The 54,232-nt window shown below is 68.5% G+C and carries 59 protein-coding genes (1 of these 59 running past the window's edge); 20 read left to right on the forward strand and 39 right to left on the reverse strand.

Going from position 1 to position 54,232, the window contains the following annotated elements:
• On the forward strand, positions 1-1,064 hold the 3' portion of the coding sequence (locus BGP17_RS06015) for a sensor histidine kinase (RefSeq protein ID WP_286711349.1). 334 nt of this gene lie to the left of the window's left edge; the window shows 1,064 of its 1,398 coding nt (coding positions 335-1,398); its start codon lies off the left edge, out of view; it ends in the stop codon at positions 1,062-1,064.
• Positions 1,065-1,113: 49 nt separating this feature from the next.
• Here the strand turns inward: BGP17_RS06015 and BGP17_RS06020 are convergent, their stop codons facing one another.
• The 4 genes from BGP17_RS06020 to gltX all read right to left on the reverse strand — a co-directional run bounded on the left by BGP17_RS06020 (position 1,114) and on the right by gltX (position 4,622).
• Positions 1,114-1,431 carry a hypothetical protein gene (locus tag BGP17_RS06020; RefSeq protein ID WP_167298525.1) on the reverse strand — a complete coding sequence of 106 codons (318 nt, stop codon included), beginning with the start codon at positions 1,429-1,431 and terminating at the stop codon, positions 1,114-1,116.
• An 87-nt stretch (positions 1,432-1,518) separates the two neighbouring features.
• Positions 1,519-1,767 carry a hypothetical protein gene (locus BGP17_RS06025; protein WP_286711350.1) on the reverse strand — a complete coding sequence of 83 codons (249 nt, stop codon included), beginning with the start codon at positions 1,765-1,767 and terminating at the stop codon, positions 1,519-1,521.
• A gap of 98 nt (positions 1,768-1,865) precedes the next feature.
• Positions 1,866-3,149: a citrate synthase gene (locus BGP17_RS06030; protein WP_167298527.1), complete on the reverse strand. Its 1,284-nt coding sequence runs from the start codon at positions 3,147-3,149 to the stop codon at positions 1,866-1,868.
• A 33-nt stretch (positions 3,150-3,182) separates the two neighbouring features.
• Complete coding sequence (gltX, locus tag BGP17_RS06035; RefSeq protein ID WP_286711351.1) at positions 3,183-4,622, reverse strand: glutamate--tRNA ligase; 1,440 nt, start codon at positions 4,620-4,622, stop codon at positions 3,183-3,185.
• 82 nt (positions 4,623-4,704) lie between these two features.
• Here gltX and BGP17_RS06040 point away from each other — a divergent pair, with 82 nt between their 5' ends.
• A complete protein-coding gene (locus tag BGP17_RS06040; RefSeq protein ID WP_286711352.1) occupies positions 4,705-6,816 on the forward strand; it encodes a ComEC/Rec2 family competence protein in 2,112 nt (703 codons plus the stop codon).
• Between the two features lie 20 nt (positions 6,817-6,836).
• On the opposite strand, the gene lexA is transcribed toward BGP17_RS06040, so the two are convergent.
• The 7 genes from lexA to trpD form a co-directional block, all read right to left on the reverse strand.
• On the reverse strand, positions 6,837-7,529 hold the full coding sequence (lexA, locus tag BGP17_RS06045) for a transcriptional repressor LexA (protein WP_286711353.1): 693 nt from the start codon (positions 7,527-7,529) through the stop codon (positions 6,837-6,839).
• A 58-nt stretch (positions 7,530-7,587) separates the two neighbouring features.
• The gene (locus tag BGP17_RS06050) at positions 7,588-8,772 is read right to left on the reverse strand and encodes a molybdopterin molybdotransferase MoeA (RefSeq protein ID WP_286711354.1); all 1,185 of its coding nucleotides are present in this window, start codon (positions 8,770-8,772) and stop codon (positions 7,588-7,590) included.
• Between the two features lie 38 nt (positions 8,773-8,810).
• On the reverse strand, positions 8,811-9,761 hold the full coding sequence (locus tag BGP17_RS06055; RefSeq protein WP_286711355.1) for a PilZ domain-containing protein: 951 nt from the start codon (positions 9,759-9,761) through the stop codon (positions 8,811-8,813).
• A gap of 102 nt (positions 9,762-9,863) precedes the next feature.
• Positions 9,864-10,517, reverse strand: a complete 654-nt coding sequence (locus tag BGP17_RS06060) for a glutathione S-transferase family protein (RefSeq protein WP_286711356.1) — start codon at positions 10,515-10,517, stop codon at positions 9,864-9,866.
• Positions 10,518-10,680: 163 nt separating this feature from the next.
• Positions 10,681-11,148 carry a cyclic pyranopterin monophosphate synthase MoaC gene (gene moaC / locus BGP17_RS06065; protein WP_286711357.1) on the reverse strand — a complete coding sequence of 156 codons (468 nt, stop codon included), beginning with the start codon at positions 11,146-11,148 and terminating at the stop codon, positions 10,681-10,683.
• Between the two features lie 43 nt (positions 11,149-11,191).
• Positions 11,192-11,980 (reverse strand): indole-3-glycerol phosphate synthase TrpC, encoded by a 789-nt coding sequence (gene trpC / locus BGP17_RS06070; RefSeq protein ID WP_286711358.1) that lies wholly within the window; start codon positions 11,978-11,980, stop codon positions 11,192-11,194.
• Positions 11,980-12,972, reverse strand: coding sequence for an anthranilate phosphoribosyltransferase (gene trpD / locus BGP17_RS06075; protein WP_286711359.1), 993 nt, complete (start codon positions 12,970-12,972; stop codon positions 11,980-11,982). The genes trpC and trpD overlap by 1 nt, the downstream gene beginning before the upstream one ends.
• 125 nt (positions 12,973-13,097) lie before the next feature.
• Here trpD and BGP17_RS06080 point away from each other — a divergent pair, with 125 nt between their 5' ends.
• Entirely contained in the window at positions 13,098-14,297 is a 1,200-nt protein-coding gene (locus BGP17_RS06080) for a M23 family metallopeptidase (protein ID WP_286711360.1), read from the forward strand.
• Positions 14,298-14,364: 67 nt separating this feature from the next.
• Here BGP17_RS06080 and BGP17_RS06085 read toward each other — a convergent pair whose 3' ends face one another.
• The 3 genes from BGP17_RS06085 to BGP17_RS06095 form a co-directional block, all read right to left on the reverse strand.
• Positions 14,365-14,682, reverse strand: coding sequence for a hypothetical protein (locus BGP17_RS06085; RefSeq protein WP_167298537.1), 318 nt, complete (start codon positions 14,680-14,682; stop codon positions 14,365-14,367).
• A 107-nt stretch (positions 14,683-14,789) separates the two neighbouring features.
• Positions 14,790-15,374 (reverse strand): anthranilate synthase component II, encoded by a 585-nt coding sequence (locus BGP17_RS06090; RefSeq protein WP_286711361.1) that lies wholly within the window; start codon positions 15,372-15,374, stop codon positions 14,790-14,792.
• Between the two features lie 11 nt (positions 15,375-15,385).
• Positions 15,386-16,135 carry a phosphodiester glycosidase family protein gene (locus tag BGP17_RS06095; protein WP_286711362.1) on the reverse strand — a complete coding sequence of 250 codons (750 nt, stop codon included), beginning with the start codon at positions 16,133-16,135 and terminating at the stop codon, positions 15,386-15,388.
• A 114-nt stretch (positions 16,136-16,249) separates the two neighbouring features.
• On the opposite strand from BGP17_RS06095, the gene BGP17_RS06100 reads away from it, so the two are divergent.
• Complete coding sequence (locus BGP17_RS06100) at positions 16,250-16,669, forward strand: hypothetical protein (RefSeq protein ID WP_286711363.1); 420 nt, start codon at positions 16,250-16,252, stop codon at positions 16,667-16,669.
• Between the two features lie 39 nt (positions 16,670-16,708).
• Here BGP17_RS06100 and trpE read toward each other — a convergent pair whose 3' ends face one another.
• Both trpE and BGP17_RS06110 read right to left on the reverse strand, forming a co-directional pair.
• The gene (gene trpE, locus BGP17_RS06105; RefSeq protein WP_286711364.1) at positions 16,709-18,205 is read right to left on the reverse strand and encodes an anthranilate synthase component I; all 1,497 of its coding nucleotides are present in this window, start codon (positions 18,203-18,205) and stop codon (positions 16,709-16,711) included.
• 4 nt (positions 18,206-18,209) lie between these two features.
• Positions 18,210-20,144 (reverse strand): peptidylprolyl isomerase, encoded by a 1,935-nt coding sequence (locus tag BGP17_RS06110; RefSeq protein ID WP_286711365.1) that lies wholly within the window; start codon positions 20,142-20,144, stop codon positions 18,210-18,212.
• A 121-nt stretch (positions 20,145-20,265) separates the two neighbouring features.
• Here BGP17_RS06110 and tpiA point away from each other — a divergent pair, with 121 nt between their 5' ends.
• Complete coding sequence (tpiA, locus tag BGP17_RS06115; RefSeq protein WP_286711366.1) at positions 20,266-21,018, forward strand: triose-phosphate isomerase; 753 nt, start codon at positions 20,266-20,268, stop codon at positions 21,016-21,018.
• On the opposite strand, the gene BGP17_RS06120 is transcribed toward tpiA, so the two are convergent.
• Entirely contained in the window at positions 20,966-22,363 is a 1,398-nt protein-coding gene (locus BGP17_RS06120; RefSeq protein ID WP_286711367.1) for an MFS transporter, read from the reverse strand. The two genes, tpiA and BGP17_RS06120, sit on opposite strands and share 53 nt — an antisense overlap.
• A 93-nt stretch (positions 22,364-22,456) precedes the next feature.
• On the opposite strand from BGP17_RS06120, the gene BGP17_RS06125 reads away from it, so the two are divergent.
• Together BGP17_RS06125 and BGP17_RS06130 are read left to right on the forward strand one after the other, a co-directional pair.
• Entirely contained in the window at positions 22,457-23,494 is a 1,038-nt protein-coding gene (locus BGP17_RS06125; protein ID WP_286711368.1) for an alpha/beta hydrolase, read from the forward strand.
• A gap of 66 nt (positions 23,495-23,560) precedes the next feature.
• A complete protein-coding gene (locus tag BGP17_RS06130) occupies positions 23,561-23,800 on the forward strand; it encodes a hypothetical protein (RefSeq protein WP_286711369.1) in 240 nt (79 codons plus the stop codon).
• 54 nt (positions 23,801-23,854) lie between these two features.
• Here BGP17_RS06130 and BGP17_RS06135 read toward each other — a convergent pair whose 3' ends face one another.
• Positions 23,855-24,169: a hypothetical protein gene (locus BGP17_RS06135; RefSeq protein WP_208413410.1), complete on the reverse strand. Its 315-nt coding sequence runs from the start codon at positions 24,167-24,169 to the stop codon at positions 23,855-23,857.
• 106 nt (positions 24,170-24,275) lie between these two features.
• Entirely contained in the window at positions 24,276-25,670 is a 1,395-nt protein-coding gene (locus BGP17_RS06140; protein ID WP_286711370.1) for a leucyl aminopeptidase family protein, read from the reverse strand.
• Positions 25,671-25,880: 210 nt separating this feature from the next.
• Here BGP17_RS06140 and BGP17_RS06145 point away from each other — a divergent pair, with 210 nt between their 5' ends.
• Complete coding sequence (locus BGP17_RS06145; protein ID WP_286711371.1) at positions 25,881-28,313, forward strand: membrane-bound PQQ-dependent dehydrogenase, glucose/quinate/shikimate family; 2,433 nt, start codon at positions 25,881-25,883, stop codon at positions 28,311-28,313.
• A gap of 293 nt (positions 28,314-28,606) precedes the next feature.
• Here the strand turns inward: BGP17_RS06145 and BGP17_RS06150 are convergent, their stop codons facing one another.
• Both BGP17_RS06150 and BGP17_RS06155 read right to left on the reverse strand, forming a co-directional pair.
• Positions 28,607-29,515: a hypothetical protein gene (locus BGP17_RS06150; protein WP_286711372.1), complete on the reverse strand. Its 909-nt coding sequence runs from the start codon at positions 29,513-29,515 to the stop codon at positions 28,607-28,609.
• Positions 29,515-30,918, reverse strand: coding sequence for a serine hydrolase domain-containing protein (locus tag BGP17_RS06155; protein WP_286711373.1), 1,404 nt, complete (start codon positions 30,916-30,918; stop codon positions 29,515-29,517). Before BGP17_RS06155 ends, BGP17_RS06150 begins: the two co-directional genes overlap by 1 nt.
• A gap of 278 nt (positions 30,919-31,196) precedes the next feature.
• Here BGP17_RS06155 and BGP17_RS06160 point away from each other — a divergent pair, with 278 nt between their 5' ends.
• Positions 31,197-31,472, forward strand: coding sequence for a hypothetical protein (locus BGP17_RS06160; RefSeq protein WP_286711374.1), 276 nt, complete (start codon positions 31,197-31,199; stop codon positions 31,470-31,472).
• Between the two features lie 53 nt (positions 31,473-31,525).
• On the opposite strand, the gene rimO is transcribed toward BGP17_RS06160, so the two are convergent.
• Complete coding sequence (gene rimO / locus BGP17_RS06165) at positions 31,526-32,857, reverse strand: 30S ribosomal protein S12 methylthiotransferase RimO (RefSeq protein WP_167298553.1); 1,332 nt, start codon at positions 32,855-32,857, stop codon at positions 31,526-31,528.
• Between the two features lie 79 nt (positions 32,858-32,936).
• On the reverse strand, positions 32,937-33,293 hold the full coding sequence (locus BGP17_RS06170; RefSeq protein ID WP_286711375.1) for a DMT family protein: 357 nt from the start codon (positions 33,291-33,293) through the stop codon (positions 32,937-32,939).
• 184 nt (positions 33,294-33,477) lie between these two features.
• Between BGP17_RS06170 and BGP17_RS06175 the strand changes: the two genes are divergently transcribed.
• Positions 33,478-34,182, forward strand: a complete 705-nt coding sequence (locus BGP17_RS06175; protein WP_286711376.1) for an SEL1-like repeat protein — start codon at positions 33,478-33,480, stop codon at positions 34,180-34,182.
• 10 nt (positions 34,183-34,192) lie between these two features.
• Positions 34,193-34,990: an AAC(3) family N-acetyltransferase gene (locus BGP17_RS06180; RefSeq protein ID WP_286711377.1), complete on the forward strand. Its 798-nt coding sequence runs from the start codon at positions 34,193-34,195 to the stop codon at positions 34,988-34,990.
• On the opposite strand, the gene BGP17_RS06185 is transcribed toward BGP17_RS06180, so the two are convergent.
• The 3 genes from BGP17_RS06185 to serS all read right to left on the reverse strand — a co-directional run bounded on the left by BGP17_RS06185 (position 34,987) and on the right by serS (position 38,469).
• Positions 34,987-35,994, reverse strand: a complete 1,008-nt coding sequence (locus BGP17_RS06185) for a potassium channel family protein (protein ID WP_286711378.1) — start codon at positions 35,992-35,994, stop codon at positions 34,987-34,989. The genes BGP17_RS06180 and BGP17_RS06185 overlap by 4 nt on opposite strands.
• Positions 35,994-37,130 (reverse strand): peptidoglycan DD-metalloendopeptidase family protein, encoded by a 1,137-nt coding sequence (locus BGP17_RS06190; protein ID WP_286711379.1) that lies wholly within the window; start codon positions 37,128-37,130, stop codon positions 35,994-35,996. The genes BGP17_RS06185 and BGP17_RS06190 overlap by 1 nt, the downstream gene beginning before the upstream one ends.
• Positions 37,131-37,191: 61 nt before the next feature.
• On the reverse strand, positions 37,192-38,469 hold the full coding sequence (gene serS / locus BGP17_RS06195) for a serine--tRNA ligase (protein ID WP_286711380.1): 1,278 nt from the start codon (positions 38,467-38,469) through the stop codon (positions 37,192-37,194).
• Positions 38,470-38,559: 90 nt separating this feature from the next.
• Here serS and BGP17_RS06200 point away from each other — a divergent pair, with 90 nt between their 5' ends.
• From BGP17_RS06200 to BGP17_RS06220, 5 genes are all read left to right on the forward strand, one after another.
• On the forward strand, positions 38,560-39,003 hold the full coding sequence (locus tag BGP17_RS06200; protein WP_167298558.1) for a host attachment family protein: 444 nt from the start codon (positions 38,560-38,562) through the stop codon (positions 39,001-39,003).
• Position 39,004: 1 nt separating this feature from the next.
• The gene (locus BGP17_RS06205; protein WP_286711381.1) at positions 39,005-39,640 is read left to right on the forward strand and encodes a hypothetical protein; all 636 of its coding nucleotides are present in this window, start codon (positions 39,005-39,007) and stop codon (positions 39,638-39,640) included.
• Between the two features lie 33 nt (positions 39,641-39,673).
• Positions 39,674-39,811 (forward strand): hypothetical protein, encoded by a 138-nt coding sequence (locus BGP17_RS06210; protein WP_179188339.1) that lies wholly within the window; start codon positions 39,674-39,676, stop codon positions 39,809-39,811.
• Between the two features lie 511 nt (positions 39,812-40,322).
• On the forward strand, positions 40,323-40,790 hold the full coding sequence (gene dksA, locus BGP17_RS06215; RefSeq protein WP_086130855.1) for an RNA polymerase-binding protein DksA: 468 nt from the start codon (positions 40,323-40,325) through the stop codon (positions 40,788-40,790).
• Positions 40,791-40,946: 156 nt separating this feature from the next.
• On the forward strand, positions 40,947-41,324 hold the full coding sequence (locus tag BGP17_RS06220) for a PilZ domain-containing protein (protein WP_167298560.1): 378 nt from the start codon (positions 40,947-40,949) through the stop codon (positions 41,322-41,324).
• A gap of 109 nt (positions 41,325-41,433) precedes the next feature.
• Here BGP17_RS06220 and BGP17_RS06225 read toward each other — a convergent pair whose 3' ends face one another.
• A complete protein-coding gene (locus BGP17_RS06225; RefSeq protein WP_078103281.1) occupies positions 41,434-41,586 on the reverse strand; it encodes a YdcH family protein in 153 nt (50 codons plus the stop codon).
• Positions 41,587-41,765: 179 nt separating this feature from the next.
• On the opposite strand from BGP17_RS06225, the gene BGP17_RS06230 reads away from it, so the two are divergent.
• Positions 41,766-41,963 (forward strand): YdcH family protein, encoded by a 198-nt coding sequence (locus BGP17_RS06230; protein WP_137862129.1) that lies wholly within the window; start codon positions 41,766-41,768, stop codon positions 41,961-41,963.
• 71 nt (positions 41,964-42,034) lie between these two features.
• On the forward strand, positions 42,035-42,493 hold the full coding sequence (locus BGP17_RS06235; RefSeq protein WP_286711382.1) for a DUF1465 family protein: 459 nt from the start codon (positions 42,035-42,037) through the stop codon (positions 42,491-42,493).
• A 36-nt stretch (positions 42,494-42,529) separates the two neighbouring features.
• Here the strand turns inward: BGP17_RS06235 and BGP17_RS06240 are convergent, their stop codons facing one another.
• Positions 42,530-43,474, reverse strand: coding sequence for an NAD(P)H-dependent flavin oxidoreductase (locus BGP17_RS06240; RefSeq protein WP_167298562.1), 945 nt, complete (start codon positions 43,472-43,474; stop codon positions 42,530-42,532).
• A 180-nt stretch (positions 43,475-43,654) separates the two neighbouring features.
• Between BGP17_RS06240 and BGP17_RS06245 the strand changes: the two genes are divergently transcribed.
• Complete coding sequence (locus BGP17_RS06245; protein WP_167298563.1) at positions 43,655-43,822, forward strand: hypothetical protein; 168 nt, start codon at positions 43,655-43,657, stop codon at positions 43,820-43,822.
• Here BGP17_RS06245 and BGP17_RS06250 read toward each other — a convergent pair.
• The 5 genes from BGP17_RS06250 to BGP17_RS06270 all read right to left on the reverse strand — a co-directional run bounded on the left by BGP17_RS06250 (position 43,819) and on the right by BGP17_RS06270 (position 47,703).
• Positions 43,819-44,244 (reverse strand): hypothetical protein, encoded by a 426-nt coding sequence (locus BGP17_RS06250; RefSeq protein WP_286711383.1) that lies wholly within the window; start codon positions 44,242-44,244, stop codon positions 43,819-43,821. The genes BGP17_RS06245 and BGP17_RS06250 overlap by 4 nt on opposite strands.
• A 77-nt stretch (positions 44,245-44,321) precedes the next feature.
• Positions 44,322-44,846, reverse strand: coding sequence for a gamma carbonic anhydrase family protein (locus BGP17_RS06255; RefSeq protein ID WP_086130850.1), 525 nt, complete (start codon positions 44,844-44,846; stop codon positions 44,322-44,324).
• 5 nt (positions 44,847-44,851) lie between these two features.
• On the reverse strand, positions 44,852-45,082 hold the full coding sequence (locus tag BGP17_RS06260; RefSeq protein ID WP_167298565.1) for a hypothetical protein: 231 nt from the start codon (positions 45,080-45,082) through the stop codon (positions 44,852-44,854).
• Between the two features lie 113 nt (positions 45,083-45,195).
• On the reverse strand, positions 45,196-46,131 hold the full coding sequence (locus tag BGP17_RS06265; RefSeq protein ID WP_286711384.1) for a hypothetical protein: 936 nt from the start codon (positions 46,129-46,131) through the stop codon (positions 45,196-45,198).
• A 114-nt stretch (positions 46,132-46,245) separates the two neighbouring features.
• Entirely contained in the window at positions 46,246-47,703 is a 1,458-nt protein-coding gene (locus BGP17_RS06270; protein ID WP_286711385.1) for a UxaA family hydrolase, read from the reverse strand.
• Positions 47,704-47,802: 99 nt separating this feature from the next.
• Between BGP17_RS06270 and BGP17_RS06275 the strand changes: the two genes are divergently transcribed.
• Complete coding sequence (locus BGP17_RS06275; protein ID WP_286711386.1) at positions 47,803-48,222, forward strand: VOC family protein; 420 nt, start codon at positions 47,803-47,805, stop codon at positions 48,220-48,222.
• Here the strand turns inward: BGP17_RS06275 and BGP17_RS06280 are convergent.
• From BGP17_RS06280 to BGP17_RS06305, 6 genes are read right to left on the reverse strand one after another with little or no spacing between them, the layout of a single operon-like run.
• On the reverse strand, positions 48,219-49,103 hold the full coding sequence (locus tag BGP17_RS06280) for an RDD family protein (RefSeq protein WP_167298569.1): 885 nt from the start codon (positions 49,101-49,103) through the stop codon (positions 48,219-48,221). The two genes, BGP17_RS06275 and BGP17_RS06280, sit on opposite strands and share 4 nt — an antisense overlap.
• Positions 49,096-50,115 (reverse strand): stage II sporulation protein M, encoded by a 1,020-nt coding sequence (locus tag BGP17_RS06285; protein ID WP_167298570.1) that lies wholly within the window; start codon positions 50,113-50,115, stop codon positions 49,096-49,098. Before BGP17_RS06285 ends, BGP17_RS06280 begins: the two co-directional genes overlap by 8 nt.
• On the reverse strand, positions 50,112-51,404 hold the full coding sequence (locus BGP17_RS06290; protein ID WP_286711387.1) for a DUF58 domain-containing protein: 1,293 nt from the start codon (positions 51,402-51,404) through the stop codon (positions 50,112-50,114). The genes BGP17_RS06285 and BGP17_RS06290 overlap by 4 nt, the downstream gene beginning before the upstream one ends.
• Positions 51,401-52,357 (reverse strand): AAA family ATPase, encoded by a 957-nt coding sequence (locus BGP17_RS06295; protein WP_286711388.1) that lies wholly within the window; start codon positions 52,355-52,357, stop codon positions 51,401-51,403. The genes BGP17_RS06290 and BGP17_RS06295 overlap by 4 nt, the downstream gene beginning before the upstream one ends.
• Positions 52,347-53,492, reverse strand: coding sequence for a hypothetical protein (locus tag BGP17_RS06300; RefSeq protein ID WP_286711389.1), 1,146 nt, complete (start codon positions 53,490-53,492; stop codon positions 52,347-52,349). Before BGP17_RS06300 ends, BGP17_RS06295 begins: the two co-directional genes overlap by 11 nt.
• Positions 53,489-54,106 carry a hypothetical protein gene (locus BGP17_RS06305; protein ID WP_167298574.1) on the reverse strand — a complete coding sequence of 206 codons (618 nt, stop codon included), beginning with the start codon at positions 54,104-54,106 and terminating at the stop codon, positions 53,489-53,491. The genes BGP17_RS06300 and BGP17_RS06305 overlap by 4 nt, the downstream gene beginning before the upstream one ends.
• Between the last annotated feature and the right edge of the window lie 126 nt (positions 54,107-54,232).

Below are 54,232 nucleotides of genomic sequence, written 5' to 3' on the forward strand. Positions count from 1 at the left end.
GCGACTTCTTCCGCTCGGCGGCCGACTGGTTGTGGGAGACCGACGCGTCGCTGCGCATCACCTTCCTCTCGATCGAGGCGGGCGCGCGCTACGGGTTCGACAGTTCGATGATGCTCGGCCAGCCGCTGACTCGGCTCTTCCGGCTCGAACAGGACGAGGCCGGCGAATTGCCGATCCTTTCCGCGGTCGCGGCGCACGGGCGGTTCGACGGGCAGAAGGCCGAACTGCGCGGCACCGGCCGGATGGTGCGCCTGGCCGCCACGCCGCGCACCGATCCGGGCGGCCGCTTCGCCGGTTTCGTGGGGGCGGCGCACATGCTGGACCAGGCGATGCCGGCCGCGCCCAAGGTGGATGCGCCGGTGCCCGCCGCCGCCGTGCCCTTTGGCGGCTTCCCCGATTCGTTCAGCCAGCGGCTCGACCGGGCGCTGCGCGGACCGCTCGGCAAGATCATCGCCAATGCCGATTCGATCAGCGCGCAGACCGAAGGGCCGCTCAAGCCCGATTATGCGGAATATGCGAGCGATATCGCCAATGCCGGGCGGCATCTGCTCGGGCTGGTCGACGACCTGGTCGATCTGCAGGCGATCGAGCGCGACGATTTCGACACGGCGGACGAGGAGATCGACCTGGCCGATGTCGCGCGCCGCGCCGCCGGGCTGCTCGCGGTGCGCGCCGCCCAGGCCGAGGTGCGGATCGACCGGCCGGCAATGGACGAGAGCATTCCGGTGCAGGGCGAGTTTCGCCGCGCGCTGCAGGTGCTGGTCAACCTGATCGGCAATGCGGTGCGCTATTCGCCGCCGGGCGGGATGGTGTGGATCCGGCTGGAGCGCGACGAGGCGCGCGGCCATGTGATCGTCGCCGATCAAGGCAAGGGCATCGCCCAGGCCGATCAGGAGAAGATCTTCGAGAAGTTCGGCCGCGTCGATCCGAACGAGCCCGGCGGATCGGGGCTGGGCCTCTACATCGCCCGCCGGCTCGCCCGGGCGATGGGCGGCGACCTGGTGGTGGACAGCGCGCCGGGGCAGGGCGCCCGCTTCGTGTTCAGCCTGCCGATCCGGCAATAGGGCGCCCGCCGGAACCCGGCGGACGCCCCAGCAGCCTCCTCAGGCTCGATCAGCGGCGATAGCAGACCGTCACGCGGCGATGATGGCGCCATTCGGTGCGGCAATAGCGATTGCCGCGATGATAGCGGCCGCGATCCCAGCCGCGACCACGGTCCCAGCCGCGGCCGCGATCCCAACCGCGATGGCGGCCGCGATCCCAATGGCGGCGGTCACGGTCGCGATGGCGCCAGTCCTGCGCCGCCGGCGCGGCGGCTGCCAGCGCGATCACGCTGGTGGTGGGTACCGGCGCGGCAGCGGCCGGCGTTGCGGCGCTGGCAATGCCGACAGTGGCGAGCGCGGCCGCGGCGATCAGCTTGGCAAGGTTCATTTCGAGTCTCCATTCCTCTCTTCCCGCATGGGCAGAACGATAGAGAAGCGATTGAGTCGCGTTGCTGAACCCGTTCGTATGCTGCGGTTAAGGTTGGCGCTCTCCGCGCTCGGCGCGGCGGGCGGCCTTGCGCTCGGCGCTGGTAGGGACGAGGCGGGCCCCGCCGACCAGGATCGCGCTCAGCAAGGCGATGACGCCGCCGCGGATCGCCCAGGTCTGGCTGCCGATCATCGGGCTGGAAGCAGGCAGATGGAGGATGCCGAGGCCCTGGAGCATGAACACCACGCCCGCGAGGATGCCGAGGATGCCGGCGAGGATCAGGATGTTCTGGCGCATTCCACGACTCCGAAGCGAAGGTCGCGGATGGTTAACCGAAAACGCCGCCCCCGCGAAGGCAGGGACGGCGTTTTCGAGCCGATACCGGGAAGGGCGGCTCAGCGCTGGCCGACGGGCACGTAATCGCGCTGCACGGGGCCGGTGTAGAGCTGGCGCGGACGGCCGATCTTCTGCTCGGGATCCGAGATCATTTCGTTCCACTGCGCCACCCAGCCCACGGTGCGGGCCAGCGCGAACAGCGCGGTGAACATGGTGGTCGGGAAGCCGATCGCCGAGAGGATCACGCCCGAATAGAAGTCCACGTTCGGGAACAGCTTCTTCTCGATGAAATAGGGGTCGTTGAGCGCCATTTCCTCGAGCTGCAGCGCCACTTCGAACACCGGGTCGTTGACCTTGAGCGCGTCGAACACCTCGCGCACCGTCTTCTGCATCACGGTCGCGCGGGGATCGTAGTTCTTGTAGACGCGGTGGCCGAAGCCCATCAGGCGGAACGGGTCGTTCTTGTCCTTGGCGCGGGCGATATATTCGGGAATGCGCTCCGGACGGCCGATCTCGCGCAGCATGTTGAGCGCCGCCTCGTTGGCGCCGCCATGCGCCGGGCCCCACAGACAGGCGATGCCCGCCGCGATGCAGGCGAAGGGATTGGCGCCCGACGAACCGGCGAGGCGCACGGTCGAGGTCGAGGCGTTCTGCTCATGGTCGGCATGGAGGATGAAGATGCGGTCCAGCGCCTTCTCGACGACCGGGTTCACTTCATAGGGCTCCGCCGGCACGCCGAAGGTCATGCGCAGGAAATTGCCGGTGTAGCTCAGGTCGTTCTGCGGATAGAGGAACGGCTGGCCGACGCTGTACTTGTAGGCCATCGCCGCGATCGTCGGCATCTTCGCGATCAGCCGGTGCGACGCGATCATCCGCTGCTGCGGATCGGTGATGTCGGTTGAATCGTGATAGAAGGCCGAAAGCGCGCCGACCACGCCGCACATCACCGCCATCGGGTGCGCGTCGCGGCGGAAACCGCGATAGAAGGTCGCCAGCTGCTCGTGCAGCATCGTGTGGCGGGTGATCGTGTGGCTGAACTTGTCGAGCTCGTCCTGCGAGGGCAGCTCGCCGTTCAGCAGGAGGTAGCTGACCTCCATGAAGCTCGAATGCTCGGCGAGCTGGCCGATCGGATAGCCGCGATGGAGCAGCACGCCCTCGTCGCCGTCGATATAGGTCAGGCCCGATTCGCACGACGCGGTCGACGTGAAGCCGGGGTCGTAGGTGAACATGCCGGTCTGGCCATAGAGCTTGCGGATGTCGATGACGTCCGGTCCGACGCTGCCCGACAGGACCGGATACTCGACATCCTTCCCCGGAACCTGCAGCTTCGCGGTATCGCTCATAAACGTCGTCCTATCTTTGGGCCGGGCCTGGAATCAGGCCGGCACGGTCATCTGATCAGCGATGCGGGCCAGGCTCTCCTCGCGCCCCAGCAGAGCCAGGACGTCGAAGATGCCCGGGGACGTCCGGCGCCCGGTGAGCGCCGCGCGCAAAGGCTGCGCGGCCGCACCGAGCTTGACACCCGCATCTTCCGCAACGGTGCGTACCGCCGCTTCGAGCGCTTCCGTATCCCAGCTTTCCACGCCGTCAAGCGCGGCGTGCAGCTGGGCCAGCAGCGCCCGCGCGTCGCCCTCTAGCAGAGCCTGGGCACCGTCGTCCAATTCCAGTGGGCGGGTGCGAAACAGGAAGGCCGCTCCGTCCGCCAATTCGAGGAGATTCGCGGCGCGCGGCTTCAGTGCGGCCATGCTGCGGCGCAGAAGATCCCGCTGCGATTCCGAAAGTTCGAAACCGATTCGCGCGGCTACCAGATCGGCGAGGCGATCATCGTCCGTGGCGCGGATATAGTGGCCGTTGAGATTCTCGAGCTTCTTGAGGTCGAAGCGGGAGGGCGACTTGCCGACGCCGGACAGCTCGAACCATGCGATCGCCTGTTCGCGGCTGATGATCTCGTCGTCGCCATGCCCCCAGCCGAGCCGGAGCAGATAGTTGGACAGCGCCTCGGGCAGGATGCCGAGTTGGTCGCGATATTCGTCGACCGCGACGGCATTCTTGCGCTTCGACATCTTGGTGCCGTCGGGATTGAAGATCAGCGGGATGTGCGCGTACTGGGGCTCTTCCCAGCCTCCCTCGATCGCCTGCATGGCGCGATAGATCGGCAGCTGGCGGAACGCGTTGTTGAGGTGATCGTCGCCGCGGATCACATGCGTCACGCCCATGTCGTGATCGTCGACCACCACTGCGAGCATATAGGTCGGCGTGCCGTCCGAACGGAGCAGGACGAGATCGTCCAGCTCGCTGTTGTTGACGGTGACCGGGCCCTGGACATGATCCTCGATCGTCACCGCGCCTTCTCGCGGCGCCTTCAGGCGGATGACATAGGGCGCGTTGCCGCCCTCGGCGGGGTCGCGGTCGCGCCAGCGGCCGTCATAGCGCAGGGGCTGCTTGTTCGCCTTCTGCTCGGCGCGCATCGCCTCCAGCTCCTCGGCGGTGGCGAAGCACTTATAGGCATGGCCATGTGCGAGCATCGTGCGCGCGACTTCGGCGTGCCGCTCGGCACGGGCGAACTGATAGACTTCGTCGCCGTCCCAATCGAGGCCCAGCCAGCGCATCCCGTCGAGGATCGCGGCAATCGCCGGCTCGGTCGAGCGCGCGCGATCGGTATCCTCGATGCGCAGCAGGAACTTGCCGCCATGATGGCGGGCGAACAGCAGGTTGAACAGCGCGGTGCGCGCGCCGCCGATGTGGAGAAAACCCGTAGGCGACGGCGCGAACCGCGTGACGACCCGTTTCGCACCCGTATCAGATGTTGCGCCCAACCGCGCTTGCTCCCAGACTAGATTTCCGATGGCCCATTCAGCCGCCGCAGGCGCCCCTAGCACGGGGTTTTCCCACCTTCAAATGGGGGGTGCGGCACTGTTCCGCCAGACCGGGGAGGCAGTCGAGCGCTGGCTCGAGGCGGAACGGGCGCAGTTGCCGCTCTGGCTGCCCGTGGCGCTGGGCGGCGGGATCACCGCCTGGTTCCTGCTCTCCGACGCGACGCGCTGGATCGCGTTCCTGCTTGCAGCGGGCGCGGTGGCGCTGCTGGGGCTGGTGCTGCCCGGGCGGCTGGGGCGGGTGCTGCTGCTCGGCGGGCTTGCCCTGGCAGCTGGGTGCGCGCTGATCTGGTGGCGGGCGGAACATGTCGCGGCGCCCGTGCTGGCGCGGCCGGCAGTGGTGGAGATGACCGGCCGCGTGGCGGCCGTCGAGCCGCTGCCGGCGCGCGCGCTGGTGCGGGTGACGCTGTTGCCGGGCCGGCGCGACCTGCCGCCGCGGGTGCGCGTGAACCTGGCGGCGAAGGACGTGCCCGAAGGCGTGGCGCGCGGCGCGACGGTGCGGCTGCGGGCCCGGCTGATGCCGCCCGCGGGCGCGTCGGTGCCGGGCGGTTACGACTTCGCCCGCGCGGCATGGTTCAACGGCCTGGGGGCGACGGGCAAGGGCTTTGCCCCGGTGGACGTGGTGGCGCCCGCCGAAGCATCGGGCGCGGACCTGCGCGCCGCGCTCTCGGCGCATATCCAGTCGCGTATTCCCGGCAGCGGCGGCGGCATCGCTTCCGCGCTCGCCACGGGGGACGAAGGCGCGATCGCCGAAGCCGATGTCGAGGCGATGCAGCGCTCGGGCCTTGCGCACCTTCTCTCGGTGAGCGGGCTGCACGTGACGGCGGTGACCGCGGCGGCGATGCTGCTGGTGCTCAAGCTGCTCGCCCTGAGCCCGACGCTGGCGCTGCGCTGGCGGCTGCCGCTGGTCGCGGCCGGGGCGGGGGCGCTGGCCGCGATCGGCTATACCTGGCTCACCGGCGCCGAAGTGCCGACGATCCGCTCCTGTGTCGCCGCGCTGCTCGTGCTGCTGGCGCTCAGCCTGGGACGCGAGGCGATCACGCTGCGGCTCGTCGCGGCAGGCGCGCTGCTCGTGCTGCTGCTCTGGCCCGAGGCGCTGGCGGGGGCCAGCTTCCAGCTGAGCTTTGCGGCGGTGACGGCGATCGTCGCGTTGCACGAGAGCCCGCGCATGCATCGCTGGTTCGGCAAGCGCGAGGAGGGTCGGGGCGCGGCGCTGCTGCGCGGTGCCGGCTCGCTGTTGCTCACCGGGGTGGTGGTCGAACTGGCACTGATGCCGATCGGGCTGTTCCACTTTCACCAGGCCGGCCTCTATGGCGCGCTCGCCAACATCGTCGCCATCCCGCTCACGACCTTCGTGATCATGCCGCTCGAGGCGCTGGCATTGCTGCTCGACCTGATCGGGCTCGGCGATCCCGCCTGGTGGCTCACCGCGCGGACGCTCGACCTGCTGCTCTGGCTGGCCCGGACCGCCGCTTCGGCGCCGGGCGCGGTGGCGGCGCTGCCGGCAATGCCGCACGGCGCCTTCGCGCTGGCGATGGCAGGCAGCCTGTGGCTGGCCCTGTGGCGTACCCGCGTGCGCTGGGTGGGCGCGGTGCCGCTGGCGATCGGGCTGGCCTGGATGCTCGCCACGCCCGCGCCCGATCTGATCGTCACCGGGGACGGGCGGCATCTCGCGATTCGCATGCCCGATGGCAGCATGGCCCTGCTGCGCGACCGGGCGGGGGACTATACCCGGGACATGCTGGCGGAGACGGGCGGTTCCGATGCCGAGCCGGTTGCGCTCGCCGACCAGCCGGGCGCGCGATGCAGCCTGGACCTCTGCATGATCGAGCATCGGGCTGGCGGCCGCGCCTGGCGCGTGGCGGCGACGCGGAGCGGCTATGCGCTGCCCTGGGCCGAGTTCATCGCCCTGTGTCGCAGCGTCGACGTGATGATCAGCGACCGGCGCCTGCCGCCCGGCTGCATGCCGCGCTGGCTCAAGCTCGACCGGCCGGCGCTGGCGAAGACCGGCGGGGTGGCGATCGCCTTTGCCAGCGGGCGGGTGACGATGGTGCGCGGGGCGGGGCGGCACCCCTGGCTCGATCCGTCCAGGGTACAGCCGGCCCGCACTCCCATTGCCGGGGCGCGAAATCCCTAGCTTTCAGCCGGGCCGGGCGCTCAATATTTGCGAAGCAGCCCGGCAAGGCGGCCCTGCACGCGGACCTGGTCGGGACGGTAGCGCTGGGGATTGTAATCGCGATTGGCCGGATCGAGGCGGATCATCGCGCCTTCCTTGCGGAAATATTTCAGCGTCGCTTCATTCTCGTCGATCAGCGCCACCACGATTTCGCCGTCCCGGGCAATCTCGGTGCGGCGGATCAGGGCATAGTCGCCGTCGAGAATGCCGGCCTCGACCATCGAATCGCCCGCCACTTCGAGCGCATAATGCTCGCCCGCGCCGAGCAGCGCGGCGGGAACGGGCAGCATGGCCGAATCCTGCAGCGCCTCGATCGGCGTGCCGGCGGCGATGCGGCCGTGCAGGGGAATCTCGACCACGTCATTGGCGGGAGCCGGGAGTGTCGACGGCGCGGAAGTTGCGGAAGTCGAGGCCATGGGAGACGCGGTTTTCGTTCCCGAAGCCTTCTTGGTCTCGCCCCGTTCCGGCATGCGCAGTACTTCGAGCGCGCGGGCACGATTGGGCAGGCGGCGAATGAACTCGCGCTCCTCCAGTGCCGAGATCAGCCGATGGACACCCGACTTCGACTTGAGGTCGAGCGCTTCCTTCATTTCCTCGAACGAAGGTGACACGCCAGTCTCGGCAAGCCGATCGGCAATGAAGCAGATGAGCTCGTGCTGCTTGCGCGTGAGCATCCAGTTTCTCCCGGTCTGGAACAGACTGGGAACGTTTTTGCAATGTTCCGCTTGCTTGTCAAGCGATGTCGAGGATTTCCGCCGAGTCGCCGGTTTTCGCCTCAGGAGCGCCCGCCGGGCGGACGATCAGGCAGGTGGCGCGCGCCAGCGTGCGCAGCATCGAGGAATCCTGGATCGTCGCGGCGCGGGCATGGCCGTCGATCAGCTCGGCGCGGAGATAATCGGCGCGGGGGCCGGTGGCGGGCAAGGGCTCGCCCAGGGTAACGGTGCGGGTGCGCGGCAGCGGATCGGCGGCACCGGCGAGACGCGCGACCAGCGGACGGACGAAGAGGGTCGCGGTGACGAAGGCAGAGACGGGATTGCCGGGCAGGCCGAGCACCGCCGCATCGCCCAGCCGACCGGCCATCATCGGCTTGCCGGGCCGCAGCGCGATCTTCCAGAAATCGATCGCTGCGCCGGCGGCCTCCAGCGCGGGGCGGACAAGGTCGTGATCGCCGACCGAGGCGCCGCCGGTGGTGACGAGCAGGTCGCAGTCGAGCGCGCGGAACGCCGCTTCGAGCACGTCCTGGCGATCGGGCAGGATGCCGAGGTCGATCAGCTCGACCGGCAGCCCGGCGAGCTGCGCCGCGAGGAGCAGGCGGTTGGTCTCGGGGATCTGGTCGGGGCCAAGCGGCGTGCCGGGAGGAGCGAGCTCGTCGCCGGTGGAAAGCAGCGCGACGCGCACCTTGCGGCGGACGGGCAGGGCGGCATGGCCCGCGATCGCGGCGAGCGCGATCCGGGCGGGCGTGATCGCTTCCCCGGCGCGGATGAGCAGGTCGCCCTGGGCGAAATCGAGCCCGCGCGGACGGACGCTGCTGCCCGGATGCGGCGGGCCTTCGCCGGCGAGCGCGAGGCGGCTGCCGTCGCGGGCGGCTTCCTCCTGCACCAGCACGGTGTCGGCGCCGGGCGGGAGCGGGGCGCCGGTGAAGATGCGCAGCGCCTGGCCGGGGCCGATCCCGCCGCCGAAGCCATGGCCGGCAGCGCTTTCCCCGATCACCTCCCAGGGGCCGGGCAGGTCGGCGAAGCGGATGGCATAGCCGTCCATCGAGGAGAGATCGGAGGCGGGCTGGGTGCGCAGCGCCGCCACGTCCCGGGCCGCCCATCGCCCTGCCGCCTCGGCGAGCGGGCATGTCTCCTCCGCCATCGGCATGGCGCGCGCGAGCAGGCGGCGCTGGGCTTCGGCGACGGGGAGGAAGGCGGACATGGATCCGGCCTAGGCCAGCGCCGCGCACGGCGCCAGCCTCAGGATCGGCCGGCAATCCGCCCCAGGTCGTGCTGCTTCAGCGGCAGGCGGAATTCGCACAGGAAGCGGTGGCGGTCATCGGTTTCGATCACCGAAGCCGGGCCGCCGCCGATGTTCGGCAGCGAGATCCACAGCTGGGCGCCGGTCGCAAAGGGCGCGCGCGTCTCGAACTCGACGAGCTGGGGCGTGATCGCGCGCAGCTTGACGTTCCACCAGCGCACGCCCTCGCGCACGCGTGCCGGCGCGTCGAGGCGGATCGCCTGCTTGTCCGGGATCAGCCCGGTCGGCTCGTGCATCATCGCGATCCGCGTGTGATGCGACGGAGTCTGCTGCACCTGGCGCAGCCACGGCATCAGCACCTGCCAGGGCAGGTCCTCGTCAAAGGCGACGCCGGCGAGATTGCCCTGCGACCATTTCACTGCGCCGTCGAGCGGACGCAGGCCGTCGAAGTTGATCTGCACCAGATCGCCCAGCTGGAGCGCGATATCGGTCTCGAAGCCGCAGCCGCCCTGGGAGAGGTTGCGGCTGCGCGTGAATTCGACCTGGTTGCCGCGGCGCACGCAGATCGTCTGGTGCAGCTCGACGCGAGGCACCGAGCGGCGCTCGGCGGGAAGGGCGGCGAGATTGCGGGCGAGCGTGCCGATCACGTCGATCGGCAAGTCGAACAGGAAGCCCGCCGAGCCCTGCTCGGTCCAGGCGATGCGGCCGGGCAGCGACTGGCCGTTGGCGAGTTCGAGCCGGAGCCCTTCCTCCTCCACCACCTCGTCATCGAGCTGGAGCATGGCGCCGACCGCGCTGAGCTTGCGGATCGCGCAGGCCAGGCGGCCGGTCTCGCCCGCCAGGAAGGCCGAATCGAACGCGGCATGCTCGCCGGGTTCGGCAAGAAGCTGCGTGCCCGGAGGCTCGGCCGACAGGCTGAAAATGGTGGAGGACGCAAGTCCTTGTCGCATAAATGATTTTCCCGCCCCGGCCCATGCGGATAGTGGAGCCCAGGATCTGAAGGCGGGGTTAATCCGCAGGGTTGCGGAATTCCTAATGCGCGCGCCGAACCCTCAATCCCGATCCGGCGCCCCCAACGGGAAATAGGCGCGATAGGGCCGGGCTTCCTCGACGCAGCGGGCGACCGAGGGGCGGGCGAGCAGGCGGGCGCGATAGGCGCGCAGATTGGCCAGTGCCTCGGGGATCGGGCGTACCCAATCGGCATAGAAGAGCGAGGGCGCAGCGGCGCAATCGGCAAGGGTGAAGCTGTCTCCCACCGCCCAGACGCGCCCGGCCAGATGGGCGTCGAGCCAGGCATAGACCTTGTCGAGCCGCGCCATCGCCTCGCCGAGGCCGACGGGATCGCGCCGTTCCTCGGGCAGCAGCGCGTCGAGCACCGGCCTCTGCATCGTGCCCATCACGTAATTGTCGAAGATCCGGTCGAGCATCCGGGCCTGCACGGCGATATCGGCATCGGCGGGGATCATCGGCACCGGGCCGAGGTGATGGACGTGAAGATATTCGATGATCGCAGTCGCCTCGAGCACCGTGCGGTCGCCTTCGACCAGGACCGGGAAGAGCTTGAGCGGCCAGCGCGCCTCCAACTCGGCATTGGCCTCGGCGTCCTCCAGGTTGCGGAAGGTGAAGGCGGTGCCGTTCTCGTAGAGCGGGATCAGCGCCTTCCAGGTGTAGGACGAGAAGGGGTGGCCGAAGAGCTGAAGGGTCATGGCATCCTCTGATAGTTAGGTTATTGGCTAACTATTTCGATTCGACGGCGCTGTCACGCATTTTCTCGCCCTTGCCTCGCCCTGACATCGCTTCGTCATCCCCGCCAGCGCGGGATGACGGGGTTTGCTGATTGAGACGGGATCCGCTGATCCGAGCGCGACCTCAGGCCGCCCAGTCGCCCGATTTGCCGCCCTTCTTGGAGAGCAGGCGAATCTCGCCGATCACCATCGCCCGGTCGAGCGCCTTGGCCATGTCGTAGAGCGTGAGCAGCGCAGTGGAGACGGCGGTGAGCGCTTCCATCTCGACGCCCGTCTGTCCCTCGGCGGCGGCAGTGGCGGTGACCGTCACGCCCGCCTCGTCGGGCGCTAGGTCGACTGCGACCCGGGTGAGCGGCAGGGGATGGCAGAGCGGGATCAATTCGGCAGTGCGCTTGGCGGCCATGATCCCGGCGATGCGGGCGGTGGCGAGCACGTCGCCCTTCTTCACCGCCCCGGCGCGGATCGCGGCGGCTGCCTCCGCCGACATCGCGATCCGCCCGGTGGCGACTGCCTCGCGCAGGGTGACGGCCTTGCCCGCGACATCCACCATGCGCGCCGCGCCGGTTTCGTCGAGATGGGTGAGGTCCGTCATTTCCCGTTCCCCGAGGGGAAGAGGGAAGTTGCGCGCGCCCCGCTCATCCCACCAGGGCCCGGGTTGCGGCTTCCACATCGTCCTGGCGCATCAGCGACTCGCCGATCAGGAAGCAGCGGATGCCGTGCGCGGCCATCGCGTCCAGGTCGGCGCGGCCGTTCAGCCCGCTCTCGGCGACAAAGGTGCAGTCGGCCGGCGCATGGGCGACGAGTTCGTAGGTTTTCTGGACATCGACTTCGAAGGTCTTGAGATTGCGATTGTTCACGCCGATCAATCGCGAGCGGAGCCGAAGCGCCCGTTCGAGCTCGGCGGCATCGTGCACCTCGACCAGCACGTCCATGCCAAGGCCGAGCGCCGCATCCTCGATCTCGGCCATCTGCGCATCCTCGAGCGCGGCGACGATGATCAGGATCGCATCGGCGCCGATCGCGCGCGATTCGAGCGCCTGCCACGGATCGACCATGAAGTCCTTGCGGATCACCGGCAGGTCGCAGGCGGCGCGCGCGGCGATCAGATACTCCTCATGCCCCTGGAAATATTCGAGATCGGTGAGCACCGAGAGGCAGGCGGCGCCGCCGGCCTGATAGGCGCGGGCATGGGCGGGTGGATCGAAATCGGCGCGGATCAGGCCCTTGGAGGGGCTGGCCTTCTTGATCTCGGCGATCAGGCCATAGCCGCCCGCCGCGGCCCGGGCATCGAGCGCGGCCCGGAAGCCGCGGGGCGGCGTGCGCGCGAGGGCAAGGCCGTGCAGGTCGGCGACGGAGGTGGCGCGGCGGCGCGCGGCGACCTCGTCGTGCTTGGTGGCGATGATCTTGTCGAGGATCGTGGACATCAAAAGGCGATCCAGCAGTCGAGCAGGGCCTTGGCAAGCCCCTTGTCGATCACTTCGGCGGCTTCCTCGACGCCTTCGCGCAAGTCGCTCGCCTGGCCGGCGACCACCAGCGCGGCGGCGGCGTTGAGCAGGACGGCGTCGCGATAGGGGCCGTGCTCGCCCTGGAGCAGGCGGTGCAGGGCGAGGGCATTGTATTCCGGGCCGCCGCCGCGAATGGCCGTCAGGGGGTGGCGGGGCAGGCCGGCATCCTCGGGGACGATCCGCGCCGGCAGGCCCGAACTGCCGATGCTGACCACGACGCTGGCCCGCTCGGTCGAGAGTTCGTCCAGCCCTTCCTCGCCCGAGACGATCGCGGCGGAATCCACGCCGAGCTGCTGGAGCGCCTCGGCATAGATCGGCGCATAGTCCGGGCGGGCGATGCCGATCAGCTGGCGGCGGACATGGGCGGGATTGGCCAGCGGACCCATCAGGTTGAAGATGGTGCGGCGGGCGATGCGGCGGCGCAGCGGCCCGATCCGCGCCAGCGAGGGGTGATGCGCCTGGGCGAACAGGAAGGCGATGCCGAGTTCGTGGAGCGATTCCTCGGCCCGGGCGCCGGCGCGGTCGAGATCGAGGCCAAGCGCCTCCAGCGTGTCGGCGGCGCCCGATTTGGACGAGGCGGCGCGGTTGCCATGCTTGGCGACCGGCACGCCCGCCGCGGCGACGACCAGGCTCACCGCGGTCGAGACGTTGAGCGTGTGGTGCCCGTCGCCGCCGGTGCCGCAAACGTCGATCGCGCCTGCGGGGGCGGTGATCGGGATCAGCCGGGCGCGCATGGCCCGCGCCGCCTCGGCGATTTCGATGCTGGTCTCGCCGCGCACCGACAGGTCGATCAGAAAGCGCTCGATCTCGGGCTCGGGCACATTGCCGTCGAGAATGTCGGCAAAGGCCTGGGCGGCGGATTCGCGGGCAAGCGGCGTCGCGGGATCGGGAAGGAGGGCAAATGGCGTCACGCGGGCTCTATCGGCCCTTGGGCGGGGCGAAGTCGAGCAAATCCTGCTGGAGGCGGTGTGAAGTCCGGCTGGAGCGGAAGCGGCTTGACCGGATCGCCGGGGCATCGTCTTGAAGGCGTTCAACCTTGGGACTTCGCGTCGATATGGTCTCCCCTCTGGTGCAGGCGCTGGCCCTGTTGCTGACGATCGCCGCGCCGACGGGGCAGGATCGGAGCGAGCCGGTCCATCAGGCGCAGATGGAAGCGCGGATCCGCGTGGCGCCGCGCCCGGTTGCCGGCAGCGACGGCGCGCGTCACCTCGCCTATGAGCTGCAGGTCACCAGCCATTATTCGGGCGATGCGCCGCTCCGGCTGACTCGCCTGGCGATCTTCGCGGGCGATGCGCGGACACCGCTGAAGACGCTGGAAGGCGCGGCGCTATGGGCGCTGCTCGGCCCGCAGGCGGCGGACGAGGCGCGGCAGGACGGCATCCCGATCGCCGACGGCGCGAGCCGGACGTTCTTCCTCTGGCTCGCCTTGCCGCCCGGCATGCGGCCCGCGTCGCTGCGGCACCAGCTGACCTTCCGTGCCGACAAGGGCGCGGTACAGCGCGCCGACGACGTGCGGACGCCCGTGGTCGCGGCGGCGCCGGTGCGGATCGGGCCGCCCCTGCGCGGCGGGCGCTGGCTGGCGGTCGAGGGGCCGGGCAATCATCTGTCGCATCATTGGGGCAGCATGGTCGCGATCGACGGCACGCTGAGCATCCCGCAGCGCTATGCGATCGACTGGTTCGGGCTGGACGCCGGCAGCCATTCGATTCGCGGCGCGCATGCCTCGCCGGCGGCCACCGTGGATGCGGACTGGATCGGCTATGGCCGGGACGTGTTCGCAGTGGGCGACGGTGTGGTGGTCGATGCGCGCGACGGCGTTCCGAACGGCAAGCCGCTGGCGCCGCAGCAAGTGCCGGACGACCTCACCGCGCGCAGCCTGTACGGCAATTTCGTCGTCCTGCGGATCGCGCCGGGCGTCTATGCGCACTACGCCCATCTGCAGGCCGGCAGCGTGCAGGTGCGGCCCGGCCAGCGCGTGCGCCGCGGCACGGCGATCGGCCGTCTCGGCCAGACCGGGAGCGCGGGCGCTCCGCATCTCCATTTCCACATCAGCGACCGGCCGGGCTTCGAGCGATCGGAGGGGCTGCCCTTCGTCATCGATCGGTTCACGCTGCTCGGGGAGGCGACGATCGAGGATAGTTTCGACCCGGCGGTGCCGGTTCGCGTGCGGGCGCCCGGCGCGCGCCTCCACCGCGACGAACTGCCGCTCGACGGCAGCATCGTGGCCTTTCCCTAGCCCGCTTCGATCAAGCGGCGGCCCTCGGGGTCGATCGCGAGGTCGCGCGCAATGGCCTCCGGATCGATCAGCTCGCGTTGTCGGAGGGCGCGTCGCCGTCGCCATCCAGGGCGCATCCGCCATGGTGGCGGCCATGGCGCGGCGGCATCTCGTCGGGAGTGAGCTTGCCGTCCTTGTTGACGTCGAGCTTGTCGAAGCGGGCAGTGGCCGCCGCGATCCATTCGGCGCGGGTGATCGTGCCGTCGCCATCGGCATCGGCGCGGGCGAACTGGCCCCCGGCCCCGTTTCGGGCGTGACCCATGCTGGCGGAGGCGATGCCGCCCGCCGCCACGGTGACCAGCACGCCAGCGAGCGTCGCGCTGACCAGCTGCAGCTTGTGGTCCATTGCGTTCTCCTTCCCGCCCGGAATCGGGCCAGGCTGGAGAAAATCGCGGGCGAACGTCGCGCGACTATGTCGGCGGACGGCCGAATTTGTCGCAAATTATCCTAGCGTCAGGCGAGCGCGCCCGCCCCGATCCCGGCGATCCGGAGGAAGTTCGCCAGCATCGCATGGCCATGTTCGGTGGCGATGCTCTCCGGATGGAACTGTACCCCGTGGATCGGCAGCGTCCTGTGCCGGAAGCCCATCACATGCGCGTCGTCCGCAGTGGCGTTGACCACCAGATCCTCGGGAATGTCGGTGACGATCAGCGAATGGTAGCGCGTCGCGGTGAAGGGCGAGGGCAAGCCTTCGAACAGGCCGGTGCCGTCATGGCTCACCGGGCTCGTCTTGCCGTGCATCAGCCCGCCGCGGACCACCGATCCGCCGAAATGCTGGCCGATCGCCTGATGGCCGAGGCAGACGCCGAGCAGCGGCTTGCCAAGGTCGGCGCAGGCGGCGACGAGATCGAGGCTGATCCCCGCTTCGTTGGGCGTGCAGGGGCCGGGCGAGATCAGGAACGCCTGGGCATTGCTGGCGACGGCGTCCCGCGCGGTGAGCGCGTCGTTGCGCACCACCTGCACGTCGGTGCCCAGCTCCATCAGATAATGGACCAGGTTCCAGGTGAAGCTGTCGTAATTGTCGATGACGAGGATCATGGTGGAACGCGCTACCGCGTCTGGAACGCTACGACAATCGGCCCGATCGGTGCGCCGCCGTCCAGCCGGTCGGACACCGGGTCCCACAGGCGGGAGACGGCACCATCGAGATAGAGTGCATCGGGCGCGGCGAGCCGGTCGCGGAACAGCCGGGCGAAGCGGCCGAACGACACCGGTTCGTTGCTGATCGCGAACCAGGCGCTGCCGTTCAGCCCGACCCCGACTGCGTTGCGCACCTGGAGCGAAGTGCCGTTCTCGGCCAGCTTGGGATGGAGCTGGCCGTCGATCAGCAGCATCGGCCCCGACTGGGTGGCGAAACGGACGTGATCGGGTTTGTTCTTCGCGAAATCGTCGGTGGTGGCGACGTGCCAGCCCTTCGCATCGCCCCAGAACACGCCGTTCGGCTGCATGTGGAAATTTCCGGGGCCGGGGCGCCGGTTGAGCGGCTTCTGCTCGGCGCCGTCCTCGACATAATAGCCGATCGGCAGGCCGGACGCATCGAACATGCCGGCGTTCATCGCGAAGGCGATGCGCGGGTGGCGCGGGCCCAGCCGCGGCTCGAGCCCGGTGAAGTCGCGCATCGGGCGGCCGTCCTTGCCCTTGTCGACCAGCATCAGCTCGTGCTTCTGCGGATCGGCGCGGCACACGGTGAAGCGGCTGCCTTCGAAGCGGATGTCGCGGCACGCCGCGTCGATGCTGCCGTTGGAGGCGCAGGCGGCAAGCAGCAGGAAGGCGCCGGCGGGGGCGATCGGCCGGATCATCCGTGCCACTTAGGGGCAAAAGACGCGGAGGCAAGACGCCGCGTGCCTTGGGCTTGCCATAGTGAGACGGCACGCCGGGCGGCGAGGGGCGTTGTTGCGCCGGAAGGAGTGCTCATGATCGTTCGTTTGCTCGTTGCCGCCGCGTTGCTCGCGGGGCCCGCCATGGCGCAGGACGGCAAGCAGTCGCAGAATACCGATAGCAGCGGCCCGCCCAAGCGGGTGCGCAGCATCCTGCTCTACGGGCAGGAGGAATGCCCCAAGCCGCAGAGCGAGGAAGAGATCGTGGTGTGCGCCAATGCCGGCGAATCGCCCTATCGCATTCCCAAGCGCTTCCGGAACCAGCCCAAGGACGATGCGGCGTCCCAGGCCTGGACCAACCGGGTGGAGACGGTGGAGGAAGTCAATCGCGCCGGGCTGCCCAACAGCTGCTCGCCGGTGGGCATGGGCGGCCAGACCGGCTGCACCCGCCAGATGATCCGCCAATGGTATCAGGAGCGGCTCGACCAGAAGGCCAAGGACGCGCAGGTGCCGTGATCTTCGTCTCTCCCTCTCCCGCGGGGGAGAGGGAGTCGGCTATTGCCCGAACCCGGCTTCGCCGGCCTGCCTGACTGCCTCGCACGCCGCCGCGAACAGGGCGCCCGCCTTGGCCTCGCACTCGCGCTGCTCATATGCCGGATCGCTGTCCGCGACGATGCCGGCGCCGGCCTGGACGTGCATCGTCCCGTCCTTCACCAGCGCAGTCCGGAGCACGATGCAGCTGTCCATCGAGCCGTCGGGCGAGAAATAGCCGACGCCGCCGGCATAGGGGCCGCGCGTCTCGGGCTCCAGCTCGGCGATGATCTCGCAGGCGCGCACCTTGGGCGCGCCGCTCACCGTGCCCGCGGGGAAGCCCGCGAACAGCGCGTCGAGCGCGTCCTTGCCCGGTGCCAGCCGGCCGACCACGTTCGAGACGATGTGCATCACATGGCTGTAGAATTCGACCGCATAGCTGTCGGTCACCCGCACGCTGCCTGCCTCCGCCACGCGGCCGACATCGTTGCGGCCCAGGTCGAGCAGCATCAGATGCTCGGCGCGCTCCTTGGGGTCGGCGAGCAGGCTGGCGCGGTTCTCCTCGTCCTCGGCCGCGGTCTTGCCGCGCGGGCGCGTGCCGGCGATCGGGCGGATGGTCACTTCGCCGTCGCGAACCCGCACCAATATCTCCGGGCTCGATCCGGTAAGTGCGAAGCCCGGCAGGTCGAGATGGTAGAGGAAGGGCGAGGGGTTGATCCGGCGCAGCGCGCGATAGAGCTCGAAGGGCGGCAGCGCGAAGGGCGTGGTGAAGCGCTGGGCGAGCACCACCTGGAAGATGTCGCCCGCCGAAATATACTCCTTCGCCGCGGCGACCATCTCGCCATAGCGGCCCGGGCGCAGCACGGGGGCGAGGCGCACCTCCTCGGGCTCGGCGCGGACCGGGGCCGGGAGCGTTGCCCCGGCGAGTTGCGCCGCCACCGCATCGATCCGCTCGGCGGCCAGGTCCACATTCCCGTCCGGCCAGACCGGGGCCACCAGGAACAGCGCATCGGCAAGCCGGTCGAACACCAGCACCACCGTGGGGCGCACGAACATCATGTCGGGCACGCCGATCGGGTTCTCGGGCGGGCGCGGCAGCTTCTCGACCAGGCCCACTGTCTCGTAGCTGAAATAGCCGACCAGGCAGGCGAGCGCGCGCGGCAGTTCGGGCGGCACGTCGGTGCGGCAGCGGGCGGCGAGGGCGCGCAAGGCGTCCAGCGCGGGCTCGGCGCACGGCCGGAAGGCATGCCGGTCGGTCAGCCATTCGGCATTGATCGCCGCTTCGTTGCCGGTTGCGCGGAAGACGAGGTCGGGCGCCAGGCCGATCAGGCTGTGGCGCCCGCGCACCGATCCGCCCTCGACCGATTCGAGCAGGAAATCGCCCCGGCCGGGCTCGATCAGCTTGAGCGCGGCGGCGACCGGGGTCTCCGTGTCCGCGATCTGGCGCCGCCAGAGCAGCGCCGGCCGCCCGGCGGCAAGTGCCGCGCGGGCGGCTTCGATCCCCTCGACGCCGTGCGGCACGCCCTTAACGAGCGCCCTGGCGGGTCAGGTCGGCGCGCAGGCGAGCGATCGCCGCCTCGTTGCGGGTGACCTTCAGGTCGCCGCGGATCGCGCGGATGAACTCGCGGGCATATTCGGCGGGAATCTGCTGCTGCAGCGCGCTGCGCATGCCCGCCATCGCCATGGCGTCGCCCGACGCGTCATGCGGCTCCACCGTGCCCAGATACACGATGTAGAAGCCGCTGCGGTTGGGCGCGTCGAGCATGCGGGCGGTCTTCGGCTGCATGCTGAAGGCCATCTTGATGAAGTTCTCCTTCTGCGCGATTTCCTGGCGCTTGAAGTCGAACGGCTTGGGCGGCGGTCCCTTGGCGCCCGCATCGGCCAGCGCCTTCTCCATCGGCACGCCCTTGTTGAGCGCGGCGACGACCGCGGTGGCGACGGCCTTCGCCTTCTCCAGCGCCTTGTCGGTCAGATAGTCGCCCTTCACCTTGTCGCGGATGCCGGCGAGCGGGCGCGGGGCGGCAGCGACGATCCGGTCGAGCTTCACGATCGCGAAGCCGCCCTCGGGCGAGACCTGCACGATCTGCGAATCGTCGTCGGGATTCTCCATTGCGAAGCCGCCGCGCATGATCGCGGCCGTGGCGGGGTCGGGCTTATATGCTTCGTTGTCGGGATCGATGCCGCCTGCGGCGAGCGCGGGAGTGACCTGCGCGGTCAGCTTGGCATCGGCCAGCAGCTCGGCGAAATTCTTGCCGTCGCCCACGCCGTCCTCGATCTTCTGGCGGATGTCCGCCAGCGCCTGCGCGGTCTTGCGCTGGGTGATCTCGGTCGAAAGCTCCTCGCGCGCCTGGTCGAGCGACTTGGCGGCGATCTTCTCGATCTTCTCGACGACCAGGATATGCCAGCCGAGCTGCGACTTGATCGGGCCGACGACGCCGCCCTGCGCGGCGGCGAAGGCGGCATCGGCGATCGCGGCGGTGGTCTGGCGGCCGAGCTCGGCCTTCTCGACGCCCTCGAAGTTGCTCGGCTCGAGGCCGGCGGCCTGGGCGGTGGCGGCCAGCGCCTTGCCGCCCTTCACTTCGCCGGCGATCCTGTTGGCGGTCGCCTGGTCGAGCACGACCAGCTGGCGCACGCCGCGCTTCTCGGTCGCGGCGAAGCGGGTGCCGGCCTTCTTATAGGCATCGGCGATCTCGGCCTCGGTCGCGGTCTGCTGGGCGCGGATCTGGTCCGGCATCACCGTCGCATAGCGGACGATGCGGCGCTGGGGCACCAGATAGCGGGCGCGGTGGCTGACATAATAGGCGTTGAGTGCCTTGTCGTCGGGATCGGCGCCCGGATCCATCTGGGCAGTGTTGACCATGCCGACGATGCCGGCGCGGCGCTCGAGCAGCAGCGAGGCATAGGGCGCGACCACGCCGTTCGGAATGTCGGTGCCGATCGTCGCCCGGTTGATCAGCCAGTTGCCGAAGCGCTCCCGCATCATGCTCTCGCGGAAGAGGGCGGGCGCCAGGCGATTGTCGGCGAGCACCTTCTCGAAATTCTGCTGGCTGAACTTGCCGTCGATGCCGGCGAAGGACGGGTTGCTGGCGATCTCGGTGTCGATCAGCTTCTTCGAGACCTGCATGCCGGACTTCTTCGCGAATTCCACCAGCGCGGCCTGGTTGATCATCTCGTCGATCGCGACATCGAGCCCGCCCTGCGCGAGGAACTGCGCCATCGTCACGCTCTGGCCCTCGCGCTGGAGGTTACGGATGAACCGGTCGATCCGGTCCTTCACGTCGGTGTCCTTGATCTTCTCGCCGCCTACCGTGGCCAGGGTGCTGCTCGTCGCGCCGCCGCCCGAGTTGCGGATGCCGGTGATGTCGCCGGCGGCGAAGGCGATGGCGATGAGGCCAAGGAAGAGGAACACCGCGATCAGGCCGTAGCGCGACTTGGTGAAATTGCGGAAGAAGCTGAGCATGAAGGGCCGATCGTTGGAGACGCGTTTCCCGGTGCTTTAGGGCGCTCATCCGCCGCCATCAAGCTTGTGCGAACGCCCGCGCCTGCTATCCGCGAACGAAATAATCAAAACGGGAGGTTGGGTGATGCGCCGCAAGTTGGTGGCCGGGAATTGGAAGATGCACGGGCTGCGTGCGCAACTGCCGGAGATCGAAGCGATCGCGGCCGCGGCCGCCGCAACGCCGGCGGTGGACGTGGCGCTCTGCGTGCCCTTCACGCTGATCCATCCCGCGGCGCAGGTTGCCGGCAGCCTGCCGATCGGCGCGCAGGACCTGCACGAGGCCGATCAGGGTGCGCATACCGGCTGCATCTCCGCGCCGATGCTGGTGGAGGAGGGGGCGACCCTGACCATCGTCGGCCATAGCGAACGCCGTGGCGACCAGCACGAGACCAGCCACGATGCCTATATGAAGGCCGCCGCCGCGCATCGGCACGGCCTTGGGGTGATCCTGTGCTGCGGCGAGCTCGAGGCCGAGCGGGCGGCGGGCCGGGCCGAGCGCATCGTCCAGTCGCAGATCGAGAAATCGCTGCCCGACGATGCCGATCCAAGCTGGCTCACGCTTGCCTATGAGCCGCGCTGGGCGATCGGCACCGGCAAGACGCCGACGCCCGACGAGATCGCCTCGATGCACGCGATCCTGCGCGCCAAGCTGCGCATGATGATCGGCGAGGCCAAGGCCGACGGCATCCGCATCCTCTATGGTGGATCGGTGACCGGGGCGAATGCCGCGCAGATCCTGGCGCTCGACAATGTCGACGGCGCGCTGGTCGGCGGCGCGAGCCTCACCGCAGAGAAGTTCGTGCCGATCCTTCGGGGGGCTGCGTCGGTTTCCTGATTTCGCCGAGGGTCAGATAGGCGGTCACGCCCGAGAGCGCCGCCGCCGCGGCGCCGGCCAGCGCCCCCATGTGAAAGGCGCTGACCAGCCCGGCACCCGCCGCAGCGATCACCGCGCCGGCGATCGCGGTGGCGATCAGGCCGCCGGTGCGCGCGATCGCGCTGTTGAAGCCGGACGCCGTGCCGGTATGCGTCTCGTCGACCGAGGCCAGGACCGCCGTGGTGAGCGGCGCCGCGACGCTCGCCATGCCGATCGCGATGGCAAGCGCGCCGGGGAACACCGAGGTCCAGTAGGGCGCGTCGGCATCGACGCGCAGCAGCAGCGCGAAGCCGATGGCGACGATCAACGGGCCGATGGTGAGCGGCCAGCGCGGGCCGATCCGAGCGGTCACCTTGCCCATCACGCGGCTGGCGATTCCCATCCCCAATGGCATCGGCAACAGCGCGAAGCCGGCATGGAGCGCCGAATAGCCGCCCGCTTGGATGAGGACATAGGGAAGCAGCAACAGCACGCCGCCCAGCGCGCCGTAGAGCAGGAAGGTGAGCAGGGTGAGCCCGGCAAAGGCGCGCGAGCCGAACATCGCCACCGGCATCATCGCCCGGTCGCCGCGGGCGTGCTCGACCCACAGGAACAGGCCGATGGCGAGCGCGCCGGTGACGAGGCCGATCGCCACCGGCGCGTCCAGCGCGTGATGGCTCGACCAGAGCGTGAGCGCCCAGGTGATCGCGCCCAATGCCAGCGTCGCGGCGGCGGCGCCGGGCAGGTCGAGCGGCAGGTCGCCCTCGGCGCTCTCCTCGACATAGCGCATCGCGATGAAGATCGCGGCGAGTGCCACCGGCACGTTGACATAGAAGATCGCGCGCCAGCCGATCGCATCGACCAGCCAGCCGCCGAGCGGCGGGCCGACCGCACCTGCGATCGCGCCGACGCCGGCCCAGGTGCCGATCGCCTTGCCGCGTGCCTCGCCGGTAAAGGCATGGCCCAGCGTCGCGAGGCTGTTGGGCAGCAGGATCGCCGCGCCGATCCCCTGCACGGCACGGGCGGCAAGCAGCAGGGTGAGGTCCGCCGCCACCGCGCAGGCGATCGAGGCCGCCGTGAACAGCGCGATGCCGAGCACCAGCAGGCGGCGGCGCCCGAAATGATCCCCCGCCGCGCCGCCGATCAGCAGCAGGGCCGAGAGCGGCAGCATGTACGCATTGATCGTCCATTGCAGCTCGGCGGGCGTCGCGTGCAGGTCCGCCCCGATCGCCGGCAGCGCGACATTGGTGACCGATCCGTCGATGAACGCGAGGCTGGAGGCCAGGATGCAGGCGGTGAGGGTGAGATTGGGGTGCCTGGCCTGCATGGCGCATCCCTAGCAGATCGCACCGCCATGGTGGAGCAGGCTTGTGCCGCGCCGCCATCCGCATAGCATGCGCGCGGTTCACGGGAGGGTCCGATGCCGCTTCTCGCCTGGTTCGCCTGCCTGCTCGCCCTGGTCGCCGCGCCCGTCGGCGCGAGCACGCTCGACCATGGGCGGATCGACGCGGCCAGCCTGAGGGGCAATGCCGCCGGATTGCCGAGCGCACGCGGCGTCACCGTCTATCTTCCCGACGGCTATGCCGCGAACCGCACGAAGCGTTTCCCGGTGGTCTATTATCTCGGCAATTTCTTCGAGGACGACCGGGCGCCCTGGGCGAACAACGGGGCACAGGCGCTGTTCGACCAGGCGGTGGCGCGGGGCGTGATCGGCGGCGTGATCGTCGTGACCGTCGACTGCACCACCCCGGCAGGCGGCTCCTGGTACGTCAACTCGCCGGCGACCGGGAATTGGGAGGACTTCCTCTCCGGCGAGCTCGTCGCCTGGGTGGATGCGCGCTATCGCACCCTGGCTTCGCGGGATTCGCGCGGGATTGCGGGCGACCGGATGGGCGGGCACGGCGCGATCCGCCTGGCGATGCGCCATCCCGAGGTCTTCGGCGCGGTCTATGCGCTGCATCCGATCGGCATGGGGCCGGGGCTGCAGACGATGTTCTCGCGGCCCAACTGGCAGCTGCTTCGGGACGCCAAGGGCATCGACGACCTGCGCGGCGACGGCTTCTCGCTGATCTTCACCTCGATCTTCCAGGCGCATCTGCCCGATGCGGCGCGCGCGCCGCTGTTCTTCGACCCGCCGGCGCGGCTGAAGAACGGCAGGCTGGAAGTGGATCCGGCGCTCACCGAGCGGCTCAACGCCAGTTTCTTCCTCGAGCGCCAGGTGCCGGCGCATGCGGATAATCTGAAGCGCCTGCGCGGCTTCATGTTCGACTGGGGGCGGGAAGACGCCAACCCCGACCATATCGTCTCGCTCCAGGCCTTCACCCGCACGCTCGATGCGTTCGGCATACCCTATGAAGCCGAGGAATATCGTGGCGGCTGGGGGGATCGGCACTGGGGCGAGGAGGGGCGCATCTACACCGAGATGCTGCCGTTCTTCGCCCGCAAGCTGGTGTTCTAGGATATGCCCCGGGGGGCACCGAATGCTCCCTTGCGGACATCGCTCGCGGCGTGCGAGCATCTTCCGATGTCGGATGAAGACGAGGATTTCCGCACCCGCCGGATCGGCCAGTGGGAGATGCTGCCTCGTTGGGTGAAATGGATCACCACGCTGATCGGGCTGCCCGCCTGGCTGGTGTTCGTGGCCGGTATCTTTCGCGGGGATATCGGCAGCAGCTACCAGATGTTCGCGTTGGCCATATTCGCAGGCGTGGCCGCTCTTCAGGCTTTCTTCACCGTGCGCGCCCTTGTCCGGATGGATATCTAGCGGCGGTTTGCGCCAGTGGGCCGCGGGCGCGGCAGGTGCTTTGGGTGCGGATGCTCATCCAAGTCCGGCCGCGATGCTCCCCAGCGCCAGGGCCAGAATCTCCGCAAGCAGCCAAAGGGCCCCGAGGACGCCATAGACCACGGCCAGTCCGCGCCTGGTCTTCCCCGCGGCGGCGGCAGCCGCGATGCCGAAGGCAGCGGAAGCGCACAGCAGGACAAGCTCCCTTGCTCCCCACAAGGCGCCCAGGAGCAAGAAGGTGATGAGGAAGGCGAGCGCGCCGGCCGTGCATGCGGCCACCAGCCTGCGGGCTGGCGTGGGCGCTTCCGCAAGCGCGGCGACCCGGTGATATCTTGTCAAGCGGCCCTTCACCCGCCGAGCCTATATTCGGCGAGGCCGGGCCGCAATATCGTCGCCCCGCCGAGCTCGGCCCGGCCGGACCCGCAGCCCCTCCCGGCAAGGGAGGGGAGGGCCGGGTTCACTTCGCGTAGCGGTCCTTCAGCACCTTCCACACGGCGCGCAGGCTCACTGCCTCGGCGCCCTTGGGACGGCCCGGCTTGTGGCTGCCGTTCCAGCAGAAGATGTCGAGATGCGCCCATTGCGCCTTTTCGGGGACGAACTCCTTGAGGAACAGCGCGGCGGTCAGCGCGCCGCCGAACGGGGCTTCGGCCGCATTGACCATATCGGCCACGTCCGACTTCAGCATCTCCTTGTACGGATCGTAGAGCGGCAGGCGCCACATCGGATCCGCCTCGGTCTCCGCCGCGGCCAGCAGCTCGCTCGCCAGCGTGTCGTCATTGGCGAACAGCGCCTGCAGGTCGGCCCCCAGCGCGACGCGGGCGGCGCCGGTGAGCGTCGCATAGTCGATCACCAGTTCCGGGCCCTTTTCCTCGGCCTTGGTCAGCGCATCCGCCAGGATCAGGCGGCCCTCGGCGTCGGTGTTGCTGTTCTCCACCGTGATGCCCTTGCGCGAACGCATGATGTCGCCCGGGCGCGTCGCTTCGCCGTTGATCGAATTCTCCACCGCGGGGACGAGCATGTGCAGTCGCACCGGCAGGCGCGACGCCATGATCAGCTCGGCGGTGGCCAGCGCGTGCGCCGCGCCGCCCATGTCCTTCTTCATCAGCCGCATCCCGGCGGCGGGCTTGATGTCGAGCCCGCCCGAATCGAAGCACACGCCCTTGCCGATGATCGCGACCTTCGGATGCTCGGGGTTGCCCCATTCGATCTCGATCAGCCGCGGCTCGCGGCCCTTGCCGGCGGCCTTGCCGACTGCCCAGAGCAGGCCATAGCCCTTCTCGATCTCGTCGCCCTTCACCACCGTCAGCTGGCAGCCATGGGCCTTGACCAGTTCGGCGGCGGCGGCCTCGAGGTCGGCCGGGCCCATGTCGTTGGCGCCGGTGTTGATCCGGTCGCGCAGCTTGTATGTGGCATTGGCCATGCGCACCGCTTCCTCGATCCGCGCAGGCTCGGAAGTGAGCAGCACGCGCGGGCCGACCGGCGCCTTCTCGTCCTTCTTGTAGGCATCGAACTTGTACTGGGCGGCCAGCCATCCATGGATCGCCTTGCCGGGGTCGACGCCTTCGATGCGGTACGTCCCTTCCGGAAGCGTTTCGGCGAGCTTGGCGAGGCACCACACCGACAGGCGCTCCGCATTGGCGACGACGCTCACCACCGACCAGTCCTCCGCGCCGTCGCCGGGCAGGATCGCGCTGGCATAGGCACTGGGCACCAGCTTCTGCGCGGCGGCCGCGGTGCGATGGCGCGGCGGCTGGGCGGCGAGCCAGGCATCGAAACCCTTGGCGTCGATCACATGGATGGTGCGGGCGGGCTGGCCCTTGTCGGGCTGAACGAGCGTGTTGGGATCAGGCATGGGCGTTGATCTAGGTAATGGCGGCGGCGAGGGCTAGGGGGCTTTTGTTCCTTTCCGCGATCTATCCAGCCGCGGCCGTTCCCGCCTTGGCAGGGGTGACGGCCGATACGCGCGGGCAGTCCGTGGCCGGGCAAGAATTTTCCCCCGGGATGGAACTCAATCGTTGCGCTCCCGGTTTCCAATTCGTCCGCGGGCAACAGGGAGCAAGCGATGACCGACACGCGCTATGAAGGGGAGCGCATCCCCTATCTCGAGCCGGTGGAGGAAAAGCCGCGTCTCCGCAGCATCGCCGCGACGATCGTCGGTGCGGCGATCGGCCTGATCGGGCTGGTGCTCGCGATCGGCGGGGCCTGGCTCGCGGTGCTGGGCGGCTCGCTCTATTATCTACTCACCGGTGCGCTGATGCTGTGGTCGGGCTGGCTGCTGATCCGCGGGCGGATGAGCGGAGGCTGGCTCTACCTCGCCATCGTCGTCGCCAGCATCCTATGGGCCTGGTGGGAAGTCGGGCCCGATCCCTGGGCCCAGGTGCCGCGCGTGGTCGCGCCGGTAGTGCTCGCCGTCGCAGTGATCCTGGTGCTGCCGACGCTCACCCCGGCGCCGGGCAAGTGGCGGCTGGCGCTGGGCGGTGTCGGGGTGGCGCTGCTGCTCACCGTGATCAACTTCTGGGCCGCCGCGGCCGGCCAACCCGATCCTGTGCTTGCCGGCCTGCCTTCGCCGGGGACCGCGGGGATGGTCGACCCCTCCGGCCAGCAGACCGGCGCCGACTGGCCCGTCTATGGCGGCACCACCAGCGCCAGGCGCTATTCGCCGCTCGTCCAGATCACGCCGGCGAACGTGTCGAAGCTCAAGCAGGCATGGCTCACCCATACCGGCGACCTGCCGTCCTCCGCGATGATCCGGAAGACCTATGGCGCCGAGAACACGCCGCTCAAGGTGGGCGACAGCCTGTACATCTGCACGCCCAAGAACATCCTGCTCGCGCTCGACGCGGCGACGGGCATGGAGAAATGGCGCTACGATCCAAAGGTGCCGGACGATGCGATCCCCTATACCGCGGCGTGCCGCGGCGTGGTCTATTACGCCGTGCCCAATGCGCCGGCGAACCAGGCCTGTGCGACGCGGGTGATCGAGGGCACGCTCGATGCGCGGCTGATCGCGGTCGATGCGAAGAGCGGCAAGCCCTGTGCCGATTTCGGCACGAATGGCCAGGTCGATGCCAAGCAGGGCATGGGCAAGGTTCCCGCCGGCTTCGTCTCGATCAACTCGCCGCCCACGCTCGTCCGCGGGGTGCTCGTCACCGGCCATCAGGTGCTGGACGGGCAGGATCGCTGGGCGCCGTCGGGCGTGATCCAGGGGTTCGACGTCGTCACCGGCCAGCTGCGCTGGGCCTGGGACATGATGCATCCGGACTGGAACGGCGCGCCGCCCGCCGGGCAGGAATGGGCGCGCGGCACGCCGAACGTGTGGACGATGGCGAGCGGCGACGAGCAGCTCGGGCTCGTCTATCTCCCGATGGGCAATGCCGCGGCCGACTATTATTCGTCGCTGCGCCGGCCGGAGGAGAATTTCTACGCGACTTCGCTGGTGGCGCTCGATGTGACCACCGGCAAGCCCAGATGGCGCTTCCAGGCAGTGCGCAATGACGTGTGGGACTATGATTTCGGCGCCCAGGCCACCTTGGTCGACTATAAGGGCGCGCCCGCGCTGATCCTGCCGTCGAAGCAGGGCGATATCTACATCCTCGATCGCCGCAGCGGCCAGCCGCTCACGCCGGTGGGCGAGATGAAGGTGCCGGGCGGCGGCGTCGAGCCGGAGCAGCGCACGGCCACCCAGCGCGTGTCGCTGTGGCATACGCTGCGCAAGCCCGACCTTGCCGAGCGCGACATGTGGGGCATGTCGCCGATCGACCAGATGCTCTGCCGGATCAATTTCCGCCGGGCGAGCTACAAGGGCTTCTTCACCCCGCCCGAGGCCGACCGGCATTCGATCCAGTATCCGGGCTATAATGGCGGGACCGACTGGGGTGGCGTCGCGGTCGATCCGCAGCGCGGAGTGATCGTCGCCAACTACAACGACATGCCCAACTATGTCCGTCTCGTGCCGCGCGCCGAGGCCGACAGGCTCGGCTGGGCGCCGCGCGACCAGGCGCGGGGCAGGATCGGCGGTGCCGAGGGTGCGGGCGATCCGCAGGCGAACACGCCCTATGCGATCAACGTCAATGCCGGCTGGCGGATGCCGTTCACCGGGCTGCTCTGCAAGCGGCCGCCCTATGGCGGGATCCGCGCGATCGACATGGCCAGCGGCAAGACGATCTGGGACCGCCCCTTCGGCGAGGCGCGCACCAATGGGCCGTTCGGCATTCCCTCGATGCTGCCGGTGACGATCGGCACGCCCAACAATGGCGGCGCGGTGGTGACGGCGGGCGGGCTGATCTTCGTGGCGGCGGCGACCGACAACCTGATCCGCGCGATCGACCTGAAGACCGGCAAGACGCTGTGGAAGGCCGTGCTGCCGGCGGGCGGGCAGGCGACGCCGATCACCTATGAGGCGAACGGCAGGCAGTATCTGGTCATCTATGCCGGCGGCCATCATTTCATGGAGACGCCGGTGGGGGACGAGGTAGTGGCCTATGCGCTGCCATGAGCGCCTCGCGGTCTTGCAGGACCGCGGGCGCGCGCTACGCTCCTTGCCGTAGGAAGGAGAGGTCCCCGTGAAGGTAAATGAGGTCCCTGGATTCCCTTGTCCCCAGTGCGGCAAGCTCGTCCATATCGATTTTGCGGAGTTTCTGCGCACCGGGGAGGCGACCTGCTCCCATTGCCTGCTTCGCCTTTCCATAGACCGCAAGGCAAGCGACGCGTTCGTCGAAACGATGCGGAGTCCGCCGATCATGCGGGGCGGCAAGGGCAGGTAAGGGCCAGGCCGGCCGGCGCCGGCGTTCAGCGCAGCGCCTTCACCTGCGGCGCGCACAGGGCGATCGCACGATCGATCATGAAGCTCAGCCGGTCGCGCGCCAGGGCGAGCTCGGCCGGATCCAGGCCCCGGTCGAGCGTCTCGAAGTTGAGATAGGCGAGGCCGTGCAGCACGGCATAGTTGGAGAGCGAGCCGTCGCTCGTCACCACGCGCTCCTGCACGACGTTGAAATCCGCGCCGACCATCGCGTCTCGGCAAAAGGCGGCGCCCGGCGGGTCCCTGGCGAGGAAGGTGGCGAATGCGACGGTGTCGTCATCGTCGAACGGCCAGGCCTTCGATATCGAGGGGCTGGGGATCAGCGTATCGTCGCAATAGCGGATCGAGATGATCCCGCTGCCCTCCGGATCGCCCTTGTTGCAGTGCGAGCCCGCCGTTTCGAAACCCCTGGCGTTGGTATGGAGCGCGATGATCGGCCAGGCACCGTGCGCCAGATCGGCCAGGATATTGTGCGCATAGCCGGGGAGCGCGGTGTCGAAATTGCGATTGGGGTCGATCGGCCTGCCGTAATCGACGGCTTCGTTGAGGCGCCTGCCGTCGCCGCCGGGCGCGATGCCGGAGTCGATCGCGATCAGCACGCCGCCATATTTCCGCACGGCCACCAATCCGGCTTCGAACCCGGCATTCTCGTTGTCGTGCGGCACGAAGAAGAGCGGTCCCCCGGGGTGTTTCGCATTGGCGATGCGCCACAGGCGCCAGCGCGCACGCTCCTCGCGAAATTCCAGGGCCGAGACAGTGAGCCCCTGCCACGCCGCGGGGTCGCGATGCCGGGCGAAGTCGTCGTCCTGCACGGTCAGCGGGTCCACGGGCCGTACCGTCGCCGCATCGGGCGGGCTGGCGGCGAACAACGCGGCGGCGGCCAGGGCGGGAAGGCGCATCAGTCCCTCGGCTGGATCAGGAACTGCTCGAACTTTCCGTGAAAATCCGGCTCGGCATAGGTGATGGCGATCAGCTTGCGGCCATCGGCATAGACGATGTCGTAGTTGCGATTGACGAATCCGCCGCGCAGCCGCGGCTTGCCGCGCGGCGTGAAGCTCACCGGATCGCCCAGCGCGAAGAGGCTGGTGTAGTAATCCCCGGTTGCCTGGGCAGTGAAATAGTAGCTGGCGTCCTCGGTGAGTTGCGACCGGTCCAGCGTGCCGGTGCGGAGCTGGTCGAACAGCTTGCGCGCGAGTTGATCGCGATAGAGGTCCGTCGAGATGACGGGGACGGGCGGGGGAAGCGGATGGAGGAGATCGGTGATCCCGCCGGTGATCGCGTCCTGCGCGCCGCCGAAATCGGCATTGACCAGCGCGACCACGGCGAAGCGCTTCTCGGGCATCACGAAATTGTCGGAGAGGAAGCCCACGGCTTCGCCGCCATGCTCGACGGTCCTGTCGCCCGCGCGGTTGCCGACCGAGACGCCGAGGCCATAATGGGTATCGGTGCCGTTGGTGAGCTTGATCGCGGTTTCCTGCGTCGCCCAGTCCTCGGGGCTCAGGATCTTGCGGTCGATCCGGGCGATGTCCCATTTGGCGAGGTCGCTGGCCGACATGGCGAGCTCGCCCGCCGCCCATAGCCAGCCATGCGCCGCCGGACGGGCCGCACGGACGGGCCCGAGCGCGAAGCGATGATTGCCCTGCGGGAAGCCCTTGCCCACCGCATAGTCCTGATCCATCGCGTCGATGCCGAGCGGCTTGAAGATCTTCTTCTGGAGATAGTCGAGCAGCTTCATGCCCGACGCCTTCTCGATGATCATGCCGGCGACGACATAGCCGGTGTTCGAATATTGCCAGGCGCTGCCCGGCTCGAAATCGAGCGGCTTCTTCGCCCAGCGATCGAGGATCTGCTGGGGTGTGACCGGCTTCTGCATCGCGGCGAAGTCATAGTCCTGCGGCCAGTAATCCTGGATGCCGGCGGTGTGGCTGAGCAACTGGCGGATGCTGATCCGGTCGGCGCCGGTGATGTCGGGCACCCATTTCGACACCTTGTCGTCGAGGCCGAGCTTGCCTTCGTCCTCGAGCAGCAGGATCGCCGCCGCGGTGAACTGCTTCGAGATCGATGCGATCTGGTACTTCGCCGCCGGGCTGGTCGCCTTCATCCCCGGACCCTGATCGCCATAGGCCTTGGCGAAGACGATCTTGCCGTCGCGCACGATCGCGACCGAGGCGGAGGGGGCGCCGGACGATCTGAGCGCATCGGCGACGATCGTGTCGACCCTGGCGGCTTCGTCGGCAGTGAGCTGCTGCGCGGCGGCGGGAGTGGCGACGAGAAGAGCGGCGGCAAGGGCGGATCGGAACATTGGGCCTCCGGAGCGATGTCGCGCGAGCTTAGGCCAGCATGCTGTTTCCGTCATCTTTCCGTTTGGCATGCGCGCCTTGCCCGAGCGGCATGGAATCGGCACGACCCGGTCATGCGTTACGCCGGAACGGTGTAATTACCTGTTAGTAAAGCCGGAGAATGTCTCCCCGGTGAACTCGATGCTATGTGTTTTATACCAAGTAGATAAATGGTATGACCCTGACAGGGTGGCGGCATAACAATAGCATTTTACTCACCTAATATTGGGAGGGAATTGCCATGTTATTTGCATTCGCAGCGATGATGGGATGGTGCGGCACCAAATGGCCGGGCTGGTGGCGCTGGCCGCGTCCGCCGCATCCGGATCCCGAGCCCTGGTGGCGGCTGGTCGACGGCATTCTCGGGGCGGTGGGTGGCGTGATCGCCGTCAACCTGTTCGAGCCGATGCTGCGCGATCAGGGGTTGATGGCCACCGGCCTGACGGCGTTCTTCGGCGGCCTCGCCGTGGCGACGGCCGTGGAAGCGGTGGTCGGGCTGAACGCCAAGGCGCGCTGAGCGCTACGGACTCTAGGGGGCGGGCGGTGCCCCCGGGCACCGCCTTGCTTGCGTCAGGCCAGCGGCACGCCGTAGAGGTCATGCTCGTCGGCATCCTCGATCTCGACCCGGACGATATCGCCCTGGCCGAGATGCCCGGCGTCGCGCAGGAACACCTCGCCGTCGATCTCCGGGGCATCGGCCTGGCTGCGGCCGGTGGCGCCGCCTTCCTCGCCGACCTCGTCGATGATCACTTCGAGCGTGCGGCCGATCCTGGCCTGAAGCTTGGCGGCCGAGATCGCCGCGGTCTTCGCCATGATCCGGGCGTAGCGCTCTTCCTTCACCTCTTCCGGCACCGCGCCGGGCAGGGTATTGGCCGCCGCACCCTCGACGGGCTCGAAGCGGAACGCGCCGACCCGGTCGAGCTGGGCCTCGTCGAGCCAGTCGAGCAGGTACTGGAAGTCCGCTTCGGTCTCGCCGGGGAAGCCGACCACGAAGGTCGAGCGGATCGTCAGGTCCGGCGCGATCTCGCGCCACTTCTTCAGCCGCTCGAGTACCTTGGCTTCGTTCGCCGGGCGCTTCATCGAGCGCAGGACGCTCGGGCTGGCGTGCTGGAACGGGATGTCGAGATAGGGGAGGATCAGCCCCTCGGCCATCAGCGGGATGACCTGGTCGACATGCGGATAGGGATAGACATAGTGCAGCCGCACCCAGGGCGCGATCCTGCCGAGCTCGCGGGCGAGATCGGTCATGTGGGGGATCACGTCCCGGCCCTTCCACAGGCGCGGCTCCTTGCGGATGTCGACGCCGTAAGCCGAGGTGTCCTGGCTGATGACCAGCAGTTCCTTCGTCCCGGCTTCGACCAGCTTCTCCGCCTCGCGCAGGATCGCGTCGGGACGGCGGCTGACCAGGTCGCCGCGCAGCGCCGGGATGATACAGAAGGCGCAGCGATGGTTGCAGCCCTCCGAGATCTTCAGATAGCTGTAATGGCGCGGCGTGAGCTTCAGGCCCGCGTCCGGCACCAGGTTGACGAAGGGCGAGGGCGGCATCGGGGCCGCCTCGTGCACCGCGCCGACCACTTCCTCATACTGATGCGCACCGGTGACGGCGAGCACGTTGGGGAAACGGGCGCGGATCGTCTCGGCCTCCTTGCCCATGCAGCCGGTGACGATCACCCGGCCGTTCTCGGCGATCGCCTCGCCGATCGCCTCGAGCGATTCCTCCTTGGCGCTGTCCAGGAAGCCGCACGTGTTGACCAGCACGACATCGGCGCCGGCATAGTCGGGCGACATCGCATAGCCGTCGCTGCGCAGCTTGGTGAGGATCCGCTCGCTGTCGACCAGGTTCTTGGGACAGCCGAGCGACACCATGCCCACGCGGGGCGCCTCGGGGAGTTTGGTTGCCATGATTGGCGGGCGACATAGGGATTTTCGCCGAAAAAGCTAGGCCGGTGCTGTCCGGGGACGATTCGGCCCGCGTTCCGGGTCAGCCGGGCGCGCGGAAGATGAGCCACGCGCCCGCCGCGATCAGCGCGAAGCCGATCAAGTGATTCACCGTGATCTTCTGTCCGAGATAGAGGAGCGAAAAGCCGACGAACACGGTGAGCGTGATCACTTCCTGCATCGCCTTGAGCTGCGCCGCGGAATAGACTGCGCTGCCCCAGCGATTGGCCGGCACCGCCAGGCAATATTCGACGAAGGCAATGCCCCAGCTTGCCAGGATGACGAGCAGCAACGGCGCCTGCTTGAACTTCAGATGCCCATACCAGGCAAAGGTCATGAAGACGTTCGAGCCGATCAGCAGCAGGATCGGGACGAGGCGGGCGAAGAGCATTTCGGGCATGGCGCGACCATGGCCGGGATGGGGCAGCGGTCAAGATGGAGCCGGCGCGGTTTCCCGGGGTATCCAATCCTCTTGGCCTCGCATCCGGACCGCGACGCCTGTCATCCCCTTCATTTACGTGGTTGCAAGCAGCTGGTAGCCTGGTTGCGCAAGCATTGGTGCGGGGCGGCAAGGAGCCTGGACGGTGGCCTGCAAGTTGTGCGCATGGTTGTGTCGCTGGCTCGGTGCCGGGCTGGCGGACTCCTTTTGGAAACAGTCCGGTGACTGGGAACGCGCGCATTCCAATGACTATGCGCTTTGGCTCGAAGCACCCGTGGAGACGCGCGAGCGGGCGGAGGCCGCGCTTGCGATCTTCGACGCGGATCCCGAAGCGGCCCTGCGCACATTCCTCGACTTGGCGGAGTCGGGAATGCCCTGGGCGATGGAAGCGGTCGCGGGTTATTATGAACGCGGGACTGTCGTCGCTGCCGATTTCGGGCAGGCGCAGGACCAGTATCGCCGCGCGATCGAGGCCGGTTCCTGGGCGGCGACGATCGGCTACGCCAAGCTGCTGGCCCGCCATGGTCATTTCGATACTTGCGACACGCTGCTGCGAGACTGTGCCGAGCAGGATTTCGTTCCGGCGTGCTTCTGGCTCGCATGGTATCGATTGAAGCGATCCCGTAGCGCCGCGACTTGCCGGGAAGTGCGGCCCCTGTTGGAGCGTGCCGCCGATGCGGGGCACCCTGCTGCTGGAATAGTCTTGGCGCGGCTGAAATTGCTGGGGAAGTTCGGCTTCCGGGAAATTCCGGCCGGCCTCCGGCAGCTTTCCAGGGCGATGGATCGAAGCAGGGCGGATGCTTCCGGAAGGCACATCGCCCTGGAGGGGCGGATTCCCGCCGCCGGCTAGCCTCTCGGGTATGGCGGGCGCCCGCCCGGAATGGCATCAGGACAGGATGGAGATGATTTCCCGAGAGACGCTGCACGCGCAGCTGCGCGCGCTGGGCGTGCGCGAAGGCGGCGTGCTGCTCGTCCATATGAGCTATCGCGCCGTGCGTCCGGTCGAGGGCGGTCCAGAGGGGTTGGTCCAAGCGCTCACCGAGGTGCTGGGACCGGAGGGCACGCTCGCCATGCCCTCGGCGACCGGCGATGACGACGCGCCCTTCGATCCGGCGGCCACGCCCAATCGCGACGATCTGGGCGTCGTCGCCGACCTGTTCTGGCGTATGCCCGGCGTGCTGCGCAGCGCGCATTTCGACGCGGTCTCGGCACGCGGGCCCCAGGCCGAGTGGATCGCCGGCGGCCCGTTCGTGCTGCCGCCCGCCGCGCCGGGCAGCGCGATCGACCGAATTCGCCAGGCCGGCGGGCAGGTGCTGCTGCTCGGGGTGGGGCATCACGCCAATACGATGCTGCACCTGGCCGAGCTCGTCGGCGGCGCGCCCTATCGCAGCGACTTCCACTATATCGATGCCAGTGGCGCCGAAGTGCATTACGGCGAGAATGACAGCTGCTGCGAGAAGTTCGAGCTGGCCAATGCCTGGCTGAAGGCGGAGGGCCTGCTGCGCGAGGGCAGGGTCGGCCATGCCGAGGCACGGCTGATGGATGCCGAGGATCTGGTGCGGATCGCGGCGGAGAAGGTGCGGGCCGATCCGCTGCTATTCCTCCACGGCGCCGAGGACGGCTGCGAGGAGTGCGACGAGGCGCGCGCGAGCGTCTAGCCGGTCACGATCTCCAGGATCGTGTCTCCGGCCTGCAGCGCGTGCGCTTCGGGCGCCTTGTGGCCAAGCGCCACTCCGCCGCGATAGATGCGGACGCCCAGGCCGGTCGCGATCGCCGACAGCGGCTTGCCGACCTCTTCCGGCCGCACCTTGCGCTCGGCAAGCTCGACCGTGCCGTGGATCGAGGCGAGGTCGGTCAGATAGTCGGCAAGGTGGCGGCCCTGGCACGAACTGGCCAGGAGCAGCCCGGCGAAGCTCACCGGGTTCACCACCGTGGTCGCGCCCGCCGCCCGCGCCGGCAGCTCATTGTCCTCGTTGCGCACGATCACGCTGATCGGCACGGCTTGCGCGAGGTGCCGCGCCGTGAGCGTAATCAGGATCGAGGTATCGTCGCGCCCGGCGCAGACGATCATCGATTCGGCGCTCGCGATGTGCACGTCCTGGAGCACCTGGTCGCGCGTCGCATCCGCCTGCAGGACGATACAGCCGCGCTCCTCGGCACGGGCGATATTGGCTTCGCTCTGGTCGATCACGACGATGTTGCCCGGATTGCGGCCCCGCGCGATCAGCTCGTCCACGGTTTCCGAACCGGTGGTGCCGTATCCCGCCACGATGATGTGCCCCGAAAGGGTCCGCTGGATCACTGCCATACGCCATTTTTCCCAGGTGCGCTTGAGCACGAAATTATAGGCGGTGCCGAGGAAGAGCAGCACCACGAAGATGCGGATCGGCGTGACGACGAACGCGTCGAACATCCGCGCCGAATTGCTCACCGGCACGATGTCGCCATAGCCGGTCGTGGTTATCGAGATCGACGTGAAGTAGAGGATGTCGAGGAAGCTGACATGCCCGTCGGCCGAATCCTTCAGCCCGTCGCGTTCGATCCAGTGAACGCCCACCGCCAGCGCGAGCAGGGCCAGCACCGCCAGCACCCGCCATCCGATCGAGGCCCAGACGGGCAAGCTCGACTTGCGCTTCAGCGTGGAAGGCGGCCTGAGCGCCATCAGCGCGCGGGCAGCCTCGGCAGCGGATCGACGGGGCTGCGGCCCTGGCGGATCTCGAAATGGAGTTCCGGGCGGTCCGCAAAGCCCGAATTGCCGGATAGCGCGATCATCTGGCCCTTCTTCACTGCCTGGCCGCGCTGCACGAGCAGCTGGCCGGCATGACCATATACCGTCGTCCAGCCATCGCCATGGCGAAGGATCACCAGGCCGCCCAGCGCCGGGATGTCCGATCCGACATAGGCGACCACCCCATCCGCCGCGGCGAGCACCGGCGTGTCGAGCGGCGCGGCGATCTTGATGCCGTCATTGCGTTCCCCGCTCGCGCCGGGGCCGAAGCGCCGGATCACGGTGCCCTTGAGCGGCCATTGGAAACCGCCGGCAAGCCGGGCCGGCGCCGCCACCGGGGTGGTGGGCGACAGCACGCGGGCCGAGGAGGCGGTCGGCTGGGCCGGCTTGGCCTTCTCGGCGATGGCGGGCTGGCCGCCGGTGACGATATCGTCGACGCCCAGGTCGAGATGGAAACGCGCCGCGCGCTGCTCGATCGTCTCGGGGCGGCCCGAAGGCGACGCCGTGTCGGGGATCAGCAGCCGCTGGCCCGTGCGCAGGATGTACGGCTCCTCCAGGTCGTTGACTGCGATGATCCGCGACCAGTCGACCCCATAGGCGATGGCGATGGCGATGCCGGTCTCGCCGTCGCGGACCAGGTGATAGCGGCCGCCCGGGATCGCCAGCTTCTGGCCGACGCGGATCACGAAGGGCGAGGGGATGTTGTTGGCGCGGGCGATCGCTTCCGATCCGGCCCCGGTCTTCATCGAGATCGAACGCAGCGAATCGCCCGGCTGGACGGTGTAGCTGCTGCCTGCCACGACCCGCGAATCCGCCTGTACCTTGCGCGCCTGCCAGGCGGGCGGCGGGGCAGGGAGGCGGCGGACGTCCTGCTCGTTGCCGAGCGCGGGGCGTTCCCAGCCATCCTGTTGCGACTGGGGCTGCGAGTGGCGGTCCTGGCGGGGCGCGGGCCGGTCATAGCCGGAGTCGCGATAGCCGCCGCCGGTCTGCGGAATGCAGGCGGCCAGCATCAGCAGCGCCAGCGGCGCCATCGGCCTTGCCCCCATCATCCCGACCCCCAAATTAACCATATCCGGTCGTACCATATCGCGCATTTCCGCGCACGTCAGGTACGTCTGAATGCGGAGGTGCTCAGTTTGCCGGTCCCAGCCGGTTCAGGCCGTTGAGATAGGGCTTCAGCGCCTCGGGGATCGCCACCGATCCGTCTTCCTGCTGGTAGTTCTCCAGCACGGCGACGAGCGTGCGCCCCACCGCCAGGCCCGAACCGTTGAGCGTGTGGACGAAGCGGGTCGCCTTCTCGCCCGCCGGGCGGCAGCGCGCGTTCATCCGGCGCGCCTGGAAATCGCCGCAGGTCGAGCAGGACGAGATCTCGCGGTAGCGGCCCTGGCCGGGCAGCCACACCTCCAGATCATAGGTGCGCGCGGCGGTGAAGCCCATGTCGCCGGTGCACAGCTTCATGCGGCGGAAGGGCAGGCCGAGCGCCGTGAGGAGGCCCTCGGCGCACCGGGTCATGCGCTCATGCTCGGCTTCGCTTTGTTCGGGCGTGGTGATCGAGACCATCTCGACCTTCTCGAACTGGTGCTGGCGGATGAAGCCGCGCGTGTCGCGGCCCGCGGCGCCGGCTTCGGAGCGGAAGCAGGCGGTGAGCGCGGTGAAGCGCAGCGGCAGCTCCTCTTCGGCCAGGATCTGTTCGCGGACGATGTTGGTGAGGCTCACCTCGGCGGTGGGGATCAGCCAGCGGCCGTCGGTGGTCCGGAACAGGTCCTCGGCGAACTTGGGCAGCTGGCCGGTGCCGAACACCGCCTCGTCGCGCACCAGCAGCGGCGGGATGGTCTGCTCATAGCCCTGGGCCTCCAGCGCATCGAGCATGAACTGGCCGAGCGCGCGGTGCAGCTTGGCGGCGGCGCCGCGCACCAGCGTGAAGCGCGCCCCCGAGAGCATCGCGCCCGTTTCGAAATCGAGCCCGAGCGCCGGGCCGATCGCGTCGTGCTCCCTGGCCGGGAAGGCGAGGACGGTCGGCGCGCCGACGGTTGCCATCAGGGCGTTGTCATCCTCGTCGGCGCCCTTGGGAACGTCGTCATACGGGAGGTTGGGCAGGCTCGCGAGCCGGGCCTCCAGCGCCTCGCCGGCTTCCTTCTCCTCGGCCTCGAGCGCGGGCAGGCGCTCCTTGAGGCCGGCCACTTCGGCCATCAGTGCCGCCGCGGTGGCTTCGTCCTTCGTCGCCTTGGCCGCGCCGATCGCCTTCGAGGCTTCGTTGCGGCGCGCCAGGCCGGCCTGGAGCTCGGTGATCAGGGCGCGGCGCTTCTCGTCCAGGGCGACGAGCTCGGCCGCCTGCGGTTCCAGTCCCCGCTTCGCCAAGCCGGCGTCGAAGGCAGCGGGATTCTCTCGGATGGCGCGGATATCGTGCATGGCCGGGCGTATGACCGGGCTCCCGCCCGCGCGCAACCCTGGCGCGCGTGGCAGCGTTCAGTGTGGCAGGATCAACGAAGGAGACAGGATATGCGGGTTCCCCGTGATGCGATCGTTCTGGTTGCCGATGGTCGCAAGCTGCTGATGCTGCGCAACGAAGGCGATGCGCTGCGCCCGAACCTGCAGTTGGAGCGCAAGGAGGAACAGGAGAACCCGGCCAATGGCGAGCAGGCGAGCGATGCGCCCGGCCGTTCCTTCCAGAGCGTCGGCGCGCGGCGCAGCGCCTATGAGGAGACCGATTTCCACCAGCTGGAGGAGGATCGCTTCGCGGCCGACGCCGCGGCTCTGCTCAAGGCGCGGGCGCTGCGCAACGAATTCGAATCGCTGATCATCGTCGCCCCGCCGCGCACGCTGGGAGCGCTGCGCAAACATTATCACAAGGAAGTGAGCGATCGCCTGACGGCCGAGATCGCCAAGGACCTGACCCGCCACACCGTCCCGCAGATCGAGGAAGCGCTGATCAACGCCGAATAGGGTGGCTCAGCCTTCCGGCTGCGCGTCCGGCGCCTTCTTCTTCAGGAAGCGCTTGCGGGCGACCAGCGCCGCCGCGGCGCCGCCGAACAGCAGGATCATCGGTGGGGCCGGCACCGGCGCCGGTCCGCCCGAGCTGCTGCCGCCGCAGTCGCGCCGGCAGCCGCCATGGCTGCTCGATCCGTGCCCGCCGTTCGAGCTCCAGCCGCTCGAATTGCTCCAATGGCCGCTCGACGAGGACGATGTCGAAGACGAGTTGGACGAACTGGTCGAGGAGCTGTTGGACGACGAGGTGCTCGAGCTCGTCGAAGTGGAGGACGAGACGTCGCCGCTCGACGACGAGGTCGATGTCGAACTGATCTGGCCGCTCGATGTGGAGGTGGACGAGCCGCCGGTAGACGTGGAAGTCGACGAACCGCCGGTCGAGGTGGAGGTCGAGCCGCCCGATGAGGAGGAGTTGGACGACGAGATCTCGATGTTGATGCCGCTGGATCCGCTCGAGCTGCCGGAGCTGGTCGACCCGCCGAAGAAGCCGCCCGCGAAGAAGCCGCCCATGAAGCCGCCGCCGCCCGAGCCGCCGATCACGCCCGAGGAGGAGGAGCCGCTGCTGCTCGACGAAACCACCGGCATCTCGCCATAGGGCGGAGGCACCGGGATCGGCGCGCCCTGCGCAGTGACGACGACGACCTGGGGCTGGCCCTGGGTAGTGGTGGTGACCGTGCGCTTGACGACTCGCTTCACCGGACGCGCCACGGTGCGCTTCACGACGCGCTTCTTCGTGACGGTGACGTGTTTCACCACGCGCGGCTGATGGATGCGTTCGGTGACGTAGACGCCACCGCCGCCGATCACCGCGCCCCCGCAAGTGCAGGCGCACAGTTTAGCCAAGGCCATGCGAACCGACATTGTTCCCACTCTTCCCGTTGCTGGCGTGTCGCTCCCCGCGGGACCGTCAGCAGCTTCACACTCGTCAATGCGCGAAAAGTGCAAAACAAATTGTTAAGTGCAATGCCGTTAAGGCGACTTAACCATATTTGCGCGTATTTTTCGCGCCCCGGATTTCTGTTGGCGTGGTTAATGTTCTACTTCGGCACGAAGCGAGTGTTTCGTGGCCGCCGGTTCATGAACATTCCCGGTTAATTTCCGATGGATCGGGCCGCGGTTCACCCGCTGCTAATTTCCCTCCATTTACGGGGTATTACGCCTGTGGATTAAAATGACGGCGCGCTTGTTAACGCCGCCGCGCGTAAGTATAGGGCCGCGCAGGGCAAACGGTCTCCGTATGGCTCGGGCCTTACTGAGGACCGTAGTGGAGAGTGGGGATGGCTACTGTTTTGGATCGCTTCGACGAACCGGGTAAACGCGTTCCTCCCGCCGCAAATGACGGCGACGACGGCTATCGGCCGAGCAACGACGAACCCTTCATGAACCCGCGCCAGCTGGAATATTTCCGCAACAAGCTGAACGCGTGGAAGGACGACATCTACCGCGAGGCCGCGGGGACGCTCAACCAGCTGCAGACCGACTCGCTGCGCGAGGCCGATCTCACCGATCGCGCGTCGAGCGAGACCGACTGGTCGATCGAGCTGCGCACGCGCGATCGCCAGCGCAAGCTGATCTCCAAGATCGACGCGGCCTTGCGCCGGATCGAGGACGGCGAATATGGCTATTGCGAGGTGACCGGCGAGCCGATCAGCCTCGGCCGGCTGGAAGCGCGGCCGATCGCGACGATGACCGTCGAGGCGCAGGAACGCCACGAGCGCAACGAGAAGGTATCGCGGGACGAATGACAGGGGGCTGAGGGCCTCCTTTTTTGTGCCTCCTCCGTTCGGCGGCGGAGGCACATTTTCGGCCTTCGTTTACGGTTTCGACGCCTTCGTTTACGGTTTCGACAAGGTTTGCTGCTCTATTCTGCGCGCGTAACTCCTTGCGTTTCGAGCGACATGATGGACCAGTTTCCCTTCGACCCTCTCACTGCGCTCTCGGCGGACGATTTCGCCGCCAGCCAGCGCAACGGTTCGCGCGACAGCCTGATGCTGGCCGCGCAGTTCCGCGTGGCGGGGCGCCCGGACGAGCAGGTGCGCGTGCGCAATCTTTCGCAGGGCGGGCTGATGGCCGAATATACGCAGCCGATCGAACGGGGCTCGCCGGTGGAAGTGGAGGTGCGCGGCGTGGGCTGGGTCAGCGGCCGCATCGCCTGGGCGACCGATGGCCGCGTCGGCATTGCCTTCGACACGCCGATCGACCCGCTGCTCGCCCGCAAGCCGGTGGGCGGGGGCACGCAGACGCCGACTTTCGTGAAGCCGATCTTCACGCGCCGCTGACGTCTTTCCGAGCCGGATATCCATCGGCTCGAATCTTTTCGGAACCAGGTTTCGGAGATTTCGCGCAGTCGGGGTGCGGCTTGGGCCACACCCCTTTTGCGCGGCGCTTCTAGCGCGCCATTTCTTCCTTGATGCGAAGCTTCTGCTTCTTCAGGGAAGCCAGGACCATCTGGTCGGGGCGGGGCCGTTGCGATTCGGCGGCGATTCGCTGGTCGAGCACCGAGTGCTTGGCCGAAAGTGCCGAGAAATGCGCGTTCTGCATCGAAGCAGTCTCCTTCTTCGGGTGGCCGGAACCTGCGACTAGATCACTTTTCCACAGCTTTGTCGCGGGGGAAACGCGGCTAACCGGCGGCTAATCGACAGCATGCGGAAATAGCGCGATGATCCGTTGCGGAGCCTCTCGGGCTGGTGCAGGGAGATCCCGCTACGGGGGCTTTCGCGATGGACGAGAAAGAGATTGTGCGACGGCTCGAAGCGGTGCGGACCGAGCATCGCGACCTGGATGCGGCGATCGACGCGCTGCTCGCGACGGGCACCTCCGACCAGCTCCAGATCGCGCGCCTCAAGAAGCGCAAGCTCATGCTGCGCGACGAGATCGTGCAGCTCGAGGACCAGTTGATCCCCGATATTATCGCCTGATCCGGATCGGGACGAAATCACTGCGAAATTAAGCATTTCGTTACCATGCGGGCTGTGGCAGCGTTGTTTTCATGGGCAAACAGGGCACGACGACGATCCATCGCAAGCTGATCGACACGCTCTATGTCGAGGCGATGCTGCTGGCCGACGAGGCGCGCGCCTATTTCGACGAACTGGGCCGTGACGAGCGCGAAGCGCTGGAGGCCTTGAATCGAGTCGCCTTCTCCTGCGAGTCGCTCAAGGTGACGACGCGGCTGATGCACATCATCGCCTGGCTGCTCACCCAGCGCGCGGTCGATGCCGGCGAACTGACGCCGCACGACGCGCTTGCCTCCTCGCGCCGGCTTGGCGACGCGCCCGAAACCGAGGAGGCGCTGCTCGACGCAATGCCGCCCCAGGCGGTGGCGATCATCAACACCAGCATCGACCTGTATCGCCGCGTGGCACGGCTCGACGAGTCGCTGGGGGAGGCGTCGGCGATCGAAAGCCCCGCGCGCTCGATGATGGACCGGCTGGCCGCCGCTTTCTGATCCTCGGCACGCCGGCCTGGGCCGGGCAGCGCCCGCTCAGCCGCAGAGCGCCGCCCTGGCTGCGGCATATTCCCGCTGCATCCGTTCGATCTTCGCCGTGGCAGGCTCGATCGCATGCACTGCGCCGATGCCCTGGCCCGATCCCCAGATATCCTTCCAGGCCTTCGCCCCGCCGAAGTTCATCGCGCTGGGATCGCTTTCCGGGAGATTGTCCGGATCGAGCCCGGCATTGACGATCGACGCCTTCAGATAGTTGCCGTGCACGCCGGTGAAGAGGTTCGAATAGACGATATCGTCCGCGGTCCCTTCGACGATGCCCTGCTTGTAGGCGGGCGCGGCATTGGCCTCGTCGGTGGCGATGAACGGCGAGCCGATATAGGCGAGGTCGGCGCCCATCGCCTGGGCGGCCAGCACCGAGCGGCCATTGGCGATCGCGCCCGAGAGCACCACCGGCCCATCGAACCATTCGCGTACTTCCTGGACGAGCGCGAAGGGGCTGAGGCGCCCGGCATGGCCGCCGGCGCCGGCCGCGACGAGGATCAGCCCATCCGCGCCCTTCTCGATCGCCTTGTGGGCGAAGCGATCGTCGATCACGTCGTGCAGCGTGATGCCGCCCCAGCCATGCACGGCGTCGTTGAGCTCGGGCCGTGCGCCGAGGGACGTGATCACGATCGGCGCCTTCCACTTGGCGCAGGCCGCCACGTCATGCTCCAGGCGCGGATTGGAGCGATGGACGATCTGGTTGACCGCGAAGGGCGCCGCCGGCGTGTCCGGATGATCGCGGTCCCAGGCGGCCAGTTCCTCGGTGATCTGGTGGAGCCATTCGTCGAGCCTGGTGTCCGGCCGGGCGTTGAGCGCCGGGAAGGAGCCGACGATCCCCGCCTTGCACTGGGCGATGACCAGGTCGGGCACCGAGATGATGAACAGCGGCGATCCGATGACGGGAAGGCGCAGGCGATCGAAGAGCGGGGGCAGAGCCATGGACCAGTTTTGTAGCGAAACCGGAATGGCCGTCCAGCCCGATGCCGGCGACGCTACGGCATGCATGGTTGCACGCGGCGCAATCATTCCGGTGACAGGGCCGACTCGGCCGTACCCCTATTGAAGCGAGCGGCGCGATTCCCCATTGTCGCTCCACGCAACGGCCGCGGGGAGCCCCATATGGTCACCAACGAGATGTACGTCATCGTTCGCAAGGCGATCGAGGCCGCAACCCTGCAGAGCGGCAAGCTCTATGAGGAGGGGCAGGAGAGCCATTACCAGGCGCTCGCCGCGGTGATGGCCTTGCGCAAGGCAGGCTATGAGGTGACGCGTCGCCTCGACAATTAGTCGAACGGCCGCTGCCAGATCACGAAGGTATCGATGTCGGCCGATCGAATCGCGGTGGCATAGGCATCGTGGCGAAAGCCCGGCAGTGCGGCGATCCGCTCGACCATCGCACCTTCGCCCCGCGCGCCCAGCGGCAGGGTGAAGGCGACATCCTCGTCCGGCCCGTAGAACAGCCACCAGGCGCCGCGCCCGTCGGGGCCGGTATCGCTGGTCTCGATCGCGACTGCCGCGAGCGCCTCGAGCGTCACGGCCTGGCGATCGCCTTCGGGAGCGCGCACCCAGAGGCGATCGGCCTCCACGCCCGTCTGCCACAGGCCCTCGGGCTCCATTTCGGGCGCAGCGGCAGGGGCCGGTAGCGCGACCGGTGCCGGCATCGGAGCCTGTGCCCTGGCGCGGCGCTTCAACCAGTCGAACAAACCCATCACGACCCCCGACCCGACTCGAAAGAGGCCCGGGCTAGAACGGCAATATGACGATTGTCCAAGCGGCAGGCGGCGGATCAGTCGACCCGTTTCAGTCCTGCGGCATATTCGCGCTGCTTGGCGGCGTAGAGCGCGGCGCTGGCCTTGAGCAGCGCCTTCTGCATGTCGTCGAGCGGCCGGATCGCCTTGGCCGGCGAGCCGACGATCAGATGGCCGGCGGGGAACGTCTTGCCCTCGGTCACCAGCGCCCCCGCGCCGACCAGGCAATCCTCGCCGATCACCGCGCGGTTCAGGATCGTCGCGCCCATGCCGATCAGCGTGCGGTCGCCGATCGTGCAGCCGTGCAGGATGGCGTGATGGCCCACGGTCACGTCCTCGCCGACGGTGCAGGGCGCCCCCGGATCGGAATGGAGCATCGCCCCGTCCTGGATGTTCGAGCGGGCGCCCACCAGGATCGGCGTGTTGTCCGCGCGGATGACCGCGCCGAACCATATCGAGGCGAGCGCGGCCAGGCGCACATCGCCGATCAGGTCGGCACTTGGCGCGATCCAGGCATCCTCGGCGAGCTGGGGGCGATGCCCCGCGAATTCGTAGAGCGGCATGCCGCTCAGGATAGCGGCGCTTCGAAGCCCGGGGGAAGGGGGATATTGGCGCCCAGTGCGAGCGCCAGCGCCACCGCGCCGAGCAATACCGCCAGCGTGGAGGAGAGCGAGAACAACCCCCAGCCGACCATGGTGACCATCTGCGAATCGGCGCGCTGCGCGCGTTTGTTGCGCTGCATCGACTGGATCACGAACATTGCCAGCATCGCATATGCGAAGACGATAAACTCGGTCATCAACCCACCCGGAAAACCCCTGCGCGCGAACCTACGGGAGGAGGGTTAACGCTTCAATGCCCCGCGCCTCCGGTTTATCGCAGTGCAGCAATGTTCCGTCGTCGCCGAAACGATCAGGGATGGGCCGGCGCCGGAGCGCTCGCCGTCTTGCAGCTGCACGCGCAGGCGCAGGGCACCGGGGCGCAACGGCAGGGCCGGGGCGTCGCGCAACCGCAGATCTGCGCCGCGGGCTTGGCCTCTTCCTTCTTCTTCGGCTTCTCGGGCAGATCGGGCAGGGCAGGCAGCGGCAACAGGTCGCGGGCATTGGCGCCGGCATAGACGCCATGCTGGCTCGCGCCGCAGGCGGGGCAGCCATGATCCTGTTCGTCAGGATCGTGATCGCCCCCGCCGAAGCGGAAGCCGCCCGGTGCCTTCTTCAGCACCTTCTTCGCCGCCTCGCACACCGCTATCGCATGATTGCCGAGCGTCGACACGGTCTGGCCCATCGCCACCTGCTCGGTGGCATAGAAATGGACAAGCATCGCGTCGCGGTGCGCATCCACCGGCTCCTTCACCGCCGGATAGCTCAGCATCTGCTGCATGTCCGCCAGCTGCGATTCCATTGCGCAGATCTGGCCGCCCCAATTGTTGAAGGCGGCGAACAGTTCATAGTCCGGCCAGGTCGCCGGCGCGTGCGGGCGCATCTGTTCGACGAAGTTGACCGGCCCGGCGATGTCCTCGCGCAGCAGGCGGAGGAGAACCCGCAGCGTCACCAGGTCGCGCTGCGGCTGGCGCAGGCGCTGCGCGAATATGTCGGTGACCGTGGCCGTGTGCTTCCACACCTGCTTGCAGAGCATGCGGGTGAATTCCTCGTCGCGCTTCCTCGGCTTGGCGAGCAGCGCGGCCTTGAGCGACGCGAGCACGCCGATGACGATCAGCAGCGCGATCAACACGCCGCCTACCAGGATCCAGGCCGGCCAGTAGATCGCCTCCGCGCTGATCGGCCGGACGGCCACGGCATGCGCCGCGCCCGCTGCCAGATTGCCGATCGAAGCCAGAATGATCGCCACGCTATTCCCCCTGAGTCGCGCGCGATATGGTTAACAGAAACCGACGGGCCGCACAGTCATGACTCGCCCGTTTCGAAACGGAGATGTTTCAATCCCTGAGAAAATCTCCGCCCGTCAGAGCGTGACGCCGCGCTTCCAGATCGCGATTTCGCGTTCGCCATTGCGCTCGGCGGCGGTTTCCCTGCCCGATGCGATCGCGGCGATCGTCTCCAGCAGCGCGCCGGCGGCCGCATCCATGCCCAGTTCGAGCACCTGGCCGGCGTCGAAATCGATCCAGCCGGGCTTGCGCGCGGCCAGGTCGCTGTTCGAGGCGATCTTGATCGTCGGCACCGGGAAGCCGAGCGGGGTGCCGCGCCCGGTGGTGAACAGGATCGCCGTAGCGCCCGCCGCCGCCAGCGCGGTGGAAGATACGGCGTCGTTGCCGGGCGCCTCGAGCAGCGTGAGGCCGTGGTGCCGCACGCGCCCGCCATAGGGGATCACGTCGGTGACGATCGCGTGCCCGGCCTTCTGCACCGCGCCGAGCGACTTCTCCTCGAGCGTGGTGATGCCGCCGGCGATGTTGCCGGGAGAAGGGTTCTCGGAGACCGGCTCGCCATGCCGAGTGAAATAGGCCTTGAAGTCGTTGACCAGGGCCACGATCGCTTCGAACACCGCTTCGTCGCGGGCGCGCGCCATCAGCAGCTGCTCGGCGCCGAATATCTCGGGAATCTCGGTGAGGATCGCGGTGCCGCCCGCCGCGGTGACTGCGTCGGCCATGCGCCCGACCAGCGGATTGGCGGTGAGCCCCGAAAAGCCGTCCGAACCGCCGCATTTCACGCCGAGCACCAGCTCGGAGAGAGGGGCAGGGGTTCGTTCGGCGGCCGCGGCGGCCACCAGCTCGGCAACCAGCGCCACGCCTTCCTCGACTTCGTCCTCCGCCATCTGCGCGCCCAGGGTGCGCAGATTGGGGTGGTCGATCCCTTCCAGCATGCCCTTGATCTGGTTGTTCTCGCAGCCGAGCCCGACGATCAGCACGCCGCCCGCATTGGGATGGCTGGCCAGGGCGGCGAGGATCGCCCGAGTGCCTTGCAGGTCGTCGCCCAGCTGCGAGCAGCCGAACGGATGGGGGAAGGCGTGGATGCCGTCGATCTTGCCCGCATGCCGCGCCGCGGCGCGTTCGGCGATCTTCTGTGCGGTACGCGCGACGCAGCCGACGGTGGGGATCACCCAGATCTCGTTGCGGGTGCCCACCCGGCCGTTGGCGCGGCGATAGCCGAGGAACGCCGGCCCCTCGACCCGAGCATCGTCGTGCGCGGCCGGCGCAAAGGCATAGTCGCCGCTGCCACCGAGCGCAGTGGCGACATTATGGGTGTGGACATGTTCGCCCGGTGCGATCGCGCGGGTGGCGATGCCGATCGGAAAACCGAATTTGAGCACGGGGTCGCCCGCCGCGATCGGCTTCACGGCGACCTTGTGCCCCTTCGCCACCGGTCCGGCGAGCGTGACGCCCAGCGCTTCCTCCCCGGCGGCCATGTCGCGTAGCGTCGTGGCGGTGCTGTCCTCGAGGGCGATACGGAACAGGGCTGGAGTCATATGCCCGACATAGAGCCGTGGCCGAGCTATGGAAACCGGTTTCCATCACCCGCCCTGACGGTCTTCCGCAATCGCCCGGGCCTTTCTATGCTCGCTCGGATGACCGTGCCGCTTTTCCATCTCGCCATCCCCGTCGACGATATCGAGGCGGCGCGCGCCTTCTATGGCGGCACGCTCGGTTGCCCGCAGGGGCGCGAGGATCCCGGCCACTGGATCGATTTCGATTTCCGAGGCCACCAGCTGGTCGTCCACAAGGCGGAAGGCGCGGGCGTGAAGGCGCGGGGCTCCGTGGATGGCGACGCGGTGCCCGTGCCCCATTTCGGGCTGGTGCTCGAATGGGAGGAATGGGAGGCGCTTGCCGGGCGCTTGCGCGCCGCGGGCACCGAATTCGCGATCGCGCCGCATATCCGCTTCCCGGGCAAGCCTAGCGAGCAGGCGACGATGTTCTTCTTCGACCCTGCCGGCAACGCACTGGAATTCAAGGCATTCCGTGACATTGGCCAGCTATTCGCCAGCTAGTGCTGATATTTGTCCTTCTTGCGCTTGCCGAACAGCATGTTGCGTTCCAATCGCTGGCATAGCGCAGTGTAATAGGCTTCGAGAAAGCCATGCTCGTCGCCCTCGACGCCGGCCATGCCGAGCCGCTCACGGATCGTCCGCGCGACGACGATCATGGAATATTCGTCGTTCCGCCGCAGCACTTCCTCCAGCTTCTGCAGCTCGAACTCGCCATAGACGCTCAGTTGCGCATCGGTGAAGGCGTAGCGGGCCTGTTCGGGCTCGGCGCGCGACGCGACGCTGTGGTTCAGGCTCCGGCGCGGCAATCGCACCACCCAGGTGCCGGCGATCAGGTCGCCCACGCGCAGCCGATCGCGGTTGAAGAAGGGGAAGAGCAGGAAGATGCCGGTCCAGAGCAGGCCGAACAGGCCGGTGGCGAAAGTCGCCATCCCGGCGGAGCTCTGATAGGCCAGGAAGGATAGGGGGAGGAACAGTTCCAGTTCGCGCATGGCGTTGCGCGCCACCACCTGGTGCCCGCGCAGCCGCGATCCGTCGCGCGCCACTACGCGCAGCCGCATCAGCCGCTTGCCCGGTGTCGCCGCCCGCGGGCCCAGCTCGAAGATCGCGAAATATCCGTTGCGCAGCGCGAAGAAGCCGAGCAGCCAGATCATCAGCAGGATCTGCGCCAGCGCCTTTCCGGTGCCCATCAGCACCAGCAGCAGGACGATGGTGAGCACCACCAGCGTGAGGACGATCACCGTCAGATCGAGCATGAAGGCGCCGGCGCGCTCGCCGATCGTGGCGATGTCGAGCTTCAGGTCCACGCCTTCGGGCGTGACGAAGGTGCGGCGGTCGGTGCCCCGCTGCCGGCCCGATCCCTGCGTCGCGCGAGCCTCAGCCATCCAGGTCACCGCTGCGCACCGGCATCACGTAGAAATAGAGCAGCCAGCCGAGCAGCGCAGCGCCGCCGATCGCCACGCGGATCAGGTCCGAAGTGATCGTTTGCCGCCCCACGCCCTCGAGCAGCCCGGCCACGGCGAGCATCAGCACCACGCCGATCATGGCGAAGGCGGCGGTGCGCCCGGCCCTGGCGGTGGCGGCGGTGCGCGAGAGCTTGCCTGGAAAGGCCAGCGCCATGCCCACGCGCAGCCCGGCCGCGCCGGCAATGGCGATGGCGAACAGTTCGGTGGTGCCGTGGATCGTCAGCCATGCGGCCAGCGGCAGCCCGAGCCCCTTGGAGACGAACACCGCGAGGAAGGCGCCGAGGATGCAGCCATTGTAGACGAGCAGCAGCAATGTCGGCACGCCGAATGCGAAGCCCAGCGCGAAGCACATCAGCGCGATCTGCGCATTGTGGGTGAACAGATAGGTGGCGAAGGCGCCGAGCATGTTGCTGTCGTCGCCCCCGCCGTCATAAAGGCCCTGGCGCAGCTCCGCCGCGCTCGATTGCGGCCCCCGTCCGCCGGCCAATCCCTCGGGCACGATCGAATGATACCAGCTCGGATCGCTGGCAACCAGGCAATAGGCGGCGATGCCGCCGAGCAGCATCATCAGCACCGCGATCAGCGTCTCGCGTGCCAGGCTGCGCAGCGCCAGCGGCCAGCTTGCCCCGAAGAATGCTGCGATGCGCCGGCGAAGGGGAGGCTGGACGCCGTAGAGCACGAAATAGGATCGCGCGCACAGCGCCTCGAGATAGGCGACCAGATCGGCGTCGAGCGATGTCTCGCGCGCTACCGAGAGCGAGGAGAGCGCGGCGCGATAGAGCACCGGCAGCTCGAACAGGTCCTCGTCCGAAAGCGATCCGGCACGGCCGCGCTCGATCTGGAGGATGCGCTGCTCCAGTTCCAGCCAGTCGACGGTGCGCGCCTCGCGGAAGCGGGCGCTGGCGAACTGGGACGATGCGGCGCCGCTCACAGCAGATTCCTCCGCTTGAAATCGAAATATTGGCGGACGAGTGCCGGCCCCACCTGGTCGTGCCGCGCTTCCAGCACATGGATGCCGGCATGGCGGAGCCGCGCCTGGACGATCCGGCGCTCGCGCAGCATCGACGCGGCGATCACCGCGCGCGAGACGTCGTCGATCGCCATCGGTTCTGCCGCGGCCAAGGCCTCCAGTTCGTCATCGGCCAGGATCACGAACAGCACCAGGTGCCCGCGCAGCAGGTTCACCGCGGCGCGCAGCATCAGCTCGGCGCCGGTGGGATCGGTGAACTCGGTGAAGATCACCACCAGCGAGCGCCGGGTGAGGTCGCCCGCCAGCGTGGCGAGCCCGAGCGTATAGTTGGTCTCGGCCGTGCTGTAGTCGAGCTGCCCGGCGAGCCGCTGCATCAGCGGGAAGGCGCGGGTGCCCGACACCGCGCCCGAGGCGACCCGGGGCTGCGAATCGAAGCCGAACAGCGCCACCCGGTCCCCGAGCTTCAAGGCGGCATAGGCGCCGAGCAGCGCCGCGGTGATCGCCCGGTCGACGCGCGGCAGGCCGTCGACCGGCTCGCACATCACCCGGCCGGTATCGATCGCGAAGACGATCTGGTTGTTGCGCTCGATCCGGTTCTCGCGAGCGAGCAGCTGAAGGTGGCGGGCGCTATGGTTCCAGTCGATCGTGCGGCGCTCCATGCCCGAGCGCCATTCGGTCAGCGCTTCGAACTCGCTGCCTTCGCCGCGATCGACGCGCGCCATCTCGCCCATCTGCGCGTCGCGCAGCAGCAGATGGGCCGAATTGCGCACGGGGCGGATGTCCGGCGTGATCACCACCAGCCGGTCGAGCTTCTCCACGCGCTGCCGCCAGATCAGGCCGAACGGACCGGTCCAGCGGCTCCACAGCGCTTCCACCTTGTCGGTGCCGCGCCGCACGGGGAGGAAGGCGATCGCGGCATGGTTCTCGCCGCGCGCCAGCCGGATGCGCCCCTCGGCGCGCGGCGCCAGCCTGGGCCCCGTCGCCACCGCGAGCTCCAGCCCGTCGATCGGCCGGTCCGCCACCATCACCTCGACGATCAGCGGCGCGCCGATCTCGATCGCGCCCGGGCACGACGCCTTCAGCACCGGCGCGCGCGGCGCGAGCAGGGCGTCGACCGCGGCGAAGGCGAGCATCATCGGCACCCATATCAGCCCGGCAAACCAGAGCTGCGGCGCGAATACGCCGACGAGCAGCGCCAGCGGCGCTCCCGCGGCCGTCAGCAGCACGCAGCGGATGCTGGGTCGGATCAACGCGGCGCCTCGACCTGCTCGACCAGGCCCGCGATCACTGCGTCGGCGGTACGGCCGTCGATCTCGGCAGCGGGAGAGAGAATCACGCGGTGGCGCAGGGCCGCGGGGGCGAGCTTCTTCACATCGTCGGGCAGCACGAAGTCGCGCCCGTCGAGCGCGGCATGCGCGCGCGCCGCGGCGGCGAGCGTGGCGCCCGCGCGCGGGCTCGCGCCGATCTGGAGGTCGCCGGTGGCGCGAGTCGCGCGGACGAGGCGGACGACATAGTCCACCACCTCGTCGGCCAGCCGGTTCGCCGCCACCGCATCGGCCGCGGCGCTGATCGTCGCATGGTCGGCGACCTGGGCGACGCCCCATTGCTCGGGCCGGGGCATGCCGAAGCGGCTGCCCTGCTTGGCGACGATCTCGCGTTCCTGTTCGAGGCTGGGATAGCCGACCTCGAATTTGAACAGGAAGCGGTCGAGCTGCGCCTCGGGCAGCGGATAGACGCCCTGGCTCTCGATCGGATTCTGCGTCGCCACCACCATGAACCGTTCGGAGAGCTTGTGGTCGATCCCGTCGATCGTGACGGTGCGCTCCTGCATCGCTTCCAGCAGTGCCGCCTGGGTCTTGGGCGGCGTGCGGTTGATCTCGTCGGCGAGCAGCAGCTCGGTGAAGATCGGGCCGTGCGTCAGGGTGAACTGGCTCGTCTGGAAATTGAACAGGTTGGAGCCCAATATGTCGCCCGGCAGCAGGTCGGGCGTGAACTGGATGCGGCCATAGTCGAGCCCCGCCGCGCGCGCGAAGCATTGGGCAAGGAAGGTCTTCGCCGTTCCGGGCGGCCCTTCGAGCAGGATATGCCCCGACGCGAACAGCGCGACGAGCATCAGCTCCACTGCCTCGTCCAGCCCCACCACGGCCTTGCCCACTTCGGCGCGGATCGCGTCGCCCAGCGCCTTCACTTCCTCAATGTTCACGCGTGACGGTCCTTTTCCATTGATAGAGCGCGCGGGCGGCAACGAGCAGCGCGCGCGTGTCCTGGGCATGGCCCGCGCGGGAAGCGAGGGCAGTGAAGGGCTCGCCCTGCTTGTCGAGCCGGTCGAGATAGTTGTCGAGCGCATCGGGCGGCAGGTTGGCCGGTGCGGCGGTGGCGCCCGCCGCCGCGTCGCGGATCAGCGCGGCATAGCGATCGCCGGTGCGGTGCCGCCGCCCGGCAAGCCGCAGCAGCGCCGCGCCATTCTCCGCGATCGCCCGCTTGCCGAAGGCGATGCCGCGGCTCTCGGGCAGGGCGGGGCCGAAGCGCATGAGCGCATGCCAGCCCGCGAGCAGCGCCGCGATCAGCAGGCACAGGGTGAGCGGCAGGAACGGTGGTTCGAACGCCAGCTTGAGCAGGTTGGGATTGCTCCCGAAGCCGTGGAGCGTGAGATCGAAGGCGATGCCGCGATCGCCATCGTCGAACCAGTCGAGGAGCTGCATCGCCCGCTCGGCGCCCGCAAGCGTCTTGAGGCCCTGATTGTCGAGCAGGTCGGGGTCGGCGACGATCAGCGTCGGTTGGCTCTTCAGCGTGGCGACCAGCGTGCCGCCATGCCCGTCGCCGATCACCGGTTCGAGCGCCTGGCCCGAGATGGTCCTGAGGCCCTCTGCGTTCTCCTGCACCTGGGCCTCGGTGACCTGGGCGATCTGCCGCGAGGCCTCGCGAGGCGGGAGGCGGCCGAACGACCTCACCCAGGCCGGCTTGTCGGGTCGGGGCATGGTCAGCCATTTGGGCAGCACCAGGATCGTCGGCTGCGAAGCGCGGCGATCGATGATCCGCTTCACCATGTCGGGACTGGTCGTCGGCTCCAGCGTCACCACCAATATGTCGCTGGTGTCGAGATCGCTGTCGCGCCGCACCATCTTCACCGAGCCGTGGACGCGCCGCACCAGGTCGGCCGCGCCGGCAAAGCCCACCGCCGAAGTGGCGAGCGCATGGTTGCCCGGGCGCTGCGCGGGTTGCAGGTCGTCGGCATAGGCGGTGAGCAGCAGGAAGGCGACGAAGCCGACCACGCCGAGCAGCACGAGCACCAGGGCGGTGCGCAGAGTGAAGGGCGTGGCGGTGTCTTCGCTGCTCATCGCCAAGCTCCGGGCAGCGCGAACTCGCCATAGGCGGCGCGCGCTTCCTCCCAGTCGGCCCGGGCCAGGCTGCGGCCGCCGAACAGGCTGCGCTCCACCGGCCTGGCCATCGCGGCGAAGGCGCGGCGGACGATGCCGGGCATCCATTCGGATCCCGCGATCTCGCGGCTGGTGAGGGCGGGGCGGAGCAGGCGCGGGCGATGGCGCTGGATGTCCTCCAGGCTGCGCTGGAGCAGCAGATGCACGGCTTCCTCGTAACGTCCCTGGGCCGCCAGCGCCTCGGCATCGGCAAGCAGCGCGCGCGCGGCCTTCTCGCTCGGGCGCCAGGCAGCGACATCCCGTGTCGCCATGGCCTCGGCATCGCCCGAGGGCCGGGCGCGGATCAGCGAACTGACGACGAGATAGAGAATGATCGCCGCGCCGATCACCACGCAGGCGAGAAGAACCCAACCCATATAGGGCGCGACTTCTCCGAGCTGCCTGGCCAGCCAGCGCATCCAGGGCGGAATCTCGGGCGGCTTGGCCGCGCTCATCTCGAACTGGATGTCGGAGCGCGCGCGCAAGGCCTCGTGCGCCCTGGCGACGGACTGTGCAGTCGATCCCTGTACGGTCACGTCGAATCCCCCACGCGCCCAGTGCTACCGGAACAGCGCGCCGCAGGAAACCCGGCAAGACTGGACTTTGCGCCCGTTTTTGTTCAGTTTTTCCTCAGCGTCGATTGCACTTCGATGAAAGAGGGG

It is taken from the genome of Sphingomonas sp. 67-41 (assembly GCF_001899725.1).
In the GTDB taxonomy this organism is placed as follows: Bacteria; Pseudomonadota; Alphaproteobacteria; order Sphingomonadales; family Sphingomonadaceae; genus Sphingomonas; species Sphingomonas leidyi.

Excerpts from the sequence above, each read along its gene's own strand:
- moaC (WP_286711357.1), bottom strand. The coding sequence starts at position 11,148 with ATGACGGACCTCACCCATCTCGACGAAACCGGCGCGGCGCGCATGGTG.
- BGP17_RS06280 (WP_167298569.1), bottom strand. The coding sequence starts at position 49,103 with ATGGCTGAGGCTCGCGCGACGCAGGGATCGGGCCGGCAGCGGGGCACC.
- BGP17_RS06120 (WP_286711367.1), bottom strand. The coding sequence starts at position 22,363 with ATGCAGGCCAGGCACCCCAATCTCACCCTCACCGCCTGCATCCTGGCC.
- BGP17_RS06260 (WP_167298565.1), bottom strand. The coding sequence starts at position 45,082 with ATGACCGAGTTTATCGTCTTCGCATATGCGATGCTGGCAATGTTCGTG.
- BGP17_RS06170 (WP_286711375.1), bottom strand. The coding sequence starts at position 33,293 with ATGCCCGAAATGCTCTTCGCCCGCCTCGTCCCGATCCTGCTGCTGATC.
- BGP17_RS06020 (WP_167298525.1), bottom strand. The coding sequence starts at position 1,431 with ATGAACCTTGCCAAGCTGATCGCCGCGGCCGCGCTCGCCACTGTCGGC.
- BGP17_RS06085 (WP_167298537.1), bottom strand. The coding sequence starts at position 14,682 with ATGGACCACAAGCTGCAGCTGGTCAGCGCGACGCTCGCTGGCGTGCTG.
- BGP17_RS06235 (WP_286711382.1), top strand. The coding sequence starts at position 42,035 with ATGGGCAAACAGGGCACGACGACGATCCATCGCAAGCTGATCGACACG.
- BGP17_RS06030 (WP_167298527.1), bottom strand. The coding sequence starts at position 3,149 with ATGAGCGATACCGCGAAGCTGCAGGTTCCGGGGAAGGATGTCGAGTAT.
- BGP17_RS06110 (WP_286711365.1), bottom strand. The coding sequence starts at position 20,144 with ATGCTCAGCTTCTTCCGCAATTTCACCAAGTCGCGCTACGGCCTGATC.
- BGP17_RS06125 (WP_286711368.1), top strand. The coding sequence starts at position 22,457 with ATGCCGCTTCTCGCCTGGTTCGCCTGCCTGCTCGCCCTGGTCGCCGCG.
- BGP17_RS06160 (WP_286711374.1), top strand. The coding sequence starts at position 31,197 with ATGTTATTTGCATTCGCAGCGATGATGGGATGGTGCGGCACCAAATGG.
- BGP17_RS06190 (WP_286711379.1), bottom strand. The coding sequence starts at position 37,130 with ATGGTTAATTTGGGGGTCGGGATGATGGGGGCAAGGCCGATGGCGCCG.
- BGP17_RS06255 (WP_086130850.1), bottom strand. The coding sequence starts at position 44,846 with ATGCCGCTCTACGAATTCGCGGGGCATCGCCCCCAGCTCGCCGAGGAT.
- BGP17_RS06145 (WP_286711371.1), top strand. The coding sequence starts at position 25,881 with ATGACCGACACGCGCTATGAAGGGGAGCGCATCCCCTATCTCGAGCCG.
- BGP17_RS06185 (WP_286711378.1), bottom strand. The coding sequence starts at position 35,994 with ATGGCGCTCAGGCCGCCTTCCACGCTGAAGCGCAAGTCGAGCTTGCCC.
- BGP17_RS06130 (WP_286711369.1), top strand. The coding sequence starts at position 23,561 with ATGTCGGATGAAGACGAGGATTTCCGCACCCGCCGGATCGGCCAGTGG.
- BGP17_RS06050 (WP_286711354.1), bottom strand. The coding sequence starts at position 8,772 with ATGTCCGCCTTCCTCCCCGTCGCCGAAGCCCAGCGCCGCCTGCTCGCG.
- BGP17_RS06060 (WP_286711356.1), bottom strand. The coding sequence starts at position 10,517 with ATGACCCTTCAGCTCTTCGGCCACCCCTTCTCGTCCTACACCTGGAAG.
- lexA (WP_286711353.1), bottom strand. The coding sequence starts at position 7,529 with ATGCTCACGCGCAAGCAGCACGAGCTCATCTGCTTCATTGCCGATCGG.
- BGP17_RS06140 (WP_286711370.1), bottom strand. The coding sequence starts at position 25,670 with ATGCCTGATCCCAACACGCTCGTTCAGCCCGACAAGGGCCAGCCCGCC.
- BGP17_RS06040 (WP_286711352.1), top strand. The coding sequence starts at position 4,705 with ATGGGGGGTGCGGCACTGTTCCGCCAGACCGGGGAGGCAGTCGAGCGC.
- BGP17_RS06225 (WP_078103281.1), bottom strand. The coding sequence starts at position 41,586 with ATGCAGAACGCGCATTTCTCGGCACTTTCGGCCAAGCACTCGGTGCTC.
- dksA (WP_086130855.1), top strand. The coding sequence starts at position 40,323 with ATGGCTACTGTTTTGGATCGCTTCGACGAACCGGGTAAACGCGTTCCT.
- BGP17_RS06100 (WP_286711363.1), top strand. The coding sequence starts at position 16,250 with ATGATCGTTCGTTTGCTCGTTGCCGCCGCGTTGCTCGCGGGGCCCGCC.
- BGP17_RS06245 (WP_167298563.1), top strand. The coding sequence starts at position 43,655 with ATGGTCACCAACGAGATGTACGTCATCGTTCGCAAGGCGATCGAGGCC.
- BGP17_RS06275 (WP_286711386.1), top strand. The coding sequence starts at position 47,803 with ATGACCGTGCCGCTTTTCCATCTCGCCATCCCCGTCGACGATATCGAG.
- BGP17_RS06025 (WP_286711350.1), bottom strand. The coding sequence starts at position 1,767 with ATGCGCCAGAACATCCTGATCCTCGCCGGCATCCTCGGCATCCTCGCG.
- BGP17_RS06155 (WP_286711373.1), bottom strand. The coding sequence starts at position 30,918 with ATGTTCCGATCCGCCCTTGCCGCCGCTCTTCTCGTCGCCACTCCCGCC.
- BGP17_RS06300 (WP_286711389.1), bottom strand. The coding sequence starts at position 53,492 with ATGAGCAGCGAAGACACCGCCACGCCCTTCACTCTGCGCACCGCCCTG.
- BGP17_RS06055 (WP_286711355.1), bottom strand. The coding sequence starts at position 9,761 with ATGCGACAAGGACTTGCGTCCTCCACCATTTTCAGCCTGTCGGCCGAG.
- BGP17_RS06220 (WP_167298560.1), top strand. The coding sequence starts at position 40,947 with ATGGACCAGTTTCCCTTCGACCCTCTCACTGCGCTCTCGGCGGACGAT.
- trpC (WP_286711358.1), bottom strand. The coding sequence starts at position 11,980 with ATGTCCACGATCCTCGACAAGATCATCGCCACCAAGCACGACGAGGTC.
- BGP17_RS06270 (WP_286711385.1), bottom strand. The coding sequence starts at position 47,703 with ATGACTCCAGCCCTGTTCCGTATCGCCCTCGAGGACAGCACCGCCACG.
- serS (WP_286711380.1), bottom strand. The coding sequence starts at position 38,469 with ATGCACGATATCCGCGCCATCCGAGAGAATCCCGCTGCCTTCGACGCC.
- BGP17_RS06090 (WP_286711361.1), bottom strand. The coding sequence starts at position 15,374 with ATGATCCTCGTCATCGACAATTACGACAGCTTCACCTGGAACCTGGTC.
- BGP17_RS06240 (WP_167298562.1), bottom strand. The coding sequence starts at position 43,474 with ATGGCTCTGCCCCCGCTCTTCGATCGCCTGCGCCTTCCCGTCATCGGA.
- BGP17_RS06200 (WP_167298558.1), top strand. The coding sequence starts at position 38,560 with ATGCGGGTTCCCCGTGATGCGATCGTTCTGGTTGCCGATGGTCGCAAG.
- rimO (WP_167298553.1), bottom strand. The coding sequence starts at position 32,857 with ATGGCAACCAAACTCCCCGAGGCGCCCCGCGTGGGCATGGTGTCGCTC.
- BGP17_RS06150 (WP_286711372.1), bottom strand. The coding sequence starts at position 29,515 with ATGCGCCTTCCCGCCCTGGCCGCCGCCGCGTTGTTCGCCGCCAGCCCG.
- BGP17_RS06095 (WP_286711362.1), bottom strand. The coding sequence starts at position 16,135 with ATGATCCGGCCGATCGCCCCCGCCGGCGCCTTCCTGCTGCTTGCCGCC.
- BGP17_RS06250 (WP_286711383.1), bottom strand. The coding sequence starts at position 44,244 with ATGGGTTTGTTCGACTGGTTGAAGCGCCGCGCCAGGGCACAGGCTCCG.
- BGP17_RS06180 (WP_286711377.1), top strand. The coding sequence starts at position 34,193 with ATGGCGGGCGCCCGCCCGGAATGGCATCAGGACAGGATGGAGATGATT.
- BGP17_RS06230 (WP_137862129.1), top strand. The coding sequence starts at position 41,766 with ATGGACGAGAAAGAGATTGTGCGACGGCTCGAAGCGGTGCGGACCGAG.